Source organism: Leucobacter celer subsp. astrifaciens (assembly GCF_001273835.1).
Taxonomy (GTDB): domain Bacteria; phylum Actinomycetota; class Actinomycetes; order Actinomycetales; family Microbacteriaceae; genus Leucobacter; species Leucobacter celer.
This window is the reverse complement of the sequence record NZ_JHEI01000136.1, coordinates 57672-113399: the sequence shown is the minus strand read 5'-3', so window position 1 is coordinate 113399 and position 55728 is coordinate 57672. Positions and strand designations below refer to the sequence as shown.

The 55728-nt window shown below is 69.8% G+C and carries 55 protein-coding genes and 1 tRNA gene (2 of these 56 running past the window's edge); 13 read left to right on the top strand and 43 right to left on the bottom strand.

Annotated features, from left to right (window positions below; all coding sequences use genetic code 11):
• Window positions 1-1681: the 5' portion of an Rne/Rng family ribonuclease gene (locus tag AMS65_RS08640; protein ID WP_053383770.1), read on the bottom strand. It extends 743 nt beyond the left edge of the window; 1681 of the gene's 2424 nt are visible here — the first part of the coding sequence; its start codon is at window positions 1679-1681; its stop codon lies off the left edge, out of view.
• Between the two features lie 239 nt (window positions 1682-1920).
• Between AMS65_RS08640 and AMS65_RS08635 the strand changes: the two genes are divergently transcribed.
• A complete protein-coding gene (locus AMS65_RS08635; RefSeq protein ID WP_053383769.1) occupies window positions 1921-2532 on the top strand; it encodes a vitamin K epoxide reductase family protein in 612 nt (203 codons plus the stop codon).
• 3 nt (window positions 2533-2535) lie between these two features.
• On the opposite strand, the gene coaE is transcribed toward AMS65_RS08635, so the two are convergent.
• Complete coding sequence (coaE, locus tag AMS65_RS08630; RefSeq protein WP_053383768.1) at window positions 2536-3135, bottom strand: dephospho-CoA kinase; 600 nt, start codon at window positions 3133-3135, stop codon at window positions 2536-2538.
• Between the two features lie 103 nt (window positions 3136-3238).
• Here coaE and AMS65_RS08625 point away from each other — a divergent pair, with 103 nt between their 5' ends.
• Window positions 3239-3853, top strand: a complete 615-nt coding sequence (locus tag AMS65_RS08625; RefSeq protein ID WP_053383767.1) for a DUF4126 domain-containing protein — start codon at window positions 3239-3241, stop codon at window positions 3851-3853.
• A gap of 91 nt (window positions 3854-3944) precedes the next feature.
• Here the strand turns inward: AMS65_RS08625 and rpsA are convergent, their stop codons facing one another.
• Together rpsA and polA are read right to left on the bottom strand one after the other, a co-directional pair.
• Window positions 3945-5390, bottom strand: a complete 1446-nt coding sequence (gene rpsA / locus AMS65_RS08620; RefSeq protein WP_053383766.1) for a 30S ribosomal protein S1 — start codon at window positions 5388-5390, stop codon at window positions 3945-3947.
• 290 nt (window positions 5391-5680) lie between these two features.
• The gene (gene polA / locus AMS65_RS08615) at window positions 5681-8305 is read right to left on the bottom strand and encodes a DNA polymerase I (protein ID WP_083451571.1); all 2625 of its coding nucleotides are present in this window, start codon (window positions 8303-8305) and stop codon (window positions 5681-5683) included.
• A 114-nt stretch (window positions 8306-8419) separates the two neighbouring features.
• Here polA and AMS65_RS08610 point away from each other — a divergent pair, with 114 nt between their 5' ends.
• Complete coding sequence (locus AMS65_RS08610) at window positions 8420-8812, top strand: hotdog fold thioesterase (protein ID WP_394324726.1); 393 nt, start codon at window positions 8420-8422, stop codon at window positions 8810-8812.
• Window positions 8813-8872: 60 nt separating this feature from the next.
• Here AMS65_RS08610 and AMS65_RS08605 read toward each other — a convergent pair whose 3' ends face one another.
• Entirely contained in the window at window positions 8873-9478 is a 606-nt protein-coding gene (locus AMS65_RS08605) for an ANTAR domain-containing response regulator (protein ID WP_053383763.1), read from the bottom strand.
• A gap of 123 nt (window positions 9479-9601) precedes the next feature.
• On the opposite strand from AMS65_RS08605, the gene AMS65_RS08600 reads away from it, so the two are divergent.
• Both AMS65_RS08600 and AMS65_RS19405 read left to right on the top strand, forming a co-directional pair.
• Window positions 9602-9683 (top strand) — tRNA-Leu (locus tag AMS65_RS08600).
• Window positions 9684-9917: 234 nt separating this feature from the next.
• Window positions 9918-10085, top strand: a complete 168-nt coding sequence (locus AMS65_RS19405) for a hypothetical protein (protein ID WP_157502167.1) — start codon at window positions 9918-9920, stop codon at window positions 10083-10085.
• On the opposite strand, the gene AMS65_RS08595 is transcribed toward AMS65_RS19405, so the two are convergent.
• The 15 genes from AMS65_RS08595 to rpe all read right to left on the bottom strand — a co-directional run bounded on the left by AMS65_RS08595 (window position 10055) and on the right by rpe (window position 23553).
• Window positions 10055-11140, bottom strand: coding sequence for an acyltransferase family protein (locus AMS65_RS08595; RefSeq protein ID WP_053383762.1), 1086 nt, complete (start codon window positions 11138-11140; stop codon window positions 10055-10057). The genes AMS65_RS19405 and AMS65_RS08595 overlap by 31 nt on opposite strands.
• Before the next feature lie 63 nt (window positions 11141-11203).
• Window positions 11204-12679, bottom strand: a complete 1476-nt coding sequence (pyk, locus tag AMS65_RS08590; protein WP_053383761.1) for a pyruvate kinase — start codon at window positions 12677-12679, stop codon at window positions 11204-11206.
• A gap of 23 nt (window positions 12680-12702) precedes the next feature.
• Window positions 12703-13686: a prolipoprotein diacylglyceryl transferase gene (gene lgt / locus AMS65_RS08585; protein WP_053383760.1), complete on the bottom strand. Its 984-nt coding sequence runs from the start codon at window positions 13684-13686 to the stop codon at window positions 12703-12705.
• Between the two features lie 81 nt (window positions 13687-13767).
• Window positions 13768-14586, bottom strand: coding sequence for a tryptophan synthase subunit alpha (gene trpA / locus AMS65_RS08580; RefSeq protein ID WP_053383759.1), 819 nt, complete (start codon window positions 14584-14586; stop codon window positions 13768-13770).
• Window positions 14583-15806, bottom strand: coding sequence for a tryptophan synthase subunit beta (trpB, locus tag AMS65_RS08575; protein WP_053383758.1), 1224 nt, complete (start codon window positions 15804-15806; stop codon window positions 14583-14585). The genes trpA and trpB (AMS65_RS08575) overlap by 4 nt, the downstream gene beginning before the upstream one ends.
• Before the next feature lie 91 nt (window positions 15807-15897).
• Window positions 15898-16668: an indole-3-glycerol phosphate synthase TrpC gene (gene trpC, locus AMS65_RS08570; protein ID WP_053383757.1), complete on the bottom strand. Its 771-nt coding sequence runs from the start codon at window positions 16666-16668 to the stop codon at window positions 15898-15900.
• Between the two features lies 1 nt (window position 16669).
• Entirely contained in the window at window positions 16670-16903 is a 234-nt protein-coding gene (locus tag AMS65_RS08565) for a DUF6704 family protein (RefSeq protein ID WP_053383756.1), read from the bottom strand.
• A 34-nt stretch (window positions 16904-16937) separates the two neighbouring features.
• Window positions 16938-17522 (bottom strand): Trp biosynthesis-associated membrane protein, encoded by a 585-nt coding sequence (locus AMS65_RS08560; protein ID WP_241489390.1) that lies wholly within the window; start codon window positions 17520-17522, stop codon window positions 16938-16940.
• The gene (locus AMS65_RS08555; protein WP_053383755.1) at window positions 17509-19134 is read right to left on the bottom strand and encodes an anthranilate synthase component I; all 1626 of its coding nucleotides are present in this window, start codon (window positions 19132-19134) and stop codon (window positions 17509-17511) included. Before AMS65_RS08555 ends, AMS65_RS08560 begins: the two co-directional genes overlap by 14 nt.
• 64 nt (window positions 19135-19198) lie before the next feature.
• Window positions 19199-20227, bottom strand: coding sequence for a hypothetical protein (locus AMS65_RS08550; protein WP_157502165.1), 1029 nt, complete (start codon window positions 20225-20227; stop codon window positions 19199-19201).
• Between the two features lie 202 nt (window positions 20228-20429).
• Complete coding sequence (hisI, locus tag AMS65_RS08545; protein WP_053383753.1) at window positions 20430-20795, bottom strand: phosphoribosyl-AMP cyclohydrolase; 366 nt, start codon at window positions 20793-20795, stop codon at window positions 20430-20432.
• A 59-nt stretch (window positions 20796-20854) separates the two neighbouring features.
• Complete coding sequence (gene hisF / locus AMS65_RS08540) at window positions 20855-21631, bottom strand: imidazole glycerol phosphate synthase subunit HisF (RefSeq protein WP_053383752.1); 777 nt, start codon at window positions 21629-21631, stop codon at window positions 20855-20857.
• Between the two features lie 14 nt (window positions 21632-21645).
• The gene (hisG, locus tag AMS65_RS08535) at window positions 21646-22488 is read right to left on the bottom strand and encodes an ATP phosphoribosyltransferase (RefSeq protein WP_053383751.1); all 843 of its coding nucleotides are present in this window, start codon (window positions 22486-22488) and stop codon (window positions 21646-21648) included.
• A 108-nt stretch (window positions 22489-22596) separates the two neighbouring features.
• On the bottom strand, window positions 22597-22860 hold the full coding sequence (locus AMS65_RS08530) for a phosphoribosyl-ATP diphosphatase (protein WP_053383750.1): 264 nt from the start codon (window positions 22858-22860) through the stop codon (window positions 22597-22599).
• 30 nt (window positions 22861-22890) lie between these two features.
• Window positions 22891-23553, bottom strand: coding sequence for a ribulose-phosphate 3-epimerase (gene rpe, locus AMS65_RS08525; RefSeq protein WP_053383749.1), 663 nt, complete (start codon window positions 23551-23553; stop codon window positions 22891-22893).
• Window positions 23554-23629: 76 nt separating this feature from the next.
• On the opposite strand from rpe, the gene AMS65_RS19400 reads away from it, so the two are divergent.
• A complete protein-coding gene (locus AMS65_RS19400) occupies window positions 23630-25138 on the top strand; it encodes a hypothetical protein (RefSeq protein ID WP_053383748.1) in 1509 nt (502 codons plus the stop codon).
• Between the two features lie 31 nt (window positions 25139-25169).
• On the opposite strand, the gene AMS65_RS08515 is transcribed toward AMS65_RS19400, so the two are convergent.
• The 3 genes from AMS65_RS08515 to AMS65_RS08505 form a co-directional block, all read right to left on the bottom strand.
• A complete protein-coding gene (locus AMS65_RS08515; RefSeq protein ID WP_053384117.1) occupies window positions 25170-26501 on the bottom strand; it encodes an MFS transporter in 1332 nt (443 codons plus the stop codon).
• 129 nt (window positions 26502-26630) lie between these two features.
• Window positions 26631-28124, bottom strand: coding sequence for an RsmB/NOP family class I SAM-dependent RNA methyltransferase (locus AMS65_RS08510; RefSeq protein WP_083451570.1), 1494 nt, complete (start codon window positions 28122-28124; stop codon window positions 26631-26633).
• Entirely contained in the window at window positions 28121-29038 is a 918-nt protein-coding gene (locus tag AMS65_RS08505) for a methionyl-tRNA formyltransferase (protein ID WP_053383747.1), read from the bottom strand. The genes AMS65_RS08510 and AMS65_RS08505 overlap by 4 nt, the downstream gene beginning before the upstream one ends.
• A 220-nt stretch (window positions 29039-29258) precedes the next feature.
• Here AMS65_RS08505 and trpB (AMS65_RS08500) point away from each other — a divergent pair, with 220 nt between their 5' ends.
• Window positions 29259-30476, top strand: coding sequence for a tryptophan synthase subunit beta (gene trpB, locus AMS65_RS08500; protein ID WP_053383746.1), 1218 nt, complete (start codon window positions 29259-29261; stop codon window positions 30474-30476).
• A 13-nt stretch (window positions 30477-30489) separates the two neighbouring features.
• On the opposite strand, the gene AMS65_RS08495 is transcribed toward trpB (AMS65_RS08500), so the two are convergent.
• From AMS65_RS08495 to AMS65_RS08480, 4 genes are all read right to left on the bottom strand, one after another.
• Window positions 30490-32619 (bottom strand): primosomal protein N' family DNA-binding protein, encoded by a 2130-nt coding sequence (locus tag AMS65_RS08495; protein ID WP_053383745.1) that lies wholly within the window; start codon window positions 32617-32619, stop codon window positions 30490-30492.
• Between the two features lie 7 nt (window positions 32620-32626).
• Window positions 32627-33823: a methionine adenosyltransferase gene (metK, locus tag AMS65_RS08490; protein ID WP_053383744.1), complete on the bottom strand. Its 1197-nt coding sequence runs from the start codon at window positions 33821-33823 to the stop codon at window positions 32627-32629.
• A gap of 155 nt (window positions 33824-33978) precedes the next feature.
• A complete protein-coding gene (gene rpoZ / locus AMS65_RS08485) occupies window positions 33979-34272 on the bottom strand; it encodes a DNA-directed RNA polymerase subunit omega (protein WP_053383743.1) in 294 nt (97 codons plus the stop codon).
• Window positions 34273-34339: 67 nt separating this feature from the next.
• Complete coding sequence (locus AMS65_RS08480) at window positions 34340-34987, bottom strand: hypothetical protein (RefSeq protein ID WP_053383742.1); 648 nt, start codon at window positions 34985-34987, stop codon at window positions 34340-34342.
• A gap of 99 nt (window positions 34988-35086) precedes the next feature.
• Here AMS65_RS08480 and AMS65_RS08475 point away from each other — a divergent pair, with 99 nt between their 5' ends.
• The 3 genes from AMS65_RS08475 (at window position 35087) to AMS65_RS08465 (ending at window position 37681) form a co-directional block, all read left to right on the top strand.
• The gene (locus AMS65_RS08475; protein WP_053383741.1) at window positions 35087-35965 is read left to right on the top strand and encodes an acyl-CoA thioesterase; all 879 of its coding nucleotides are present in this window, start codon (window positions 35087-35089) and stop codon (window positions 35963-35965) included.
• 145 nt (window positions 35966-36110) lie between these two features.
• On the top strand, window positions 36111-37139 hold the full coding sequence (locus AMS65_RS08470; protein ID WP_053383740.1) for a hypothetical protein: 1029 nt from the start codon (window positions 36111-36113) through the stop codon (window positions 37137-37139).
• Window positions 37136-37681 carry an RNA polymerase sigma factor gene (locus AMS65_RS08465; protein ID WP_053383739.1) on the top strand — a complete coding sequence of 182 codons (546 nt, stop codon included), beginning with the start codon at window positions 37136-37138 and terminating at the stop codon, window positions 37679-37681. Before AMS65_RS08470 ends, AMS65_RS08465 begins: the two co-directional genes overlap by 4 nt.
• 70 nt (window positions 37682-37751) lie before the next feature.
• On the opposite strand, the gene AMS65_RS08460 is transcribed toward AMS65_RS08465, so the two are convergent.
• The 3 genes from AMS65_RS08460 to AMS65_RS08450 all read right to left on the bottom strand — a co-directional run bounded on the left by AMS65_RS08460 (window position 37752) and on the right by AMS65_RS08450 (window position 40671).
• Window positions 37752-38219, bottom strand: coding sequence for an acyl-CoA thioesterase (locus tag AMS65_RS08460; protein ID WP_053383738.1), 468 nt, complete (start codon window positions 38217-38219; stop codon window positions 37752-37754).
• A gap of 74 nt (window positions 38220-38293) precedes the next feature.
• Window positions 38294-39976: an energy-dependent translational throttle protein EttA gene (gene ettA / locus AMS65_RS08455; RefSeq protein WP_053383737.1), complete on the bottom strand. Its 1683-nt coding sequence runs from the start codon at window positions 39974-39976 to the stop codon at window positions 38294-38296.
• Between the two features lie 194 nt (window positions 39977-40170).
• Window positions 40171-40671 carry a DUF6993 domain-containing protein gene (locus AMS65_RS08450; protein ID WP_241489389.1) on the bottom strand — a complete coding sequence of 167 codons (501 nt, stop codon included), beginning with the start codon at window positions 40669-40671 and terminating at the stop codon, window positions 40171-40173.
• A 265-nt stretch (window positions 40672-40936) separates the two neighbouring features.
• Here AMS65_RS08450 and ssb point away from each other — a divergent pair, with 265 nt between their 5' ends.
• Window positions 40937-41482: a single-stranded DNA-binding protein gene (gene ssb / locus AMS65_RS08445; protein ID WP_053383736.1), complete on the top strand. Its 546-nt coding sequence runs from the start codon at window positions 40937-40939 to the stop codon at window positions 41480-41482.
• 5 nt (window positions 41483-41487) lie between these two features.
• Here the strand turns inward: ssb and msrA are convergent, their stop codons facing one another.
• From msrA to AMS65_RS19395, 4 genes are all read right to left on the bottom strand, one after another.
• Window positions 41488-42027 carry a peptide-methionine (S)-S-oxide reductase MsrA gene (gene msrA, locus AMS65_RS08440; RefSeq protein WP_053384114.1) on the bottom strand — a complete coding sequence of 180 codons (540 nt, stop codon included), beginning with the start codon at window positions 42025-42027 and terminating at the stop codon, window positions 41488-41490.
• A gap of 2 nt (window positions 42028-42029) precedes the next feature.
• Window positions 42030-42860 (bottom strand): ammonia-dependent NAD(+) synthetase, encoded by an 831-nt coding sequence (gene nadE, locus AMS65_RS08435; protein ID WP_053383735.1) that lies wholly within the window; start codon window positions 42858-42860, stop codon window positions 42030-42032.
• Window positions 42861-42917: 57 nt separating this feature from the next.
• Entirely contained in the window at window positions 42918-46427 is a 3510-nt protein-coding gene (dnaE, locus tag AMS65_RS08430; protein ID WP_053384113.1) for a DNA polymerase III subunit alpha, read from the bottom strand.
• A gap of 182 nt (window positions 46428-46609) precedes the next feature.
• A complete protein-coding gene (locus AMS65_RS19395; RefSeq protein WP_157502163.1) occupies window positions 46610-46768 on the bottom strand; it encodes a hypothetical protein in 159 nt (52 codons plus the stop codon).
• A gap of 396 nt (window positions 46769-47164) precedes the next feature.
• Between AMS65_RS19395 and AMS65_RS08425 the strand changes: the two genes are divergently transcribed.
• Complete coding sequence (locus AMS65_RS08425; RefSeq protein WP_053383734.1) at window positions 47165-47992, top strand: DUF2690 domain-containing protein; 828 nt, start codon at window positions 47165-47167, stop codon at window positions 47990-47992.
• Window positions 47989-48816: a hypothetical protein gene (locus AMS65_RS08420; protein WP_053383733.1), complete on the top strand. Its 828-nt coding sequence runs from the start codon at window positions 47989-47991 to the stop codon at window positions 48814-48816. Before AMS65_RS08425 ends, AMS65_RS08420 begins: the two co-directional genes overlap by 4 nt.
• A gap of 49 nt (window positions 48817-48865) precedes the next feature.
• Here AMS65_RS08420 and AMS65_RS08415 read toward each other — a convergent pair whose 3' ends face one another.
• The 9 genes from AMS65_RS08415 to murC form a co-directional block, all read right to left on the bottom strand.
• Window positions 48866-49798 (bottom strand): RluA family pseudouridine synthase, encoded by a 933-nt coding sequence (locus AMS65_RS08415; protein WP_053383732.1) that lies wholly within the window; start codon window positions 49796-49798, stop codon window positions 48866-48868.
• On the bottom strand, window positions 49785-50474 hold the full coding sequence (lspA, locus tag AMS65_RS08410; protein ID WP_241489388.1) for a signal peptidase II: 690 nt from the start codon (window positions 50472-50474) through the stop codon (window positions 49785-49787). Before lspA ends, AMS65_RS08415 begins: the two co-directional genes overlap by 14 nt.
• 8 nt (window positions 50475-50482) lie before the next feature.
• A complete protein-coding gene (locus tag AMS65_RS08405) occupies window positions 50483-51163 on the bottom strand; it encodes a DivIVA domain-containing protein (protein WP_053383731.1) in 681 nt (226 codons plus the stop codon).
• Between the two features lie 91 nt (window positions 51164-51254).
• Window positions 51255-51551: a YggT family protein gene (locus tag AMS65_RS08400; RefSeq protein WP_053383730.1), complete on the bottom strand. Its 297-nt coding sequence runs from the start codon at window positions 51549-51551 to the stop codon at window positions 51255-51257.
• Window positions 51552-51554: 3 nt separating this feature from the next.
• On the bottom strand, window positions 51555-52064 hold the full coding sequence (locus tag AMS65_RS08395; RefSeq protein WP_053383729.1) for a cell division protein SepF: 510 nt from the start codon (window positions 52062-52064) through the stop codon (window positions 51555-51557).
• Between the two features lie 30 nt (window positions 52065-52094).
• On the bottom strand, window positions 52095-52790 hold the full coding sequence (locus AMS65_RS08390) for a YggS family pyridoxal phosphate-dependent enzyme (protein ID WP_053383728.1): 696 nt from the start codon (window positions 52788-52790) through the stop codon (window positions 52095-52097).
• Window positions 52791-52795: 5 nt separating this feature from the next.
• On the bottom strand, window positions 52796-54028 hold the full coding sequence (gene ftsZ, locus AMS65_RS08385) for a cell division protein FtsZ (RefSeq protein WP_053383727.1): 1233 nt from the start codon (window positions 54026-54028) through the stop codon (window positions 52796-52798).
• A gap of 178 nt (window positions 54029-54206) precedes the next feature.
• Window positions 54207-55409 (bottom strand): FtsQ-type POTRA domain-containing protein, encoded by a 1203-nt coding sequence (locus AMS65_RS19045; protein ID WP_053383726.1) that lies wholly within the window; start codon window positions 55407-55409, stop codon window positions 54207-54209.
• A 15-nt stretch (window positions 55410-55424) separates the two neighbouring features.
• Window positions 55425-55728, bottom strand: partial view of a UDP-N-acetylmuramate--L-alanine ligase gene (murC, locus tag AMS65_RS08375; RefSeq protein WP_053383725.1) — the end only. Its footprint extends 1169 nt past the window's final position; only the last 304 of its 1473 coding nucleotides appear in the window; the start codon falls outside the window, past its right edge; the stop codon is at window positions 55425-55427.

Below are 55728 nucleotides of genomic sequence, written 5' to 3'. Positions count from 1 at the left end.
CCACCACGATGATGCCGCCGATGTCCCGCAGACGCAGCTGGCGGACGATCTCCTCGGCCGCCTCCAGGTTGTTCTTGGTGACGGTCTCCTCGAGGTTTCCGCCGGAACCGACGAACTTGCCGGTGTTGACGTCGATCACGGTCATCGCCTCGGTGCGGTCGATGACGAGAGAACCGCCCGAGGGCAGCCACACCTTGCGGTCGAGCGCCTTGGCGATCTGCTCGGTGATGCGGTACTGGTCGAAGATATCCCGCTCACCGTCGTGGCGCTCCACGCGCTGCAGCAGGTCGGGCGCCACCTGCGAGAGGTAGTTCTCGATGGTGTCGTAGGTGTCATCACCCGAGATCAGCAGCCGGTGGAAGTCCTCGTTGAAGACGTCGCGCACGATCTTGATGAGCATGTCGGGCTCGGAGTGCAGCAGCACCGGGCCGCCGCCCTTCTCGACCCGCTTCCGGATCGACTCCCACTGCCGGGTGAGCCGCTGCACATCATGGGTGAGCTGATCCTCGCTGGCACCCTCCGCGGCGGTGCGCACGATGACGCCGGCGCCGGTGGGCAGCACCTCCTTGAGGATCTTCTTCAGGCGGGCGCGCTCCGTGTCCGGCAGCTTGCGGGAGATGCCGTTCATGGCCCCGCCCGGCACGTAGACGAGGAAGCGGCCGGGGAGCGAGATCTGGCTCGTGAGCCGAGCGCCCTTGTGTCCGACGGGATCCTTGGTCACCTGCACGAGCACCTGGTCGCCGGGCTTCAGCGCGTTCTCGATCTTGCGCGCCGTGTTGCCGCCTTCGAACTCGGACCAGTCGACCTCGCCCGAGTACAGCACCGCGTTGCGTCCGCGCCCGATGTCGACGAACGCCGCCTCCATGCTCGGCAGCACGTTCTGCACGCGGCCGAGGTACACGTTGCCGATGAGCGAGGACTCGCTCGACCGCGCCACGTAGTGCTCCACCAGCACCTTGTCCTCGAGCACGCCGATCTGCACGCGATCCGCGGTGGTCCGCACGATCATCTCGCGGTCGACCGCCTCGCGGCGGGCCAGGAACTCCGACTCCGTGATCACCATGCGGCGGCGACCGGAATCGCGGCCATCGCGGCGGCGCTGCTTCTTCGCCTCGAGGCGGGTCGAGCCCTTCACCTTCTGGGGCTCGGTGATCACCGGGGCCTGACGCTGCTGGCGGCGGGGCGCGTCGTCGTCGGAGGATCCCTCGCCCCCGCCGGAGCGGCGGCGCGTGCGCCGCGATCCCGACTCCCGTTCGCCGGCGTCCTCGTCGCGCGAGAACTGCTGGTCGAGCAGCTCATCGAGCTGACGCAGCTCGCCGCCGCGAGGCTCGCCGCGGCGCGGGTCGCCCTGCCGCGGCTCGGCCTGCCGCGGGTCGCGCTGACGCGGATCGTTCTGCTGCGGATCGCCGAATCGCCAGTCGCTGCGGCGCGGCCGCGGCTGCACCGGCGGTACGTCCGGCGCCAGGAAGATCAGGCGCGTGGTCGCGCGGAACCGCTCCTCGGGGCTCATCTCGGCGAACGGGACGGCCGCGGGTGCGGAATCCCCGTCGGCCTGGGCGACCTCGGTCGCCTCAGCGGCGTCGGCCGCAGCCGGCTCCGGGAGGGTTCCCCCGCTCGTCACGGCAGCGTCAGCCGCACCGGTCGCATCTTCGTGATGGTCTTCTGTTGTGCTCTTCACCATTCCTGGTGTCTCCTCTTGCCCGGAGCGAAGCTCGTTCTCCCCGGAAACCTCGTATGTATGCGGAATGACCCGCGAATCCTGTTCTCCGCGGATGCGATCATCCGCGCTCGGTCGCTCTTCGACCGGTGGCGGCCTTCCGACCGCCAAAAGACTGTGCGCGCGAGATGCCCTCTCGGCTCCTCGCGCCGCACTCCATTATGTCACGGGTTGCTCGAAGACACCGTGAGTAGGATCGGGCCATGACTTCTGAACCCCGTTCGCCTTCGCGGCCGACAGTTTTCGCCGTCTTCTCCATCATCGCGGGAGCGATCGGCTGGTTCGCCTCGTTCGAGCTGCTCACGGAGTACATCAAGACGCTGACGAACGCCGACTACGTGCCCAATTGCAACGTCAGCATCCTCGTCACCTGCGGCCCCAACATGGGATCCTGGCAGGGCTCGCTGTTCGGCTTCAGCAACACGATCATCGGCGTCTCCGCCTTCGTGGCACCGATCGCCGTCGGTGTCGCGCTGCTCGCGGGCGCCCGGTTCTCCCGCTGGTTCTGGACGCTGTACCAGCTCGGTCTGCTGGGCGGCTTCGTCTTCATCTGCTGGCTCTTCTCGCAGAGCGTCTTCGTCCTCGGAACGCTCTGCCCCTGGTGCATGGTCGTGTGGAGCGTCATGATCCCGTTGTGGTGGGTCTCGCTCTTCCGCCCCTATGCGGTCGGGGATGTCCCGCTCGGCGCGTCGGCGCGGGCCGTGTTCCAGCGCCTCTACTCGTGGACGTGGGTGATCGTGCTGCTCTGCTACGTCGCCATCGCGTTCATCGCGCAGCTGCAGCTCGACTGGATCTCCGAGTTCAGCCGGATGTGACGCTCAGCCGGACGTGATGCTCCGCCACAGCGCGTCGACCTGCGCCTGCGTCGCAGCCCGAGTGCCCGAGGTGTCGATGATCACGTCGGCGACCGCGCGTCGCTCGGCATCGCTCGCCTGACTCTCGATCCGGCTGCGCGCGTCGGCCTCGTTCATCCCCCGCAGTTCGACCATCCGCTCGATGCGCTGCTCGGCAGGTGTCTCCGCGACGACCACCAGGTCCCAGCCCTGATCCCTCGCAGCCTCGACGAGCAGCGGCACCTCGTAGACCACCACGGCGTCGGGATCCCGATCCCTCGCCGCCTCCGCGCGAGCGGCGAACAGCCGCCGCACCTCGGGATGCACGATGCCGTTCAGAGCCTCGAGCGCCTCGGCGTCGCCGAACACGATCGCCCCCAGCGCCGCACGATCCAGCGTGCCGTCCTCGCGTCGCAGATGCTCGCCGAAGCGATCGAGCACGCTCGCCAGACCCGGCGACCCCGGGGCGACGGCCTCTCGCGCCAGCTCGTCGGCGTCGATGCGCACCGCGCCCAGCTGTTCCAGGCGCCGTCCGATGGTGGACTTCCCCGATGCGATTCCGCCCGTCAGCCCGATCAACTTCACGGCTCTCCCCCGATCCAACCCGCACAAACCCGGGCGAGACGCCCGAATCTTTTCATAGCAAATACCCTACCCAGGCAGCATAGGCTGGGAACAGGAGGTGTCCATGCTCGAAATCATCACCGGTATGACCCTCGCTGCATCGGCGGGCCTCAACGCCTACATCCCGCTGCTCGGACTCGGCCTGCTGTCGAGATTCACCGACCTGGTGCAGCTGCCGACGGCCTGGTCGTGGATCGAGAACGAGTGGGCGCTCGGCGTCCTCGGCGTGCTGCTGGTCGTCGAGGTGCTGGTCGACAAGTTCCCGGCACTCGACAGCGTCAACGACGTGCTGCAGACCGTCGTGCGCCCCGCGTCCGGCGGCATCGTGTTCTCCGCCGGGTCGTCGAGCGACACCTTCGCGGTCGCCGACCCCGCCGAGTTCGTCACCTCGGCGCAATTCTGGCCGTTCGTGCTCGGTGTGCTCATCGCACTCGTGCCGCACGTGCTGAAGGCCGTGGCGAGGCCCGTGATCAACGCGCTCACCGCGGGCGCGGGAGCCGCCGTCTCGAGCACGCTGGAGGATCTGGGCGCCGTGGTGCTGACGGTCCTCGCGGTCATCGTGCCCGTCCTGGCGCTCGTGCTGCTCGTCGCGGTGGTCGTCGTGCTGATCCGCCGTCTCCGCAGGGCGCTCGCCGAGCGCGCCGCGCGCCGCGACAGTGCGACCCCGGCCACCGGGTAGCCCGCCGCCGGTACACCGAAGGCCCGGTCCCCGCTCTGCGCGGGGACCGGGCCTTCGGTCTGACACTCACCCGGAGTTCGGGCGGAGGGCCTTAGTTGCCCTCGAGCTGCGCCTTCAGCGCCGCGAGCGCGGCGTCGTCGGCGAGAGCGCCGGTCGAGGCCGAGTCGCTCGAGAAGCTCGAGGAGGCGTTGTCCGCAGCGGGGGCCGCGACGACCTCGGTGAGCGAAGCGGCGACCTGCTTCTTGTGAGCCTCCCAGCGATCCTGGGCAGCAGCGTACTCCTGCTCCCACTTCTCGCGCTGGGACTCGAAGCCTTCCTTCCACTCCTGGGTCTCGGGATCGAAGCCCTCGGGGTACTTGTACTCGCCGTTCTCGTCGTACTCCGTGGTCATGCCGTAGAGCGCCGGATCGAACTCGGTGCCCTCGGGATCCACGCCCTCGTTCGCCTGCTTGAGGCTGAGCGAGATGCGACGACGATCGAGATCGATGTCGATGATCTTGACGAAGACCTCCTGGCCGGCCTGCACGACCTGCTCGGCGAGCTCGACGTGCTGACCCGACAGCTCCGAGATGTGCACGAGGCCCTCGATGCCGTCCGCCACGCGCACGAATGCGCCGAAGGGCACGAGCTTGGTGACGACGCCCGGGGCGATCTGGCCGATCGCGTGAGTGCGGGCGAAGACCTGCCACGGATCCTCCTGGGTCGCCTTGAGCGACAGCGAGACGCGCTCGCGGTCCAGCTCGACGGAGAGCACCTCGACGGTGACCTCCTGGCCGACCTCGACCACGTCGGAGGCGTGCTCGATGTGCTTCCACGACAGCTCGGAGACGTGCACGAGGCCGTCCACGCCGCCCAGGTCGACGAACGCGCCGAAGTTGACGATCGACGAGATGACGCCCTTGCGCACCTGGCCGGGCTTGAGCTCGGCGAGGAACGAGGAGCGGGTCGCCGACTGCGTCTCCTCGAGGAGCGCACGACGCGAGAGCACCACGTTGTTGCGGTTCTTGTCGAGCTCGAGGATCTTGGCCTCGATCTCCTGGCCCAGGTAGGGGGTCAGGTCGCGCACGCGGCGCAGCTCGATGAGCGAGGCGGGGAGGAAGCCGCGGAGACCGATGTCGACGATCAGGCCGCCCTTGACGACCTCGATCACGGTGCCGGTGACGACGCCCTCGTTCTCCTTGATGCGCTCCACATCGCCCCAAGCACGCTCGTACTGCGCGCGCTTCTTGGACAGGATGAGGCGACCTTCCTTGTCCTCCTTCTGGAGCACGAGCGCCTCTACGGGATCGCCGACCTGAACGACCTCATCGGGGTTCACGTCGTGCTTGATGGACAGCTCGCGCGAGGGGATGACGCCCTCGGTCTTGTAACCCACGTCGAGGAGCACCTCGTCGCGGTCGATCTTCACCACGGTGCCCTCGATGAGGTCACCGTCGTTGAAGAACTTCAGGGTCGATTCGACCGCTGCAAGGAAGTCGTCGGCTGAGCCGATGTCGTTGATCGCGACCTGCTTGCTCTCGGTCGTTGCGTTCGTCATGAAATTGGTCTCCAGAATGGACAGGAATCAGGTGAGCGCGCACCGAACAATCGGCCGAATCCGACGATTCGCGAGGCGCGTCCACATTTGGACATGATTGAGTCGCCACAGATGTGACACTCAAGCTTACCCCGGCGGCGCGGCGGCGACAAGCGCCGACACGCCCGGGACTCTCCGCGCTTCCCGGTCCCGGGATCAGTGCGCGGCAGCGTCCCGGCCAGACGCTTCGAGCGAAGCACAGCTTCGCGCGTCGACGCCGCGTGGCCTGCCCTCAGGCCACGTTCCGACGATCAGTGCGCGGCAGCGTTCCAATTCGCGCCGTGCCCGACCTGCACCTCGAGCGGAACGGAGAGCTCGGCGGCGCCGGCCATCTCCTCGCGCACGATCGCCTCGAGCGCGTCCCACTCCCCCTCGGCGACCTCGAACATGAGCTCGTCGTGGATCTGCAGCAGCATGCGCGAGCGGAGATCGGCCTCGCGCATCCGGCGCTCGACCTCGATCATGGCGCGCTTGATGATGTCGGCCGCCGACCCCTGGATGGGCGAGTTGAGCGCGGCGCGCTCGGCGTTCTCGCGCAGGATCCGGTTGGGGCTGGCCAGGTCGGGGAACGGTCGGCGACGGCCGAAGATGGTCTCGGTGAAGGTGTCGCGCTTCGCCTGATCCACGACGGAGCGCAGGTAGTCGCGCACCCCGCCGAAGCGCTCGAAGTAGTCGACCATGAGCTGCTTCGCCTCGGCTCCGGTGATGCCGAGCTGCTTCGAGAGGCCGAAGGCCGACAGACCGTACGCGAGACCGTACGACATCGCCTTCACCTTGGACCGCATCTCGCTCGTGACCTCCTCAGGCGGAACGCCGAAGATGCGCGCGCCGACGAAGCGGTGCAGATCCTCGCCCTCGTTGAACGCCTGGATGAGCCCCTCGTCGCCGGAGAGGTGCGCCATGATGCGCATCTCGATCTGCGAGTAGTCGGCGGTCATGAGGGTCTCGTAGTCGGGCGCGTGGATGAAGCCCTCGCGGATGCGGCGCCCCTCCTCCGAGCGCACCGGGATGTTCTGCAGGTTCGGATCGGTCGACGCAAGCCGGCCGGTGCTGGCCCCGGTCTGCACGAAGGTCGTGTGGATCCGGCCGTCCTCCTGCACCGCCTTGATGAGCGTCTCGACCATCTGACGCAGCTTGTTCGCGTCGCGGTGCGCGAGCAGTGCGTCGAGGAAGGGGTGGGGCTTCTTCGACTGCAGCTCGGCGAGCGCAGCGGCGTCGGTCGTGTACCCGCTCTTGGTCTTGCGCGTCTTCGGCATATCGAGGTCGTCGAAGAGCACCTCCTGCAGCTGCTTCGGCGACGAGAGGTTGACCTCGCGGCCGATGGCCGCGAAGGCCTGCTGCTCGAGGTCGGCCACCCGGGCCTTGAGCTCCGCGTTGTGGGCCTCGAACAGCGGCAGATCGATCTGCACTCCGCGCTCCTCGAGGGCGGCCAGCACCGGCACGAGCGGCAGCTCGATGTCGCGGTAGATCTCGACGGTGCGCGACTGGAAGCGCTCGACCGCTGCGGCGTGGGCGCGCACGATGTACCAGGCGAGCGCAGCCGTGTCGGCGACGCTGCCCTCGTCGGGCACGAGCTGGTTGGGGTCGCCCTCGGGCACCTGCTCGCCGAGGAACCGGAAGGCCGCCTCCGCGATGCTCTTCTCCGCCGTGGCCGGTCGCAGCAGCCAGGCGGCGAGCAGCAGATCGCCGTCGATGCCGCCGATGCTCGCATCGGCGCGACGCGCAACCGCGATCTGCTGCTTCGAGTCGAAGAACACCTTCGGTGCCGCCGAGGCGAGCCACTGCTCGAAGAGGGTGTAATCCCGGCCTCCGGGCTGCCAATGGAACAGCACCGACGAATCGGGCGTCGCGATGCCGACCTCGAAACCGGCCTCGCTCTCGCGGATCAGCACGGCCGGACGATCCGCCTTGTCGAGCCAGTCGCCGAGCTCCTCGTCGATGAGGTTCTTCGCCTCGGGCCGCTCCGGCACCAGGGACGCGGCGGCGGACGTGGCGCCGCCCGACGGCACCTCGGCGCCGGCGAGCTTGCCGACGCGCTGCAGCAGCGTGCGGAACTCCAGCTTCGCGAAGACCTGCTGCACGGCGGCCATGTCGATCTCGCCCCGCTTCAGCTCGTCGAGCTCGACGTCGAGTTCGACGTCGCGCACGAGCCGGTTCAGCCTGCGGTTGCGCTCGGCGAGGTGCGCGTTCTCGCGCAGGCTCTCGCCGACCTTGCCCCCGATCTCGTCCTGCCGACGCAGGATCTCCTCCAGCGAGCCGAACTGGTTGATCCACTTCACCGCGGTCTTCTCACCCACGCGGGGAACGCCGGGCAGGTTGTCGCTCGTCTCCCCCACCAGGGCCGCGATCTCGGGATACTGCTCAGGCCGGATCCCGTAGCGCTCCATCACCTTCTCCGCGTCGTAGCGGGTGAGCTCGCTCACCCCCTGCTTCGACGGGTAGAGCAGCGTGACTCGATCATCCACGAGCTGGATCGTGTCGCGGTCGCCGGAGACCACGAGCACCCGGTACCCGGCTTCGGCGCCCCGCAGCGACAGCGTCGCGAGAATGTCGTCGGCTTCGTAGTTCTCCTTCTCGAGGGTGCGGATCCCCATCGCGTGCAGCGCCTCCTGCAGCAGTGGGATCTGGCCCTTGAACTCGGGCGGGGTCTCCCCGCGCGTGCCCTTGTACTCGGGGTACTCCTCGGTGCGGAACGAGTGCCGCGAGATGTCGAAGGCGACCGCGAGCGCATCGGGGCTCTCGTTGCCGAGCAGGTTGATGAGCATGGCGATGAAGCCGTGGATCGCGTTGGTGTGCTGCCCGGTCTGGGTCTGGAAGCTGTCGACGGGCAGGGCGTAGAACGCCCGGAACGCCAACGAGTGGCCGTCGATGATCATGAGGGTAGGCTGAGAATTCGACACGCGAACAGCCTACAAGCCGCCACCGACAAGGAACCAGCACGCATCATGACGGAACCCGCGCTCCCGCTCACCGACTCAGCAGATCCCGGCATGGAATACATCCGCGCCCGCGGTCTCGGCGCCCTGGCCGACCGGATGGGGATCGAGATGACCGAGTTCACGCGCGAACGAGCCGTCGCCGTGATGCCCGTCGAGGGCAACACCCAGCCGATCGGTCTGCTGCACGGCGGCGCCTACGTGGTGCTCGGCGAGACGCTCGGGTCGATGCACGCGAACTTCGTGGCCCCGGAGGGGCACGTCGGCGTGGGGGTCGACATCAACGCCACGCACACCGGTTCGGCGACATCGGGCACCGTCACCGGGGTGTGCACCCCCATCAAGCTGGGGCGATCGGTCGCCGTGCACGAGATCGTCATCAGCGACGAGCAGGGCCGTCGCTGCTCGACGGTGCGCATCACCAACTTCTACAAGCGGATCTCCTGAATACGCATGATGCCCCCGGCCATCGGCCGGGGGCATCATGCGTCAGCGCAGCTCGTTCGTCTACTTCTTCGGACCGAGCTGATCGATGATGGTCTTCGCCACGTCCTGCATCGTGAGGCGACGATCCATCGACGCCTTCTGGATCCAGCGGAAGGCCTCGGGCTCACTGAGCCCCATCTTGTCGTTGAGGATGCCCTTCGCGCGATCGACGAGCTTTCGCGTCTCGAAGCGCTCGGCCAGATCGGCGACCTCGCTCTCGAGGGCCACGATCTGCTGGAAGCGCGAGAGCGCGATCTCGATCGCGGGGATGAGGTCGGCGGGGGTGAACGGCTTGACGACGTAGGCGAGCGCACCGGCCTCGCTCGCGCGCTCCACGAGCTCGCGCTGGCTGAACGCGGTGAGCAGCACGACGGGTGCGATGTGATCCTTGTTGATGCGCTCCGCCGCCGAGATGCCGTCGAGCTTGGGCATCTTCACGTCCATCACGACGAGATCGGGGCGCAGCTCCTCCACGAGGCGGACCGCCTCTTCGCCGTCACCGGCCTCTCCCACCACGTCGTACCCGCTATCACGCAGGGTCTCTACGATGTCGAGGCGGATCAGGGACTCGTCCTCCGCGACAACGACGCGTCGCGGGGCGCTCGGTGCAGTGCTCTGGTCATTCACTCCACCAGCTTACGGCATCCGCACTTCCCGACACCTCAGAATCGCCTGCACCGCGGTCTCCGACGCCTCGGGCCTGCGCTAGTCTGGTCTCTGTCCTCCTCACGGAGGCGCCACTCGATACATGCCGGATTGGTGGAATTGGCAGACACGGCGCACTCAAAATGCGCTGCCGAAAGGTGTGCGGGTTCGAGTCCCGCATCCGGCACTTCCGTCGGCTGCTGCGCAGCTGACTCCAGCACCGCCCGCAGGACTCGACCCTCCGGGTTCGGAGCCGCCGTGTGCGGCTCCACGGAAATTGCGCCGAGCTGACGCTCGTCGCTTCACATTTCCGTGCGCATCCGGCACTTCCGTCGGCTGCTGCGCAGCGGCTCGACGCTTCCTCAGCGCCTTATATCACATTCTCGGCTAGAATAGAAGCCACCGATGCAAGGAGGCGATGATGCCCGATACCAAGCACAATTCGCACACCATCCACGACGCGACCGCCACCGAGGCCGCCAACGGGCAGGGCACGGTCAGACGCGTTCCCTGGGGCACCACACTCGATCACCCGATCCTCGACGGCTCCACCGAGGTCTACACCGAGGACCTCGAGGACGACTCGTAGTCCGGTCGTTCGATCGGCTCGTCCCGGCGCTTCGGCGGGAGGAGCCTCCGCTTCAAACCGCGCTGGATAGGCCGATCCACCCAGCGATTGATCGCGATGCTGCTCAGGATCACCGCCCCCAGCGTAATGATCAGCAGCACGATGCGCAGCGGTACCCCGGCCACCGCGATCACACCCGCGAGCAGCACCTGGGAGATCGCCACCGTGACGAACGGATGGAAGAGGTACATCGCGTAGCTGGCGTCGCCGACCTCGAGCAGCGCTCGGGTGAGACGACCGTCGCGGATCAGGGGCTCGAGCTGCAGGGCCGCGGCCACCAGCACCACGGACGGCAGCCCGTAGTACACGGCGCGCAGCTCTCCGAGACGAGGGATCACCCACAGATCCTGCAGCACCAGCACGACGAGAGCCGCCAGGAGCGCGGCGACCCCCACCCCGTAGCCGATCACGCGAACGGCCGCCGCCGGCCGCCGCTCGGCATCCGCGAGCCGCCGATACACGAAGGAGAGCAGAACTCCCGAGAGGAACTCGAGCAGCAGGGTGCTCTGGTAGAAGGCGAACGAGGGATCCGCCGCGGGCCAGATGAAACCGCTGGCCACGAGGGCGCCGAGCAGCACGATCGCGGCCCACAGCGCGCGTGGCGCGTCGCGCAGCATCCACAGCATCACCGCGACCACGAGGTAGAAGAACATCTCGTAGTTGAGCGTCCACCCGAGCTGCAGGATCGGCCCCTCGCGCAACGGCATCTGGTAGGGCACGAAGAACAGCGACTTGAGCAGCCCGGGCAGGTCGACCTCGGTGGAGTTGGCGCGCCACGGCATCAGCAGCACCGCCGCGGCCCAGGCGAAGGTGGCGATCCAGTACAGCGGCACGACGCGGAACACACGACGCCGGAAGAAGTGCGCGCTGTTCTGCACGGTCACCGTGCCGATGATGAAGCCGCTGATGACGAAGAACACGTCGACGCCCCAGGCGCCGGTGCTGGGCAGCGCGAACACGCCCCCCGCGTCGACCGCGTGGTAGTACACCACTCCGAGCGCCGCCAGCGCTCGCAAGAACTGGATACTCCGGACCGTGCGGCGCGGGCCCCGCGTGCTCTCCCGCGTCATCGGCGCCGGCTAGACGAAAACCTTGCCGCGTCCGACGGTGTGCTTGCGCGGCCCGGCCTCGGGCAGTTGCCCGGTGGCCTCGCCGATGCGATGGATGCGCAGGGTGTTCGTCGTGCCCACGACCCCGGGAGGCGACCCCGCGATGATGAGCACCTTGTCGCCGATCTCGACCCGCGAGTGGTCGAGCAGCACCTCGTCGACCTGCATGAACATCTCGTCGGTCGATTCGACGCGCTGCACCTCGTAGCTGCGGGCGCCCCAGGTCAACTCCATGCGCCTGCGGGTATCGGCATCCGGGGTGAAGCCGATGATCGGGATCGGGCGGCGCAGGCGCGACATGCGGCGCACCGTGTCGCCCGACTCCGTGAACACGCAGATGTACTTGGCGCCGATGAAGTCGGCGACCTCCGAGGCCGCGAGCGTGAGCGCCCCGCCCTGCGTGCGCGGGGCGGTCCCCAACGGGTCGATCCGATCGAGCGCGTGCTCCTCGGTGGCCTCGATGATGCGCGCCATCGTGGTGACGGCCTGCACGGGGTACGCCCCCACGCTGGTCTCGCCCGAGAGCATCACCGCGTCGGCCCCGTCGAGGACCGCGTTGGCGCAGTCGGAGGCCTCGGCGCGGGTGGGCCGCGGGTTCTCGATCATCGACTCGAACACCTGCGTGGCCACGATGACGGGCTTCGCGTTCTGGCGCGCGATCGCGATGGCCTCGGTCTGCACGAGCGGCACCCGTTCGAGAGGCAGTTCGACGCCGAGATCGCCTCGGGCGACCATGATTCCGTCGAAGGCGGCGACGATCTCTTCGAGGTGCTCGACCGCCTGTGGCTTCTCGATCTTGGCGATCACGGGGAGCCGGAACCCCTCCTCGTCCATGATCTCGTGCACCCGCGTGATGTCGGCGGCGTCGCGCACGAAGGACAGCGCGATGTAGTCGACGCCGAGCTGCAGCGCCCAGCGCAGATCCTGCTCGTCCTTCTCGGACAGCGCGGGGACGTTCACCGCGACACCCGGCAGATTGATGCCCTTGTTGTTGGAAACGGCGCCGGGCACCTCGACCACGGTGTGCACGGTGTCCTCGGTGACGCGCACGGCGCGCAGCGCGACCTTGCCGTCGTCGATGAGCAGCGGATCGCCGGGCTTCACGTCTCCCGGCAGCCCCTTGTGCGTGGTGCCCGCGAGATGCCGGTCGCCCTCCACGTCGCGCGTGGTGATGGCGAACTCGTCGCCGACCTCGAGATCGTACGGGCCGCCCTCGAACTTGCCGAGGCGGATCTTCGGCCCCTGCAGATCCGCGAGCACCGCGATGGGCCGGCCCACCTCTGCCTCGGCGCGGCGGATGTTGCGGTAGATGCCCTCGTGCACGTTGTAGGTGCCGTGGGACATGTTGAGCCGGGCCACGTTCACTCCGGCGCGGATCAGGTCGAGGGTGTGGTCGTAGCTGGAGACCGCGGGCCCCCACGTTGCGACGATCTTGGCGTGGCGCATATCGGTGTCGACTCCTTCGTCCGCTAGCTGGCCGGGGTGGGCTCGGATCGTTCGGCGTCCGGCCGCTCCGCCGGCTCATCACCGGCTGCACCCGCCTCGCCGCGATCGAGCACATGATAGAACCGCTCGGGATCGGCGGTTTCGATGAGCACCGCGTCGGCCGGATTGTGCCGGCCGGGCAGGTAGACGGAGGCCTCGAGCCCGACGTGCCGGCGACGCTGCACGAAGTAGATCACGACGCCCAGCACCACAGCGAGGAACGCGGCGAGCACGTTGGTGCGAACACCGAGGAAGAGCAGGCTGGGATCCACGCGCAGCGACTCCGTGAAGGTGCGGCCGATCCCGTACCAGACGAGGTACATGGCGAAGAAGGTGCCCCAGCGCGGACGCCACTTGCGCTCGATCGCCAGCAGTACGATCACGCCGAGCACGTTCCAGAGCGCCTCGTAGAGGAAGGTGGGGTGGAACAGCGTTCCCTCGGGGAGGCCGATCGGGAATGCCGGATTGCTCGACTCGATCTCGAGCCCCCAGGGAAGCGTCGTGGGGCCGCCGAAGAGCTCGTGGTTGAACCAGTTGCCGAGACGGCCGACTGCCTGCGCGATGAGCAGGCCGGGGACGAGCGCGTCGGCGAAGGACCAGAAGCGGATGCCCGTGATGCGGGAGGCGATCAGCACGCCGATGGCGCCGCCCAGCAGCGCACCGAAGATGGCGATCCCGCCCTTCCAGAACGCGAAGACGTCGAGCGGGTTGGTGCCCGGACCGAAGTAGTCGCCCCAGTGCGTCACCACATGGTAGAGGCGCGCGCCCACGATGCCGAGCACGAGCGCCCACACGACGAAGTCGAACACGGCGCCGCGCTCACCGCCGCGCTGACCGAGTCGCCGCCCCGTCCAGATGGCGGCGATGATGATGCCGGTGATGATGCAGAGCGCGTAGAAGTAGATGCGCAGCGGCCCGATCTGGATGAACTGCAGCTCAGGGCTCGGGATGCTCAACGGGAGAATCATTCACTCCTCTTTCGCCTGCGACGCTCTGCCGCGGGGTCCTAATCGTCGGTGGCGCGGGACTGACCCGCGATCGGGTCAATCCTACAGCGCGGTATCGGCATCGTCTGCACGCCGCGTGCCCGCCGCGATCGAACGCACGACCTCGGCCAGGCGCGGGACGCCGCCGTCGCGCAGCGCGCGCACGAAGGCCGTGCCGACGATCGCCCCGTCGGCGTACTCGAGAGCCGCGGCCACCTGCTCGGCGGTCGAGATCCCGATGCCCACGCACGCGAGGTCGGCGCCCTGTGCACGCAGCCGCTCGGTGAGGCCACGGGCCGCGGCGTCGAGCTGCGCGCGCTCCCCCGTGATCCCCATGGTCGAAACGGTGTAGACGAAGCCGGTGGTCGCCTCGGCCACGAGGCGCAGCCGTTCGTCGCTCGAGCTGGGAGCCGCGAGGAACACCCGGTCGAGACCGGCGCGCTCGCCGGCCTCGATCCAGTCGGCCGCGGCGTCGGGGGTGATGTCCGGGGTGATGAGGCCCGCGCCGCCGGCCTCCACGAGTTCGCGGGCGAAGCGCTCCACCCCGTACTGCAGCACGGGATTCCAGTAGGTCATCACGAGCACGGGCACGTCGACGGCCTCGCGCACGCGGCGCACCGCCTCGAAGACGTGACCCACGCGGAAGCCGTCCGCGAGAGCCGCCTGCGTGGCCTCCTGGATCACGGCGCCGTCCATCACCGGGTCGGAGTAGGGCAGTCCGAGCTCCAGCACATCGGCACCGCTGCGCGCCATCGCGATGGCCGCCTCGATACTCGTGTCGAGGTCCGGGAAGCCGACCGGCAGGTAGCCCACCAGCGCCCCGCGACGTTCCCGCTTCGCCTCGCGGATCGCGATCGCGACCTGAGATTCGTGCGCGTTCATTCCCCGAGCCCCGCTTCCTCGCCGTCGATCAGTCCGAAGTACCGACCCGCGGTCGCCATATCCTTGTCGCCGCGGCCGGAGAGGCTGACGGCGATGATGCCGTCGGGGCCGAGCTCGCTCCCGATCCGGATCGCACCGGCCAGCGCGTGCGCAGACTCGATCGCGGGGATGATGCCCTCGGTGCGGCTGAGCAGACGCAGCGCCTGCATCGCCTCGTCGTCCGTCGCCGGAATGTACTCGGCACGCCCGATGTCGGCGAGCCAGGCGTGCTCGGGGCCGACGCCCGGATAGTCCAGCCCCGCGGAGATGGAGTGGGATTCGATGGTCTGACCGTCCTCGTCCTGCAGCACATAGGTCTTGGAACCGTGCAGGATGCCGGGACGGCCGCGCTCGATCGACGCGGCCTGACGCTCGGTGTCGACGCCGTCTCCGGCGGCCTCCACCCCGTAGAGGCGCACATCGGCGTCGTCGAGGAAGGCGTCGAACATGCCGATCGCGTTGGAGCCGCCGCCCACGCAGGCTACGACGGCATCGGGCAGGCGCCCCGTCTTCTCGAGCAGCTGGGCCCGCGCCTCCTCGGAGATGATCTTCTGGAAATCGCGCACCATGGCGGGGAACGGGTGCGGCCCGGCGGCCGTGCCGAAGATGTAGTTGGTGTGCTCGACGCTGGCCACCCAGTCGCGATAGGCCTCGTTGATCGCGTCCTTCAGCGTGCGGGATCCGGCCGTCACCGGCACCACCTCCGCCCCCAGCAGGCGCATGCGGGCCACGTTGAGCGCCTGACGCTCGGTGTCGACCTCGCCCATGTAGATGGTGCACTCGAGCCCGAAGAGCGCAGCGGCCGTGGCGGTGGCCACGCCGTGCTGGCCGGCACCGGTCTCTGCGATCACGCGGCGCTTGCCGAGGCGCCGGGTGAGCAGGGCCTGTCCGAGCACATTGTTGATCTTGTGCGAGCCGGTGTGGTTGAGATCCTCGCGCTTCAGGAAGATCCTCGCCCCGCCCGCGTGCTCGGCGAAGCGCGGCACCTCGGTGATCGGCGACGGCCGCCCCGCGTAGGAGCTCAGCAGCTCGGCGAGTTCGGCGCGGAACGCGGGATCGGCCTGAGCCTCCTCGTACGCGACGGTCAGCTCGTCGATCGCCGCGATGAGCGACTCGGGCATGTACCTGCCGCCGTAGTCGCCGAAGAAGGGGCCGTGCTGGTCGCGGAGCGAGTCTGTCATCTCTGCCTATCGTGGTTCAGGTGCTCGACCGGGTCGAGCGGCTCACGGGGTCGGGCGCTCGGTCCCGGATCCTGGTGAGCATCGGATCGTCTCAGACGCTCAGGTAGGAGGCGAGCGTCGCGATGGGGTCGTTGGTCACGAGCGCCTCGCCCACGAGAACGACGTCGGCCCCGGCCTCGCGGTAGTGCTGCACGTCGGAGACGTCGAGCACGGCGGATTCGGCGACCCGGATCACACCGGCCGGAATCTGGTCGGCGACGCGGCCGAACAGGTCACGGTCGAGTTCGAAGGTGCGCAGATCGCGCGCGTTGACGCCGATCAGCTGGGCGCCGAGGTCGACGGCGCGCGCCACCTCGTCAGCCGAGTGGGCCTCGACGAGCGGCGTCATGCCCAGTTCGCGGATCATCCCGTGCAGGAGCTCGAGCCGGTCCTGCGGCAGCGCCGCGACGATCAGCAGCACCAGATCGGCGCCCGCGGCCCGCGCCTCGAGCACCTGGTACTCGTCGCCGATGAAGTCCTTGCGCAGCACCGGGATGCTCACGGCCTTGCGCACCGCTTCGAGGTCGGCGAGGGATCCCTTGAACTTGCGCGCCTCGGTGAGGACGCTCACCGCGCTCGCACCGCCGGCTTCGTACTGGGCCGCCAGCGCGTGCGGCTCGGGGATGTCGGCGAGGTCGCCGCGCGACGGGCTCGCGCGCTTCACCTCGGCGATCACCTTCATGTGATCGGCGGGCGCCAGCGCCTCGAGCGCGTCGAGAGCGGCGGGCCGCTGCAGCGCCTCGGCCTCGAGCTGCGCGTACGGACGAAGCTCTCGACGAGCCCTCGCGTCTTCGAGGGAACCCGCCAGCAGTTGTTCGAGCACGTCAGTCGTGCGACTTGGGGCTGAACTTCGGGCCGTTCACGCCGAAGCCGGCCTTCGCGAGGATCCACCCCAGCAGGGCACCGACCGCGACCACGCCGGCGCACACCCACACCATCGTCGCATTGTGCAGGAAGAAGAAGACGGTGCCGGCTGCGATGCCGAGCAGCATCACCACGACCGCCGTCCATGCGGCGGGCGAATCACCGTGACCGGGGTCTCCGTGCTGGGTACTCATGAATCTCCTCTGAACAGATTTGAACGCCTCAAGCCTACCGGAAATCGTCGCTGGGGTCGGTCCCATCGCTCAGAGAGTCCCAATCCGAGATGCGATCCGGCGCGCCGCCCGCCGCCCCTGCCGCCGTCGGCGCGGAGTCGTATTTGCGACCGGCCGAGCCCCAGCGGCCGCTGAAGAGCAGCACGATCGCACCCAGCACGACCGCGAGCACGCCTGCGAGCACGCTCACCCATCCCCAGACGGAGGTATCGCTCCACAGCACCGCCGAACCGGCGGCGCCGCCAGCGATGCCGGTGAGCTCCGTGATCCGGCCCCCCGCCGCCCCGAGCGGATCAGCGAGCACGCCGCCCGCCAGCGCGACCAGCCCCGCGCCGAGCAGCGCGACGAGCGCTCCCAGCACGCGCCGGAACACCCGGCCCGCGATCGTGAGCGCCAGCGCGGCGGCGATGAGCGCCACGGACACCGGCGCGAGCGCGGCGTTCGCCGCGTTCCCGGTGACGGTCTCGACGGTGTGAGTCCCGTCGAGCATGAAGGAGACCCAGGTCTGCGACCCGGCGATCAGCGCCGCGGCTCCCGAGAGCGCGACGCCGCTGAGAACCGCGAGCTTAGCGCGCATCATCGGCACCGTTCGAGACGGGGGCGCCGACCGATGAGCCGGCCGAACCGAGCCCGTGCAGCGTGTTCGCGATCGCGATCGCGCGCAGCGGCGCCGCGGCTTTGCTGCGGCACTCGGCGTCCTCCATCTCCGGCACCGAATCGGCCACGATCCCCGCGCCCGCCTGCACCATCGCGATCCCGTCCTTGATGGTGGCCGTGCGGATCGCGATCGCGAGATCCGCCGCCCCGCCGAGGCCGAAGTACCCCACCACACCGCCGTAGACTCCGCGCTGCACCGGCTCGAGCTCGTCGATGATCTCGAGCGCGCGCGGTTTCGGCGCACCCGAGAGGGTGCCCGCGGGGAAGGTGGCCCGGAACACGTCGATGGGATTCTGACCGGCGCGCGTGCGCCCCTCCACCGTGGAGACGATGTGCATGATGTGGCTGAAGCGCTCGATGCGCATGAACTCCGTCACCTCGACCGACGCCGGCTCGCACACGCGCAGCAGGTCGTTGCGCGCGAGGTCGACGAGCATGAGGTGCTCGGCCCGTTCCTTCTCGTCGGCGAGCAGGTCGCGCTCGTGCTGCTGGTCCTCCTCCGTGGTCGCGCCCCGGGGGCGGGATCCCGCGATCGGGTGCGTCATCACGTGTCCGCTCTCCTGCACGGTGACGAGCGCCTCGGGACTCGACCCCACCACGGCGAAGGGCGCGCCGTCGTGGTCCTCGAGCTGCAGCAGGTAGAGGTACGGGCTGGGATTGAGGTGGCGCAGCACGCGGTAGACGTCGAGGGGGTCGGCCGCGCACTCCTGGTCGAAGCGCTGCGACGGCACGACCTGGAAGATGTCGCCGTCGACGATGTAGCGCTTGGCGCGATCGACGGCGGCCATGAACTCCGGGGTGCTCGTGAGGCGCTCGGGATCCGGCAGCGCGTCGCGATCCAGCGCGCCGAGCGGCGAAGTCGCCGGGGCCGCCAGAGCGGCCTGCAGCGCGTCGAGGCGCGTCTGCGCATCGGCCCACTGCGCGTCGGCGTCGGCGCCACCGTCGCCGGATGAGCTTGCCCCGTCGAACACACCGTCGTTCAGCACGTTGGCGAGCAGCACCACGCTGCCCTCCCGGTGGTCGATCACCACGAGCTCGGAGACGAAGCTGAGCCCCTGCGTGGGCAGGCCGGGCCCCTCGGACGGGCCGTTCTCGAGCCGCTCGAACTGCCGCACCGTCTCCCAGCCGAGATAGCCGACGAATCCGCTCGCGAGCGGGGGCAGCCCCTCGACCTGGGGGGCTCGCCAGCGCTCGTAGACCGACCGCAGCGCCTCGACGGGCTGCAGCGCGGAGACCCCGCCCGGCAGCAGGCGCTCCTCGTCGACCGCGGTACCCGAAGTGCCCGGCTTCCAGTGCGCGCGACCGCCGCGCTCCCCCAGCACACCGAAGCTGCCGGCGCCGACGAAGCTGAAGCGGGTCCAGACGCCGCCCTGCTCCGCCGACTCGAGCAGGAAGGTGCCCGGGCGCGAGGCCGCGACCTTGCGGTAGATGCCGACGGGAGTGTCGGCGTCGGCGAAGATCTCGCGGCAGACGGGGATCACGGCGTGGGAGGCGCGCGCGGCGTCGAAGGCGGCGCGCGAGGTCGTCAGTGTCACCAGATCAGCCTACCGCGCCCACTCCCTGAGTTGAGTTGGCGCTCTGCGTCCGGAACGGGCGACCTTACTGTCGCGGAGCGCCAACTTGCACAAGCACCTCGCACGAGCGTCGAGGATCCCAGCCCGCTCGCAACAACCCCTCCCGAGCTAACCGCTGGAACTCGCCCGTCCTGCGGTACAGCAGATCCGCCGTGCTGCGAATCACCGACCATCCCGCCTCCGCGTAATCGTGATACTTCTCGATATCCCGATTCCACTGGGCGCGGTCCACTCGGTGATGCTCGCTCTCATACTCGAACGCAAGGCGATACTCCGGGTAGGCGGCTTCACTGCAGCCCAGCAGCCGACCTTCTCGATCCCGAACATCACAATCGAGTTCGGGTTCCGGTAGCCCCGCATCGATCAGCCTGAGCCGCATATGCGTTTCCGGTGGCGAGGCGCTCGCTTCCCTGATCTGGGGGAACGCCTCCCGCAGACGCAGTATCCCTCTGCGCCGTCCGTTCTCCATCGTCTCTCTCAACTCGTCGAGGGTGCCGAGAGGCGCACGTTTCAGGCGTTGCGTGCCCGGATAGCGCGGCTTGAAGACGATTGTGTCGCCGACGACGATGAGTTCTTCGACGGAGAGTTGCGCAGCCAGCATCGCCCAGGTCGTCGCGGGGGAAGTGAGGATCAGCCCCCGGTGACGGCGCACTTCGACCAGCCCCGGTCTCACCTGGATGCCTCTCACCGCCCCTCGCCTCGTCGCCCTCAGCGGCGCCAGCCGGCCGACCTCAAGCGCATCGCCGGAGCGCCGCGGAACCGGCAACCCCCAGAGGAGCGCAGCCGTACGCCCGCAGAAGAAGGAGTCGGGATCCATGACCTTCGTAAATGCCTGCGCCAACTGGAGGTGGCGAGACTTCCACTCGAGCAGCGCGTGCGCCGACTGCTGCATCTGCGGGCCCGGCGCAGTCGGTACCCTGCGATAGACGAGGCGGAACGGGGACTCCAGATCAGACCCGCGCAGTCGATGATCGGCCACCCCCGCGCGACGGGCCTCGGCCAGCGTGAACACCTCGCCGAGTTCTTCGGGAAGCGGAGCGGGCGAGCGGGTCATGCACCCAGAATGTGCTACCCCGCCGCCCCGCGGCCCTCGCGCATCCCAGATTGTGGATGACTGAGCGTGTCCGAGGCAGACTCACGCCCTGTGGACGAAACCGCGTCCAGAGTGTTCCAGCCTCAAGTTGGCGCTCCGCGCTGGTACACAAGCGGCCATACCGTCGCGGAGCGCCAACCCGGTTCGGCCGGTCAGGCGCGCGTCAGTCCGAGGCCTCCGGATCCCCCACGAGCGCCGCGATCTCGCGATCGGTGAAGCAGGTGCGGGTGCCCGTGTGGCACGCGGCGCCGAGCTGGATCACCCGCACGAGCAGGGTGTCACCGTCGCAGTCCAGCGCGACCGAGCGCACGTACTGCCGGTGCCCGGAGGTGTCGCCCTTGCGCCAGTACTCCCGCCGCGAGCGCGACCAGAAGGTCACACGGCCCGAGGTGAGCGTGCGCCGGATCGCCTCGTGATCCATCCAGGCGAGCATCAGCACATCGCCCGACTCGTCGTCCTGGATGATGGCGGGCAGCAGCCCCTCGGCGTTGAAGACCAGGCCGTCGGGCACCGGATCGATGTTCGTCATGGCGTCTCGGTCGCTTTCGTGATGGTTTCGGCTCACTCGGTTTCGACTCGCAGGTTCGCTCAACCGGCGGGTGTCAGGCGCACGGTGTGGCCGGCCTCGACGAGCGCGCGCTTCACCTGGCCGACGGTGAACGTGCCGTCGTGGAAGACCGACGCCGCGAGCACCGCGTCGGCGCCCGCCTCGACGGCCGGCGCGAAGTGCTCGAGCCTGCCCGCGCCGCCCGAGGCGATGACCGGCACGTCGGCGAGCTCGCGCACGGCACGGGTGAGTTCGAGATCGAAGCCCGCGAGCGTGCCGTCGGCGTCCATCGAGTTGACCAGCAGCTCGCCGGCCCCCCGCTCGACGGCCTCGCGGCACCACTCGAGCGCGTCGAGGTCCGTCTCCCGCTTGCCGCCGTGCGTGGTCACCACGAAGCCCGAGGGCGTGCGCGGCGAGCGCTTCACGTCGAGCGAGAGCACCAGCACCTGCGAGCCGAAGCGGTCGGCGATCTCGCCGATCACCTCGGGGCGCGCGATCGCGCCGCTGTTGATGCCCACCTTGTCGGCGCCCACGCCCAGCAGCCGGGCCACATCCTCGGCACCGCGCACGCCGCCGCCCACGGTGAGCGGGATGAACACCTGCTCGGCGGTGCGCTGCACCACCTCGTACGTCGTCGACCGGTCGTCGACCGTCGCGGTCACGTCGAGGAAGGTCAGCTCGTCGGCGCCCTGCTCGGCGTAGCGCGCTGCGAGCTCCACGGGGTCCCCCGCGTCGCGCAGGTTGAGGAAGTTGACACCCTTCACCACGCGCCCCGCGGCGACGTCGAGGCACGGGATCACACGTGTAGCGATTGCCATCGTCGATACTCCTGTCAGAAACGGGCCGCGTGCACCTGCGTCACGAAGATGCCCTTCGCGCCGACCTCGTACAGCCGGTCCATCACATCGTTCGCGTCGTCGCGCAGCACCATGACGCGCACCGCGACCCAGCCCTCCTCCTTCAGCGGGGAGACCGTCGGCGACTCGATGCCGCTCGCGATGGCGGTCGCAGCCTCGATCCGAGCGACCGGCAGGTCGTACTCCAGGATCGCGTACTTGCGCGCCACGAGCACGCCCCTGAGCCGGCGGAGCAGCCGCTCGCTGTCGGGGTGCGCGGTCGGCCCGCCGATGAGCAGGGCCGTGGACTCGAGGATCACGGGGCCGAAGATGTCGAGGCCCGCAGCGCGCAGGGTCGCACCGGTCGACACGACGTCGGCCACCGCATCGGCCACGCCGAGCTGCACCGCCGACTCCACGGCGCCGTCGAGCTTGACGAGCATCGCCTCCACGCCGCGCGCCCGCAGGAAGTCGTCGACGAGCTTCGGATAGCTGGTCGCGACGCGCTTGCCGGCGAGGTGGGCGATGTCGGAGATGTCCCCGCCGGCGGGGGCCGCGAAGCGGAAGGTCGAGTCGGCGAAGTCGAGCGCGGCGATCTCCACGGCGCCGGATCCCGAGTCCAGCAGCAGATCCCGGCCGGTGATGCCGACGTCGAGCGCGCCCGATCCGACGTAGGTCGCGATGTCGCGCGGGCGCAGGTAGAAGAACTCGACGCCGTTGCGGGTGTCGGTGTGCACGAGCTTGCGGCTGTCCCGGCGTCCCGAGTAGCCCGCCTCCGCGAGCATCTCGGCGGCGATCTCGGAGAGCGATCCCTTATTGGGAACGGCGATGCGCAGCATGATGGTGGTGGAATCCTTCCGTGTCGGCCGACGGTGCGCCGGCCAGGGTGATGAGGTCAGCGAAGAAGCGTCGGCGAGTGGGGATCCGGAACGACCCACCGACCGACGCTAGAGATGCGCGTAGACGTCCTGGAGCGTCAGCCCCTTCGCGAGCATGAGCACCTGCAGGTGGTAGAGCAGCTGGCTGATCTCCTCCGCGCATGCCTCGTCGCTCTCGTGCTCGGCGGCCATCCACACCTCGGCGGCCTCCTCGACGATCTTCTTGCCGATCGTGTGCACGCCGGCGTCGAGGCGCGCGACGGTGTCGCTGCCCTCGGGGCGCGAGGCGGCCTTCTCACTGAGCTCGGCGAACAGCTCATCGAACGATTTCACGTGACTACACTACCGCGTTCTCGGGCAGCTTCAGTGCCGGTGCGCGGCGGCGGCGATCCGGAGCTCCGCGATGCGGTCCTCGGGCACGCCCCCGTAGACCGCGGATCCCGCGACGAAGGTGTCGGCCCCGGCTTCGGCGGCGATCCCGATCGTGTCCTTCGAGATCCCCCCGTCGACCTGCAGCCAGAGATCGAGCCCCAGCCGAGCCTTCGCCTCCGCGAAACGGCGCAGCTTGGGCATCATGTCGGCCATGAAGGACTGGCCGCCGAACCCCGGCTCCACCGTCATCACGAGCACCTGATCGAACTCCGGGAGCAGCTCGAGATACGGTTCGGGGTCGGTGCCGGGCTTGAGCGCGATGCCCGCGCGGGCCCCGATCTCCCGCAGACGGCGCGCGAGCGCCACCGGATCAGCCGCGGCCTCGGCGTGGAAGGTCACCGAGTAGGCGCCCAGCTCGGCGTAGCCGGGGGCCCAGCGGTCGGCATCGGAGATCATGAGGTGCACATCGAGCGGCACCGGCGAGACCGCCTGGATACGTTCGACGATCGGCGGCCCCATGGTGAGGTTCGGCACGAAGTGGTTGTCCATGACGTCCACGTGCACGAGATCGGCCGTGGCGATGGCTTCGAGTTCGGCCTGCAGGTTCACGAAGTCGGCGGACAGGATGCTCGGGTTGATGCGCTGCGCGGTCACCTCTCAAGCCTACGGCGTTCCCGCCCCGTGCGCCGCCGACCCGACACCGCGGACCCGAGCGCATAGGCTGGAGGGTATGAGCGATTCGCCTGAGAACCCGCAGCAGCCCGATCCCGAATCGACGACGCCGGAACCGTCGAAGAGCACGACGCCGACGAACGAAGCGCCCGAGCCGGTCGAACCCGAACTGACCGAGCCCGAGCCCACCTCGGAGGCTCCGGCCGGCCTCGCCCCCTCCCCCGGCCTGGCTCCGCCCACTGGAATCCAGCAGCCCGCCGACTTCCAGCCGCCGCAGGGGTATGCACCCCCGCAGGAGTTCCAGCCGCCGCAGGGATACGCGCCCCCGCAAGGCTTCCAGCCCCCGCAGGGTTTCCAGCCGCCGCAGGGCTATGCGCCCCCGCAGGCTCAAGCCGCTCCGCAGGGCCAGGTGCCGCAGCAGGGTTATGTCCCGCAGCAGGGCTATGCCCCCCAACAGAGTTATGCCCAGCAGGATCCGGCCGCACCGCAGGGCTTCCCCGAGCAGCAGGGCCAGGCGGCACCGCAGCCTCCGCAGCCGAAGCGCGGTCTGCCGACCGGGGCCATCATCGGCATCATCGCCGGCGCGGTCGTGCTCCTGCTGCTGATCGTGGGCGGCATCTTCGCGATCGGCTCGCTCTTCAACCGCGGCACGAGCGGAAGCGTTTCGACACCGGAGGTCGGCAGCAGGTCGGCGGCCACCCCGACGGAGGCGGTCGAAGAGTATCTGCAGGCGCTGGCCGACGGCGACGCCGCCACGGCGCGCACGATCGCGGGCGGCAGCTCGTCCGACCGGCTGCTCTCCGACGAGGTGCTCGCCCGGTCGAACGAGCTCGCACCGATCACCAACATCGTGGTCGAGGAGGAGTCCGCGTCGCAGAGCGACTACGACGCCGTCGTCACCGCGACCTTCGACGTGGGAGACGAGACCGTGACGCGCGACTTCCGCGTCTGGGACTCGTACCAGAACGGCTGGGAGCTCTCCGACGGTCTGATGCGCATGTCGCTGACGAGCTTCGACGGCCTGGGGCTGACCCTGAACGGCGTCGACCCCGGAGACGACTACGTCAGCTTCTTCCCCGGCGCGTACCAGTTCGAGCTGGAGATGGACGCGTTCCGGCTGAGCAGCGACGATGACGTGTTCGTGCTCGCCACCGACGACAACCTCACGCCGATGTACGAGCTGCGCCCCGTGCTCACCGACGATGCGACGGAGATCTTCCGCGATCTCGTGCGGGAGTCGCTCGAGGAGTGCATCGCGATGACCGCCCTCACCACGCCGTGCGGCCTCGACGTCTCGGAGGAGCTGAACGACGGATCGATCCCCGTGCCCGACACCGCGCAGCGCACCCTCACACCCGAGGGCGACGCCGCGCTCAAGAAGCTCGAACCGACCTCCGGCTACGAGGCACCCTCGCTGGTCAGCGCCAACGACTACATCCGCATCACGACGACCATCGAGGCTGACCGGGACGGCGAGCGCGTCAGCGGCGAACTGCTCTTCGGCGGCGACCTGCGCCGGCCCTACGTCGACTTCGCAGAGGACCAGCTCGAGGTGGTCTGGCAGTAGCGCGCGGCCCCGGCCGGGGCGACCGCGGCGATCAGGATTCCTCCGCCGCGCGAGTCCCGGTCGGCGACGAGCCTGAGCTCTCGGCGAAACTGCGAGAGAGCACCCGATAGTAGCGCGTGAACATCGCCCCGACGGCGAGTGCGATCATCGCGATCCCGGACCAGAAGAAGATGAGCGCGATCCCGCGGCTCTCGCCTGCTCCGAGCAGCCATCCCCAGGCCTCCTGGCCCTCGGGGCGATCCATGTACGGCACCACCCAGAACTCGGCGATGGGCGCGATCAGGAACGATGTGATCGGCGCCGCCGCGGCTTCGAAGGTCATGGCGAGCCCGAACACGCGCCCCTGCTTCTCGTAGGGCACCACCCGTTGGATCACCGTCTGCTCCGCGGCCTCGATCGCCGGCATCATCGCCATGAACAGCCAGATGCCGGCGATGAAGAGCCACGGCCACTCGCGCACGGTGAAGAGCGCCCCGAGTACGCCGAGCAGCGCGACCAGCACCAGCATGGTGCGGATGGGGTTCTCGCCGAGCCCCCACTTCGCGACGATCGCGCCGCCCACGATGAACCCCGTCGAGGCGAGCCCGAACACGAGACCCCAGATCTCCACGCGGAACATGTTCAATCCGTACGGGTCGAGCAGCGCCATGAAGACGCCGCCCGACAGGTTGTTCAGCATCGTGAAGATGACGAGCGCGAACAGGCCGGGAACCGCCAGCATCGCCGCCATGCCGCCCTTGAAGTCGACGGCGCTGCGTTCCGGATCGTGGACGATCTCGGGTTCGGGGATGCGCAGCAGATGCAGGTGGACGATCGGGACGGCGACGAACACGGTCGCGATCAGCATGGTCGGCCCCATGCCCAGGAAACCGACCGAGAGGCCGCTGAAGACGCTCGTGGCGATGAAGGCGATCCCCTGCACCGTGCCGACGAGCCCGTTCGCGTTCGCGTGCCGTTCGACGGGCACGAGCAGCGTCACCGTGGTCGCGAGCGCGAGGTTGCGCATCAGCTCCACCACGCAGCCGGCGAGCAGGATCAGCGTGAAGGCCCAGAACCAGGGCCCTCCGATGTTCAGCAGCGTGTCGGCCGGGATCATGAAGAAGATGAGGCAGCCGATGATGAACGCGACGAGCGACGACCACGCCGAGATCAGCATGACGCGCTGCTTGCGCAGCCGGTCCACGAGGGAGCCGAACCACATCGAGCTCAGTGCGAGCAGCATCATGTAGGCGCCGCCGAGTACGCCGGTCGCGAGGATGCTCCGCGTCTCCAGGTACACCCAGAACACGACCGCGAACCACAGGAAGTTGGTCGTCAGGTTCGCGACGGCCGTGTTGACGAGCACGTGCAGGAACGTGCGCATCCCGCCCTCGGGAGGCGCGGGACCCGGTCGGGAGGGAGCCGCCTCGGGATCGGGGCCGCTCTGCGATGCGTCGGTGCTCATGCAAGAAGCGTAGGGCGCACCACCGACATCGCGCCAGGGGCGGCTCGCTCAGCTCCCTCGTTCGATGAGCGCGATGAACATGGCGTCGGTGCCGTGACGGTGGGGCCATAGCTGCGCGCTGAGGGCGTCCCCCGCGAGATCGAGTTCCTCTCGCGCGACGCCGCGCAGCACCGCCTTCGCGTCGAGCTCCCGGAGCTCCGGGTGCCGCTTCAGCAGGCGGTCGACGGCGACGCGGGTCTCGGCGAGATGGGGCGAGCAGGTGACGTAGCCGAGCACGCCCCCCGGCGCGAGCCTCGCGACCGCCGCATCGAGCAGCTCGCCCTGCAGGGCGGTCAGCTCGGGCAGGTCCGACGGCTGCTTGCGCCAGCGCGCCTCGGGCCTCCGTCGCAGCGCGCCGAGCCCCGAGCAGGGGGCGTCGACCAGGATCCGGTCGTACGCCGCGTCCCGGCCCCCGTAGGCCTCCGCGTCGCGCCCGTCGTGCGACACGACCTCGACCGCCTCCGTCACCGCGGCCACCGCGCGCCGCACGAGCTCCGCCCGGTGCGAGGACACCTCGTTGGCGCGCAGAGCGGCGCCGCCCAGCAGGGCCTCCGCGCCGAGCACGGCGGTCTTGCCGCCGGGCCCGGCGCACAGGTCGAGCCAGCGCTCGCCCGGCGCCACGACGCCGACCCTCGTCAGCGCGAGCGCCGCGAGCTGCGATCCCTGGTCCTGCACGCGCACCCGACCCTCAGGCGCGTCGAGCGCAGCGACGACCCGCGCCGGATCGCCCCCGGCCAGCTCCAGCCCGATCGGGGAAGGTCCGCTCGCCGCGAGACCGGGGCCGTGAGCCGCGGCGGCAGCGGCGTCGAGCCCCGATCCGGGCAGGACCGCAAGGCTCACACGCGGAGATGCGTTGTCGGCGGCGAGCAATTCCTCGAGCTCCGCCTCGCGCCCCTCCGAGCGCAGGGCATCCCGCAGCGCGCGCAGCACCCATGCCGGATGAGAGGTGCGGATCGCGAGCTCCTCGTCGGGGGTGCGCGACTCCTCCGCGATCCGCGCGTCCCACTCCTCGTTCGAGGACCGGCCGATCGCGCGCAGCACGCCGTTGACGAAGCCGGCCGCGTTCGGGTTCGCCACGCGGCGCTGCAGCTCGACGCTCTCGTTCACGGCCGCGTGCGCGGCGGTGCGCATGCTCAGCAGCTGGTGGACGCCGAGGCGCAGCACGTTCAGCGTGCGTGAATCGATCTCGGCCGCGCTGCGCCCGGCCGCGAGCTCGATGATGCGGTCGTAGCGCCCTCGTCCGCGGAGCGCGCCGGCGGCGAGCTCCGTCGCGAGCCCCGCGTCGCGCCCGTCGAGACGGGCCTCGCGGATTCGAGCGGGAAGCGCGAGGTTCGCGTACGCATCACGATCCTCGACATCGCGCAGCACGTCGTAGGCGACCAGGCGCGCCGGCGAGATCTCGGCGCGCGGTGCGCGCGGGCCGCGGCCGGCCGGCCGCTGATGACGCCCCTGGGGACGCCCCTGGGAGCGGCCCCGGTTCCCGCTCCGTTCCCCGGCACTCATCGCACCACCGCTTCCCCGCCGCGACCGCGCAGCCACGCCGCGCCGTCCATCGCGGGCTTCCCCGCGGGCTGCACGCGCACGAGTTCGAGCGCTCCGTCCGCCAGGTGCAGAACCGCGGATCCGCCGCTCATCACCACGACACCGGGTGCGCGGGCTCCCGCATCCACGGCTGCGGGGCGCACCTCGTGCAGCTTCAGGGGCTGCTCGTCGTACAGCACGAAGCCGCCGGGTTCGGGAGTGACGCCCGCCCAGTGGGCGAGCACCGCGGAGGCGGGTCGCACGAGGTCGAGGCGCCCGTCCTCGCGGGAGAGCTTGTGCGCGTAGGTGGCCTCGCCCTGCTGCGGCAGCCCCGCTCCCGGATCGGCCGCGAGCGCGTCGACCGCGGCGAGCAGCGCGCCGGTGCCTGAGCCGGCGAGCTCCGTCAGCGCGGCGCCGGCCGTGGTTCCCGGGGCGAAGTCCTGCGCGTCACGGCTCAGCACGTCGCCGGCGTCGAGCGCCTCGACGAGCCGGAACACCGTGACCCCGAGCCGCTGCTCCCCCGCCTGCAGCGCCCGCTGCACCGGAGCGGCACCGCGCCACCGCGGCAGCTCGGAGAAGTGCAGGTTGATCCACCCGTGCTCGGGCAGACCCAGCAGCGGTTGCCGCACGAGTCCGCCATAGGCGACGATCACCCCGAGTTCAGGGGCGAGCGCTCGCACCCACTCGGTCGCCGCCTCGTCGAGCCGGTTGGCCCGGTGCACCGGGATCCCGAGCTCCTCGGCGGCGAGCGCGACCGGCGACGGCGTGAGCACGCGCTTGCGCCCGAGCGGCGCGTCCTCGCGGGTGATGACCCCCGCGACCTCGTGGCCCGCGCGCACGAGCGCGTGCAGGCTGGGAACGGCGAACTCCGGGGTTCCGGCGAAGACGATGCGCATCGTCCTATTCTCGCATCTCGGGCGGGCTCGCGGATCTGCACGGCGGATCGAGCCCTGCCGCGCCGCGCCGCGATCCTGCTATGATCGCCGCATGCATTCCGTGAATCTGTGGTGGACCGCCTGAGGGCGGCCCGTCAGCGTATGCATGCACCGACACCGCCTCTCGCAGGCGGTGTTTTTCGTTTTCGAGTGGCGCAATGAAGCAAAGGAACCACGCACCATGAACGATACCCAGCTCTCCCCGGCCTCCCGCTACCGAGCGGACGAGAACGGCTACTTCGGCGAATTCGGCGGCGCCGTGCTTCCGCCGTTCCTCGTGGAGCCGATGGCCGAGGTCGCGACGGCCTACGAGGCCGCGAGGCGGGATCCCGCGTTCGCGGATGAGCTGCAGGCCCTGCTCACGAAGTACGTGGGTCGCCCTTCCCTGCTCTACTTCGCCGAGAACCTCACTCGCGAGCTCGGCGGCGCGCGGGTCTACCTGAAGCGCGAGGATCTCAACCACACCGGCGCCCACAAGATCAACCACACGCTCGGCGAGGCCCTGCTCGCGAAGCGCATGGGCAAGAGGAAGGTGATCGCCGAGACCGGGGCCGGCCAGCACGGCGTTGCGCTCGCGACGGCCGCGGCGCTCGTGGGACTCGAGTGCGAGATCCACATGGGCGCGATCGACGTCGAGAAGCAGCACCCCAACGTGGTGCGCATGGAGCTGCTGGGGGCGCAGGTGGTGCCCGTCGAGCGCGGCGGCCGGTCGCTCAAGGAGGCCGTCGACTCGGCGTTCGAGGTCTACGCGGCCGCCCCCGACGAGTACCTCTTCGCCATCGGCTCGGTCGTCGGCCCGCACCCGTTCCCCACCATGGTGCGCGACTTCCAGTCGGTTGTCGGCCGCGAGGCCCGCGCGCAGATCCTCGAGGCCGAGGGGCGCCTGCCCGACGCGCTCGTGGCCTGCGTCGGCGGCGGCTCGAACGCGATGGGGTTGTTCGACGCGTTCCTCGAGGACGAATCGGTGCGCATCATCGGCGTCGAGCCCGCCGGCGAGGGCCTCGACACCGACCGCCACGCGGCGACCATGACCCTCGGGGTGGTCGGCGACATCCACGGCATGCACACCAAGGTGCTGCTCGGAGCCGACGGCGAGCCCGCCCCCGTGCACTCGATCGGCTCGGGTATCGACTATCCGGGCGTCGGCCCGCAGCATGCGCACCTGGAGCAGATCGGCCGCGCCGAATACGTGTCGGTCACCGACGACGAGGCGCTCGCCGCGTTCCAGCTGCTCACGCGCACCGAGGGCATCATCCCCGCGCTCGAGTCGTCGCACGCGCTCGCCCACGTCGTGAAGCTCGCCCCGACCCTGGCCCCGGACGCGATCGTCATCGCGAACCTCTCGGGCCGCGGTGACAAGGACGTCGACTTCGTGGCGGAGCGTCTGCGCGGCGAGTAGCGGGCCCGCGCACCTACCCGTCGAAGACGCCGCGATCGTCGAATCGCAGCCGGAGCGCCTCGGGCCGCGCCCGCCCCGGGGCGCGGCCGCGGGTGCGGGACGAGGATCCCGCGGCGTCGGCGACGAGCGCCCCGCGCAGGCGGCTCGCGACCTCGTCGCCCTGCCCGTAGTCGAAGCGCACGATCGCGCGCACGAGTCCCGCGGGGGTCTTCGCCGGCCCGCCGGGCGGGATCGGGGTCGGCCCCAGGTGATCGACCCCGGCGAGACCCGCCAGCTGCTGCAGCGCGCGCTCCACCTCGTCGGGACCGCCGCTGACGCTCGCCACGCGCACGGCGGGCGGGTAGCGCAGCGCGTGGCGATCCCGCAGCTCCCCGCGCAGCCACTCCTCCTCGCGGCCGGTCACGAAGGCGCGCACCACGGGCCCGCCTCCCGACGCCATCAGGCAGAGACCTTCGGGGGCGGTGAGCGCCGCCGCGTTCTCCCACCACCGCAGACAGTCCTCGCCGGCCCGCAGGGTCTCGAGGCCGAGCAGGCGTTCGATGTCGAGCAGCACCACGGCGCGGTATCCCCCCGCTGCGAGCGGCTCGGCGCCGCGGGTGGCCACGACGAGCGCCGGGCGCGCGTCGACCCGCTCGCGCGGGTGCTCACCATCGCTCAGGAGCACGCGCGCTCCCTCGAACTGCCGCTCGAACTGTTCGACCGTGCGCGCCGATCCCATCCCGCGCTCCTCGAGCCGGGTGCCGTCGCAGGTGCTGCATCGCCACTTCGTCGCGTACTCCCCGCACCAGCGGCACGAGGCGCGCCCCACCGTGCGGAAGCCGATCGGCCCGCTGCAGGCCCGGCACCTGGCCAGATCGCCGCACTCGCCGCAGACGGCGACCGGCGCGTACCCCGGCGTGGCGACCTGCACGAGCACCGGCCCGTGCCGCAGCCCCTCCCTGATGGTGCGCGCCGCGAACTCGGGCACCCGGCCCGCGAAGGCGTCCGGCGTCATGGAGGCGTCGGCGTGCACGATGCGCGCGCGCCTGGGCGGATTCTGCTGGGCGCGCACGTAGCCGATGTCGACGAGACGCTGCACCTCCGCGCTGCGCGCGTGCCCGGCGAAGAAGAGGCCCGTGGGTTCCTCCGGCGACGTCTCCGAACTCAGCGCGGCGCGCACGAGCGCGGCATCGCGGGCGTGTACGTAGGGCGTGAGGGGCTCGGCCAGCACCGGATCGCCGTCGTCCCACACGATGACGGCGCCGAGCCGGTGTGCCGGCGCGTAGACGGCGGACCGGTTGCCCAGCACGATGCGCGGCTCGGCGTCGAGCGCCCGCAGGAAGCCCGCATAGCGCTCGGCGTTGGACTGCCGGGAGTCGACGCGCACGATATCGGGGTGCCCGAATGCCGCCAGCGCGTCGCGCAGCTGATCGAGATCGCGGTAGTCGGGGGCGATGAGGATCGCGCTGCGTCCGAGCGCGTGCACGGCGATCGCGAGCCGCGCCAGGCGTGCCGCCCAGCCGCCGACCCACTCCCCCGTGTGCAGCCGCTCGGGACCGTGCGAAGCGGTGAATGCCAGACGCGCGCCCGAGACGAGCTCGAGCGCAACGGCGCTCTCCTCCGAGACGCCCTCGGCGACCGGCTCGGGCTGCTCGTCCGGGGCCGGCTGCGCTGCCGGCGTTGCCGGGGCGGCCTGGGCCGGCTGCCCATCCGGGGCCGCCGGGGCTGCCTGCTCGTCCCGCTCCGCCTGCGCGGCGAGGTGCTGCTTCTCGACCCGCACCAGCCGCGTGGGGATCGCGAGGCGCAGGATGTCTCCGGCCGAGCCGCCGGCCCGATCTGCGACGGCGCGCGCCAGCCGCCACACCTCGGGAGCGAGCAGGGGCACCCGCGTGACGATGTCGGCGATGGCCGAGAGTTCGCCCCCGAAGTCGCTGCGTTCGGCGAACTCGACGATGTAGCCGAAGCTCTTGCGCTCCTGCGAACGGAACGGCACGCGGACGCGCTGGCCGATCCGCACCTCCTCGGCGAGCTCGGGCGGAATCGCGTAGTCGAAGAGGTGGTCGAGCTGGGGCAGCGCGGAGTCGAGCAGCACGCGCGCGACGGGGCGGCCGTTCGCCGCCTCCGCCCGCTCGAACGCGCTGCCGCTCGCACCGTCCGTGGCCACGGCGCCCCTACAGGCCGGCTGCGGCCCGCAGCTCGGCGGTGCGCGGAGTGGCCTCCCAGGTGAACTCGGGAAGCTCGCGACCGAAGTGGCCGTACGCGCTCGTCTTCGCGTAGACCGGGCGCAGCAGCTCGAGGTCTCGGATGATGGCGAGCGGGCGCAGGTCGAAGACCTCGCGCACCGCGCGCTCGATGCGATCGAGCGGCACGGTCTCGGTGCCGAACGTCTCGACGTAGAGGCCGACCGGGTGGGCGCGTCCGATCGCATAGGCGACCTGGAGCTCGGCCCGGCGGGCCAGGCCTGCCCGCACGACGTGCTTGGCGACCCAGCGCATCGCGTAGGCGGCCGAGCGATCGACTTTCGACGGGTCCTTGCCGCTGAACGCGCCGCCGCCGTGCCGGCTGGCCCCGCCGTAGGTGTCGATGATGATCTTGCGGCCGGTGAGGCCGGCGTCGCCCATGGGGCCGCCGATCACGAACGGACCGGCCGGGTTGATGAAGAGCTGGGCGTCCGAGCTGTTCAGCTCCACCCGCTCGAGCACCGGCCGGATCACCTCGCGCTCCACGGCGTCGCGCAGCGCCTGCTGGGAGATGTCGCCGTGGTGCTGCGTGGAGACGACGACCGCCTCGACACTCACCGCGCGGTTCCCGTCGTAGCCGATGGTCACCTGGGTCTTGCCGTCGGGGCGCAGTTCGGGCAGCACGCCGCTCTTGCGCACCTCGGTGAGGCGCTCGGCGAGGCGATGCGCGATCCAGCTGGGGAGCGGGTGCAGCTCGGGCGTCTCATCGGTCGCGTAGCCGAACATGATGCCCTGGTCGCCGGCGCCCTGGCGGCTGAGCCCGTCGTCCTCACCGGCCTCGCCGCTGCGGACCTCGAGCGAGGAGTCGACTCCGCCCGCGATGTCGGGCGACTGCTGCCCGATCGACACCGAGACGCCGCACGAGGCGGCGTCGAACCCCATCTCGGAGCTGGTGTAGCCGATATCGCGCACGGCCTCGCGCACGATCTGGGGGATCTCGACGTAGCCTGTCGTGGAGACCTCGCCGGCGACGTGCACGAGCCCCGTGGTGACGAGGGTCTCGACGGCGACGCGAGCGCCGGGATCCTGCTCGAGCATCGCATCGAGGATCGAGTCCGAGATGCGGTCGCAGATCTTGTCCGGGTGGCCCTCGGTGACGGATTCCGAGGTGAACTGGCGCAGCGGCACGTGAGCTCCTTGCGGTGGGAAGCGGGCGGACGAGAGGGGTGCGGCGCAGGTGACGAACACCGAGGCGACGAACACCGATGCTGAAAACGCCGATGGCGCCGGACCCCATTCAGGGTATCCGACGCCACCGACAGAGCTGCGAGTGCAGCGGAAGATTACGCGCTGGTCGCGGCCGCATCCTCGGAGTCGCTCGACACGGCGGCGCGCCGACTCATGGTCAGCTTGCCCTCGACGATCTCGTGCAGCGCGATCGACAGCGGCTTGTCGTCGACCGACGAGTCGACCAGCGGGCCGACGTTGTCGAACAGATTGCCGTCGTGCAGATCCGTGTAGTAATCGTTGATCTGGCGGGCGCGCTGCGAAGCGAAGACCACCAGGGCGTACTTCGAATCGACCTTCTCGAGCAGATCGTCGATGGGCGGGTCGATGATGCCGTTGGGGTTGGCCATGTACACACTCCTCTAGTTGACCTCACTATCTTACCCGAGGATCGCCGATCCTGCTGGGAGGCCCTCGCTATCCCAGCAGCGAGCGCACGAGCACGTGCCCGCGCGCGGTGGTGAGCCGCGTCCAGGTCAGAGAGCGCGAGACGCGCACGGGATCCTCATCGCTCAGCAGCCCCATCGCCTCGGCGGCGAACGCGGCGGCGGCGGGCAGTCCCGGCGCGATCTCCGCGCCCCACACCGAGGCCCGCACGCGCTGCACCACGGCATCGCCGGGATCCTCCGGCAGCAGCGAGGCGACCCGCTCGATCCCCTCGGACGCGACGGTCGCGAGCGATGCCGCATCGACGACTCCGGCGGCGCTCCACCCGGTGACCGGCGGCAGCACTCCCGCCCAGGCCGCCAGGCTCGTGACCTCGGGCGCCTCGAGCGCCAGCCCCACGATCCCGAGACGCGCGATGCGGTCGAGCAGCGCCCGCCCCGGCACCGTCTCATCCACGGCCTCGGCCGGCGCAGCCGCGAGCTCGAACGCCCGCATCACCAGCACCACGGGCACCGCGTCGGTGATCCCGCGCGGAGCCTGCGTGCAGCCGTACACGGCCAGCACCGCCCCCCGCGTGGTGAGGCGCACGTCCTCCTGGCCCGCGCGCTGCAGGCGCTCGAGGAAGATGCGCAGATCGTCCCGGGTCGCGTGATCCGCGAGCGACAAGGTGGCAGTCATCGCACCCAGCCTAGCGAACGGGTCGCGCGCCGATCCGGCACCCGCCCGGTCATAGACTGGGGGCATCGTCCATGCAATGGAGCCGACCCAGGAGGACCCATGACCGTTTCCCCCGATCTCCTCGCCATGCTCTCGGTGCTCGACTCCGGCGCGCGCACCCGCGAAGACATCCTCACCGGGCCGGCGTTCCCCACCCCGCACGGGCGCTCCTTCGGCGGCCAGGTGCTCGGGCAGGCGATCGCCGCGGCCGGTACCACGGTGCCCGAGGATCGCATCATCCACTCGATGCACGGCTACTTCCTGCGGCCGGGCGACAGCGAGGATCGCATGACGTTCGAGGTGGATCGCCTGCACGACGGACGCTCCTTCTCCACGCGACGGGTGCAGGCCTACCAGAGCGGCCAGGTGCTGATGTCGATGATCTCGTCGTACCAGGAGCCGGACGCGGGCCTCGAGCACCAGGAGCCTGCGGATCTCGGTTCGGTGCCCGATCCCGAGTCCCTGCCCAGCGTGTGGGAGACCTACGGCCATCTGGCCAGCTCGGGCGGGGGCGGCCGGGCCTCGTGGGTGCTGAACCGGCCGTTCGACTTCCGCTACGTCGAGTCCGACATCATCCTGAACGTCCCCGAGCGCAGCAACCGCCAGCGGGTGTGGCTGCGCAGCCGCGACACCTTCGACGCGACACCGCTGCTGCACGCCGCGGCCCTCGCCTTCGCGAGCGACTATCTGCTGCTCGAACCGGTGATGCGCCGGCACGGCGTGCCCTGGGCGACACCCGGGATGCGCGGCGCGAGCCTCGACCACGCCATGTGGTTCCACCGCCCCTTCCGGGTGGACGAGTGGCTGCTCTACGAGCTCGAGTCCCCCACCGCGCAGGGCGGTCGCGGACTCACGCACGGGCGCTTCTACGACCGCACGGGCGCACTCGTCGCGAGCGTGTCGCAGGAGACGACGATCCGGCTGCCCGAGAGCGAATAGCGGGCGCTTCCGCGCGATCCGGCCCGGGCGGTTCCGCGAACAGCCGATCCGGAGCCGCGCCCGCGTGAGATCCCGTGCCGCCGATCCGTCACGTTTCCGTCGAAACCCGCAGGTACCTGAGTGACACGCGAGAATCGAGGAACTCATGACCCTGCGATCGGATACCGAGAACGGCGACGGCGCGCTCGACGCACGGCTCGCCCGGCTTGCCGCCCCGAACCCGACCATCTCTCCCGGCACCGCGCGCGCGCTCGTCGACGAGGCGGCGCGACCCGCCCGGGCGAAGCGGCGCGTGCGCAAGACCTGGAGTATCGCCGTCGGCGCGCTCCTCGTCGGCGCGCTCTCATTCCCCGCCGCCGCCGTCGCCGAGCGCATGTTCGCTGCGCAGACGGGCATCATCGATGACGGCTCCGGCACCGAGACGGTCGCCGATGAGGAGTGGATCGCCACCGACGCGCCGGACTTCGCGGAGTACATCGCCGAAGTCGCACCCCGCGGGCTCCCCGCTCCGCCCGGCTTCGACTGGGACGCCGAGGCGGCGGTCATCGCCGGATGTTACTCCGACGAAGCCGGGATGATCCAGACGGGCACACTGGTAGCCGATCTCGAACGCACCCTGTGGCTGGCCTGGCTGGCGGAGTGGATCGCGGCCGACCGCGCGGACGACGAGCCCGCCCGGGAGGCGGCGATGGCTGTGATGCGCGAGGCGCCGACATGGCCGGAGATCGTGCACTCCGACGGCGGCGGGGTGCGGTATCTGATGTGGGCGTTCCTCGCACGGATGAACGCGGACGATCCGGCCGAGCGCACGAACGCCGCCCAGGCGCTGCTGCAGCAGGACGCCGTCAACGTCGTGGTCGCGCAGCAGCAGCTCAGCTCTCAGCACGGCGAACGACCCGCGGAGGAGGAGATGCTCGTGCACAACGGTCCCTCGTTCCGCGCCGCCTACGAGCTGTGGGACGGTGTCGATCGGCAGGCATTCATCGACGGGATCTTCGACGACTTCGCCAGGCTCTCCGACCCCTACGAGACCATCGACGTGGGATCGCCGTACTGGGACGACTATGATCGTGCGCTCAGGGAGGTCGCCGCCGCGGCCGGTGTCGAGGATCCCGCGGCCGCCGTCGGGCGCGGCGGCTGGGGGCACCAGGACGAGGAGGGCGGTGCCGAATGAGCGCGAACGTTTCCGACCGCCTCGCGGCGGACACCGTGCCGATCCCGCTCTCGGAGATCCTGCGCGAAGCGGTGGATCCGCGCGAGGTCCTCGCCGAGCTGCTCCCCGAGCTCACCGGCTACTTCCTCCGCCGCCTCGGAGACGCCCACGACGCGGCCGACGCGGCCGCGGACACTCTCCTCGTCCTGCTCGGCAAGGGCGACCGCCTGCCCCGGGATCGCGAGGCGCTGCGGCAGTACGCCTACGGCGTGGCGCGCAGAGTGCTGGCCCGCGCGCGCCGCGGGCGCGTGCGGCACACGGAGCTCGCGGATCGGCTGCGCGCCGAGATCCGCAGCGAACCGACGACGACATCGCCGGACCCGGATCCCGATCTCCGCATCGCACTCGCGAAGCTCCCCGAGCGCGATCGCGAGCTGCTGCTGCTCGTGGCGTGGGAGGGTTTCGGGGTCGCCGAAGCCGGAGCGGTCCTCGGTCTCTCCCCCGGGGCGGCTCGCAAGCGGTACTCCCGGATCCGGTCCGGACTGCGCGCCGAGCTCGGGTAGCAGACGGCCGGGTCTCCGCTCACAGCGACGAACGCTGTGAGCGGAGATCCAGCGCGCTCCAGTCCCGGCCCTAGCTGCGGCGCAGCTGCAGGGGCGCGTCGGTCCAGGGCTCGACGGAGGCGCGTCCCTCGTCGGAGAGACGCACGGGCCGCAGCGTCATTCCGTCGACGATCACGATGTGCGAGATCGCTCTGGCGACGACCGTGCGCTCAGCGGCCGAGCCGTCGACGATCTCGTAGTGCACCTCGAGGCTCGATCCGCCGAGGCGGCCGATCCAGAGCTCCACGGAGACGGGGTGCTCGCTGTACTCCAGCACGCGCAGGAACTCGATCTGCTGGCTCGCGACCAGCATCTTCGGGCCGGCGGGATCGTCACCTCGGAAATGGCGCTCCATGCCGGTCGCCTCGCGACCGGATCCGAGCCAGAAGGTGCGCACGCGCGACTCCTCCAGGAATCGCGCGTAGGCCACGTTGTTGACGTGCCCGTAGGCGTCCTGATCGCCCCAGCGGAGCTCGATATCGATGTGGGTGCGCGCCACGCGACGGACCTCTCTCTGCAGTCGATTGGGAACTGACGGGCCCGGACCCCCGAGGGACCGGGCCCGAGACGTCATCAGCTCCTGGTCAGCTTGCGATAGGTGACGCGCGACGGCTTCGCCGCGTCGGGGCCGAGGCGCTCGATCTTGTTCGCCTCGTACGCCTCGAAGTTGCCCTCGAACCAGTACCAGTTCGCCGGGTTCTCCTCCGTGCCCTCGTAGGCGAGGATGTGCGTGGCGATGCGGTCGAGGAACCACCGGTCGTGCGTGATGACCACGGCGCAGCCCGGGAACTCGAGCAGCGCGTTCTCGAGGCTCGTGAGGGTCTCGACATCGAGGTCGTTGGTCGGCTCGTCGAGCAGCAGCAGGTTGCCGCCCTGCTTCAGCGTGAGCGCGAGGTTCAGACGGTTGCGCTCACCGCCCGAGAGCACACCGGCGGGCTTCTGCTGATCCGGCCCCTTGAAGCCGAAGGTCGAGACGTAGGCGCGCGACGGGATCTCGGTCTTGCCGACCTGGATGTAGTCGAGGCCGTCCGAGACGACCTCCCACACCGTCTTCTTGGGGTCGATGCCGCCGCGGGTCTGGTCGACGTAGCTGAGCTCGACGGTCTCGCCGATCTTCAGCTCGCCGCCGTCGAGCGGCTCGACGCCCACGATCGTCTTGAAGAGCGTGGTCTTGCCGACGCCGTTCGGGCCGATGATGCCGACGATGCCGTTGCGGGGCAGGGAGAAGCTGAGCCCGTCGATCAGCGTGCGGCCGTCGAAGCCCTTGTTGAGACCCTTCGCCTCGAGCACCAGGTTGCCGAGGCGCGGGCCTGCCGGGATCTGGATCTCCTCGAAGTCGAGCTTGCGCGTGCGCTCGGCCTCCGCCGCCATCTCCTCGTAGCGGGCCAGACGCGCCTTCGACTTGGCCTGGCGGCCCTTCGCGTTGGAGCGCACCCACTCCAGCTCCTCCTTGAGGCGCTTCTGCAGCTTCTGGTCCTTCTTGCCCTGCACCTCGAGGCGAGCGGCCTTCTGCTCGAGATAGGTCGAGTAGTTGCCCTCGTACGGGTAGAGGCGGCCGCGGTCGACCTCGCAGATCCAGGTGGCGACGTGGTCGAGGAAGTACCGGTCGTGGGTCACGGCCATAACGGCGCCCGGGTACTTCGCGAGGTGCTGCTCGAGCCACAGCACGCTCTCGGCGTCGAGGTGGTTGGTGGGCTCGTCGAGCAGGAGCAGGTCGGGCTTCTCGAGCAGCAGCTTGCAGAGCGCGACGCGGCGCTTCTCACCGCCGGAGAGGTTCTTCACGATCGCGTCGGAGGGCGGGCAGCGCAGCGCATCCATCGCCTGCTCGAGCTGGTTGTCGAGGTCCCAGCCGTCGACGTGATCGATCGCCTCCTGCAGCTCCCCCATCTCGGGCAGCAGCTTGTCGTAGTCGGCGTCGGGATCCGCCATCTCCGCCGAGATCTCGTTGAAGCGGTCGAGCTTGCCCTTGATCTCGGCGACGCCCTGCTCCACGTTCTCGAGGACGGTCTTCTCCTCGTCGAGCTCGGGCTCCTGCATGAGGATGCCGACCGAGTACCCCGGGGTGAGGATCGCCTCACCGTTCGAGGGGGTGTCGATGCCCGCCATGATCTTGAGGATCGTCGACTTGCCGGCGCCGTTCGGACCGACGACGCCGATCTTCGCCCCGGGCAGGAATGCCATGGTCACGTCGTCGAGGATCACCTTGTCGCCGTGCGCCTTGCGCGCGCGGACCATCTGGTAAATGTACTCAGCCATATGCACTCTCGGGCGCTGGGGCGCCCCGAACTCCTTGCTTCGAAAGGATTGAAACGGATCCCCACTACTCTACCGCCCGCATCCGGCGGTAGCGGCCCCGGTTCCGCCGAAGCCGAGACCGCGGATCCCGAGACCGTCGGCGCGTCGGCGTCAGCGCCGGGGCGCCGGAGGGCCGGGGAGATCGCTCCTCGCGGCTACCAGTCGATCGGGCGCGTGCTCCCGATCAGGCAGATGTCGCCGTCGGGGCCGACCGCCGGCTCGTTCTGCGCCGCGAAGCTCCGGTCCCCCGTCACGAGCTGACCGATGAGGCAGTCCTCCCCGATCTGCACCGAGACGAAGATGTTGTCGGCCTCGAGGCCGGTCTGGCTGCGGTCGAAGCTGACCTGCATCGCGGACTTGTCGAAGCCCGCCGCTGCGATCGCGTCGACGACGGGCACCCCCTTCACCGGCTGGGTTCCGTCGGAGTACTCCCGCAGCACCTCCGTGAAGTAGGGCAGGTTCTGCGCTGCCGTGCCGTCGGGGACGAACTCCGGGGCGACCTCGGGCACCGCCGGGGCCTCGCGCTCCGGCGTCACGGGTGTCGGCCCCTGCAGCACGCCCTCGATGAGCGCGCACCCCGTGAGCAACGGCAGCGCGGCGCCGATCGCAAGCAGCGCGGCGGCGGATCGGCGATGGATCGATGAAACTGGGCGCACCAGGCCAGTGTACGCAATGCAGGCTGAGGAACGGCGCTGCGACGGAGCGAATCGGAACCCATCCCGCCCGAGGTTTCGCTCACAGTCGGCGGACATCGTGAACCCCGCCTGATTTCTCCACAGATCGCCGGATCCGCTCGCGGCGCCGGTTCGGATCGCGCAGGCTGAAAGAGAGCGGACGGGTCGTCTCTCGCACGGCGCGATCCGTCCGCTCGATCAGCACACGGGTTCCCGGCTCGCCCGGGGCGCATCGAAGGAGAGCACCATGTCCACCCCCATCTGCATCATCGGCACCGTCGCCACCGACCCGAGATTCTCCAGGACGAACTCGGGGGCCGCCTTCTGCTCGTTCAGAGTCGCGAGCAATGAACGGCGCTACGACCGCGAACAGGCGCAATGGGTCGACGGCGAGACGAACTGGTTCACCGTCAACGCCTTCCGCGGTCTGGCGGAGCACGCGAGCGAGTCGTTCTCGAAGGGCGATCGAGTCGTGGTGAGCGGCAGGCTCAGGATGCGGCGGTGGGAATCCGGCGAGAAGTCGGGCACCGCGGTTGAGGTGGAGTCCGATGCCCTCGGACACGACCTGCGATGGGGCGTCTCGAGGTTCACCAAGCGCTCCGGGGCCGATGCCTCCGCGACCGCCGAGAGCGCGTCTCCCGCCGAGATCCAGGGCGCCGCGTCGCCCGCGGACCCGACCGGGGGAATCACCTCGGGCGAGCAGTCCGCCTGGGTCACGGCGCCGAGCGAGGGGCAGAGCCCGTCGAGCGACACCGATGACGAGGGCGACGGTTTCGTTCCGGTCGCGGCGTAGACCGGTCAGCGCAGGTACTCGGCGAAGGAGGCGCGCACCTTGTTCACCTTGGGAACGGCGACCGCGAGGCAGTAGCCCTGCGTCGGGTTCTTCGCGAAGAAGTCCTGGTGGTACTCCTCCGCGGGATGCACCTCGCCCAGCGGCTCGATCACCGTCACGATCTCACCCGCCGCCTCCCAGTAGGCTGCGGCGCGATCCCGGGCCTCCTCGAACAGCATCCGCTGCTCGTCGCTCGAGAAGAACATGGCGGAGCGGTATTGGGTACCGACGTCGTTCCCCTGCCGGTTCAGCTGCGTCGGATCGTGCATCGTGAAGAAGGCGTCGAGGATCACCCGGGCGGGGATCACGCTCTCGTCGAAGGTGACCGCGACAGCCTCGGCGTGCCCCGTCGCCCCCGTGCACACCTGTTCGTAGTTCGGGTGCGGCGTCTCGCCGCCGGTGTAGCAGGAGAGCACCTCCGTGACCCCCCGCAGCTGCCGGTAGGCGGCGTCGAGGCACCAGAAGCAGCCTCCCGCGAGCACGAACGTCGTCGTCGATCCCGCCACGATCAGGCCTCTCTCCACCAGGTATCGAACGGCGTCACCGGGAGTCGTCGCTTGTGCTCGGTGGTCCGATAGCGACGTTCGAGGTGCTCCGCGTCCTCGGCGCCCACGTCCTCGCCCCGGAGGTAGGCGTCGATCTTCGGGTAGCCGATGCCGAGGTTCGCCTCGTCGGACTGTCCCGGATCGGCGTCCAGGAGGTCCGCCGTCGGCGCCTTCTCCCAGAGTCGGCTCGGCGCGCCGAGATGCTGCAGCATCTCGGCGCCCTGCCCCTTGGTGAGGCCGGAGAGCGGCAGGACGTCGGCGCCGCCGTCGCCGAACTTCGTGAAGAACCCCGTGATCGCCTCGGCGCCGTGGTCGGTTCCCACGACGAGCAGATCCCGGTCGCCGCCGATGGTGTACTGCGCGACCATGCGCATCCGCGCTTTGGCATTGCCCTTGGTGAGGTCGGACACCGGCTCTCCCGTGGCGTCGGCGACGGCCGAGACGATCCCGTCGACGCCCGCGCCGATGTTCACCGCGACCGAGCGGTCCGGCCGGATGAACGAGAGCGCGAGCTGCGCGTCGTCCTCGTCGTGCTGCACGCCGTAGGGCAGCCGCACCGCGATGAACTCGGCCTGGCGGCCCCGCGCACGCATGCGCTCGGCGGCGAGCTGGCTCAGCCGGCCGGCGAGCGACGAGTCCTGCCCGCCCGAGATGCCGAGCACGAAGCCTTTGCACGCCGGGATCGACATCGCGTACTCGACCAGGAAGTCGACGCGCCGCTCCACCTCCGCCGCGGGATCGATCCCGGGCAGGGAGCCGAGCGCCCCGATGATCTGCTGCTGCAACTCGCTCATGCCTTCCACACTACTCCGCACCCGTTTCACCGGGGTTACGCCGGCCGCCCGGCTCGCTCACACCAGCACGTCCTCCACGGGCAGCAGGCACTTCGGACCGAGCATCCCCTTCAGCTCGCCGAACAGATCCGAGGTGATGCGCACCTGCTCGCGCAGCTCGAAGATCCGCACCGCGGTCGGTGTGATGAGGCTGAGCCGCACCTCGCTCTCGCCCGGGTGCCGCCGCAGCGTGGACTTCAGCTCCTCCATCAGCGGCTCGGTCGCCCGCGACTCGGTGAGCGTCAGCTCGAGGGTCGACGCGTCCTCCTGCACCGCGGCGTCGATGGGTTTGACCCCGTACGCGTGCATCGACATGCCGTCGTCGCGCGAGTTCAGCTTGCCGCGCAGGGCGACGATGCTGTCGGGCTGCAGCAGGCTGCCGAACTCCTGGTACGACTTGCCCATGAAGAGCGCCTGGATCTCACCGGTGAAGTCCTCGAGGGTCACCATGCCGTAGAGGTTGCCCGATTTCGCCGTGCGGTGCTGCACGCTCGTCAGCAGTCCGGCGACCGTCACGATCTCACCGTCGAACCCGGCGCCCGTGTCGGGGTTCGTGGCCTGCGCGACGGTGATGTTCGCCTCCTTGGCGAGGGCCGCGTCGAGCCCGCGCAGCGGGTGGTCGGACACGTAGAGCCCCAGCATCTCGCGTTCGAAGGCGAGCTTGTCCTTCTTGGTCCACTCGGGCCGGTCCGGGATCTGCGAGACCGCGTCCGCGGAGTCGCCGGAGGCCTCCGCGGCCTCGGCGAAGAGGCTGTCGAAATCGAATCCGATGTTGCCGTTCTCGGCGTCGCGCTTCTCCTTGACCGCGCTCTCGATCGACTGCTCATGGATCTCCACGAGCGCCCGCCGGGTGCCTCCCAGGCCGTCGAACGCGCCGGCCTTGATGAGCGACTCGACGGTGCGCTTGTTGAGCGCGACGAGGGGCACCTTCTTCAGGAAGTCGTGGAAGCTCTCGAAGGAGCCCTTCTGCTCGCGGGCCTCGCGCACCGCCTCGACCACGTTGGTGCCGACGTTGCGGATGGCGCCGAGCCCGAAGCGGATGTCGTCCCCGACCGCCGAGAAGTTGGCGAACGAGTCGTTCACCGCCGGCGGCAGCACCTTGATGCCCATACGGCGGCACTCGTTGAGATAGATCGCCAGCTTGTCCTTCGAGTCGCCGACGCTCGTGAGCAGGGCGGCCATGTACTCGGCCGGGTAGTGCTCCTTGAGGTAGGCGGTCCAGTAGCTGACCACGCCGTAGGCGGCCGAGTGGGCCTTGTTGAAGGCGTAGTCGGAGAAGGGCAGCAGGATGTCCCACAGCGATTTGATCGCCGCGTCCGAGAAGCCGCGATCCTTCATGCCGCCGGAGAAACCCGCGTACTGCTTGTCCAGCTCGGACTTCTTCTTCTTGCCCATGGCCCGGCGCAGAATATCCGCCTGGCCGAGCGTGAAGCCGGCCACGCGCTGCGCGATCGACATCACCTGCTCCTGGTAGATGATGAGGCCGTAGGTGGTGTCGAGGATGTCCTTCAGCGGCTCTTCGAGCTCGGGGTGGATCGGCGTGATCTCCTGCAGCCCGTTCTTGCGCAGCGCGTAGTTGGTGTGCGAGTCGGCACCCATGGGACCGGGCCGGTAGAGCGCCAGCACCGCCGAGATGTCCTCGAAGTTATCGGGCTTCATGAGGCGCAGCAGGCCGCGCATGGGGCCGCCGTCGAGCTGGAACACGCCCAGCGTGTCGCCGCGCGCCAGCAGTTCGTAGGAGGGCGCGTCGTCGAGCTCGAGCCGCTCGAGGTCGAGCTCCTCGCCCCGGTTGAGGCGGATGTTCTCGAGCGCGTCGGAGATGATCGTGAGGTTGCGCAGCCCCAGGAAGTCCATCTTGATGAGACCGAGGCCCTCGCAGGTCGGGTAGTCGAACTGCGTGACGATCTGGCCGTCCTGCTCGCGCTTCTGCAGCGGGATGATGTCGATGAGCGGGTCGCTCGACATGATCACGCCCGCGGCGTGCACGCCCCACTGCCGCTTCAGTCCCTCGAGTCCGAGCGCGGTGTCGTACACCGTCTTGGCGTCGGGATCCTCCTGCAGCACGGCGCGGAACTCGGCCGCCTCCTTGTACCGCGGATGATCGGGGTCGGTGATGCCCGAGAGCGGGATGTCCTTCGCCATCACGGCGGGGGGCATCGCCTTCGTCAGCTTCTCCCCCATGCCGAAGGGGAAGCCGAGCACCCGCGAGGCGTCCTTGAGCGCCTGCTTCGACTTGATGGTGCCGTAGGTGACGATCTGCGCCACGCGCTCGTCGCCGTACTTCTCGGTCACGTACTTGATGACTTCGCCGCGACGACGATCATCGAAGTCGACGTCGAAGTCGGGCATCGAGACGCGGTCGGGGTTGAGGAAGCGCTCGAAGATCAGCCCGTGCTGCAGCGGGTCGAGGTCGGTGATCCTCATCGCGTAGGCCACCATCGATCCCGCGCCCGAGCCGCGCCCGGGACCCACCCGGATGCCGTTGTCCTTCGACCAGTTGATGAAGTCGGCGACGACGAGGAAGTAGCCCGGGAATCCCATCTGGGTGATGACGCCGATCTCGTACTCGGCCTGCTTGCGCACGTCGTCGGGGATGCCGCTCGGGTAGCGGTAGTGGAGGCCCTTCTCGACCTCCTTGATGAACCAGCTGTCCTCGGTCTCCCCGTCCGGCACCGGGTAGCGCGGCATGTAGTTGGCCGAGGTGTTGAACTCGACGTTGCAGCGCTCGGCGATGAGGAGCGTGTTGTCGCACGCCTCGGGGTAGTCGCGGAAGATGTGCCGCATCTCGGCCGCGGTCTTCAGGTAGTAGCCGGATCCGTCGAACTTGAAGCGGTTCGGGTCGTCGAGCCGGGATCCCGACTGCACGCACAGCAGCGCGGAGTGCGCTTCGGCATCGGCTTCGTGCACGTAGTGCAGGTCGTTCGTCGCGACGAGCGGGATGGAGAGGTCGCGGGCGATCTTGATGAGATCGGTCTGCACTCGGCGCTCGATCTCCAGGCCGTGATCCATCAGCTCGCAGAAGAAGTTCTCCTTGCCGAAGATGTCCTGGAACTCGGCGGCCGCCTGCCTAGCCTCCGCGTACTGGCCGAGACGCAGGCGGGTCTGGATCTCACCCGAGGGGCAGCCCGTGGTGGTGATGAGCCCCTTGCCGTAGGTCTGCAGCAGCTCGCGGTCCATGCGCGGTTTGAAGTAGTAGCCCTGCATCGAGGCGTAGCTCGACAACCGGAAGAGGTTGTGCATGCCCTCCGTCGTCTCGGAGAGCATCGTCATGTGGGTGTAGGCGCCGGCGCCTGAGACGTCGTCGCCCCCGCCGCTGCCCCAGCGCACACGGGTCTTGTCACTGCGGTGCGTGCCCGGGGTGAGGTAGGCCTCGATGCCGATGATCGGGTTGAGGCCGCGATCCTTCGCCTGCTTCCAGAAATCGAACGCGCCGAAGGTGTTGCCGTGGTCGGTGACCGCGATCGCCGGCATTCCCTGCGCCACGGCCGCGTCCATGAGCGGACCGACCCTCGCCGCACCGTCGAGCATCGAATACTCGCTGTGCACGTGCAGGTGGACGAACCCGTCTTTCTCCGACACCGATGGACCCCTCTCGCCGACCCGTCAAGGATACCCCGGGCCGCCGACGGCGCGAGCGAGTCCTCCGCCCGGCCGCTCCACGGATGCATGCCCCGATGCGCATATGGCCCGTTCGGGCGGAGGATCTCGGGTCATCTCACCTCGGAACCGCAATAGGGGCACTCGTACTGCGCCTCCGGGCGCGCCATGCGCTTGAACACCGTGTGCCACTGGGCGCATCGCGCACGCAGGATCCAGTCGCCCCGCGTCGTCTTCGACGCCGTCACACGCCGCACCGTAGTCCGAACCATCCCGACACCCTTTCATCGGCCTGCGCCACGCGGTCCCGTCCGCGCGCCTGGCCGCCAGTCAAGCAGTTCTCCGTCCGATTCGAGCCGGTTCCGGATCCATTCGAAATTTCCGGACGGGATCCCGCGTCACCGGATCGGCCGCGGTGCGCAGCCGCACCGCTCCTGCGTCCTTCCCGCCGGGCGCCCGGAGGACCGTGATCCGGCGGTTCGGATCCGAACGGAAAAAACGAACCCCCGGCATGCCGCGGGAATCCGCCCTCCTGCTGATGTTCGGGCTGGGTCCTGGCGAGGTGCCGGCTACGGCGCGTCTATTGTTGACCCCAGGCGAACTTCGCCGTTTCCGAGGACCCGAACATCCGGGTTCGCGTTCCGGAACAGCCGACCAGCGGAGGAGACATGTCAGACACCGTCGTCGTGGACGAGGGTCGGGCTCAGGAGCCCGAGCCGGACTCCGTCGAAGCATTCGCCGAAGCGCTCAGGGATCTGAAGAGATCGGCCGGCAATCCGACGCTCGCGGCGCTCAGTGCGCGCACGGGGATCTCGAAGAGCGTCATCTCGGTGGCCTTCTCGGGCCGGGCCCTCCCGACCGAGAACACGGTGATGAAGCTCGTCACCGAGCTCGGCGGAGCGCAGGCCGAGTGGCGCGCGCGCCGGAACGCGCTCGATCCGCGCAGCAGCCCGGCGGGCGCCGATGCGGCGGATGCCCCGGCGCAGCGCCGTCGGTTCTCGCTGCTGCAGACCGCCGCGATCGCGATCTCCGCGGCCCTCGTCTCGGCGCTCGCCACCAGCCTCGTCTGGGGCAGCCTCAGCAGCGCCGGGGCGCTCCCGGGAGCGCCGGAGAATGCCGAGGGCCCCTACCTCGCCGCCGCGAACGGGGTGGATCCCATGCGCACCGCGTGCAAGGAGGACGCGGTGATCGCGGCGTCGGAAGCCCGTCTCGAGAACCAGGTGCACGTGCAGCTGCTGTATTCCAACGACTGCATGGCCGTCTGGGGACGCGTCACGCGGTACGACAACAAGACCGAGGGCAACACGATGACGATGCGGATCTGGCCCATGGACGACCCGACGAGCGAGCGGGCCCAGTCGCGCACCGACATCAACCTGCAGTCGCTCTACACCCCGATGATCATCGAGCCCGACGTCGCAGCCAGGATCTGCGGTCAGGCGACCATCACGGTCGACGGGCGCACCGAGGATCTCGGACCGAAGCTGTGCGTATGAGCCGCCGCGACGGGCTCGCCGGACGCCGGCCCCGGCTCCTCCGCCCGAGCACTGCGGCCGTGCTCGGCGCCCTCGCTCTCGTCCTCGCCCTCGAGGGCTGCACCCTCGGAGAGGACGCGACGGGCGACTCCGCGGCCTCCGAGGGGTGGGCGGCGTTCGGGCCGTTCGAGAAGCCCGCCGGACACGCCTCCGCTGACGACCTTCCCGGGCCGAGCGAGATCCGGCTCCCCGACGGCTCCACTGCGCGCCTCGATGCCGGCGAGCTGCTCGGTACCGGCCTGAAGCTCCCCGCACGGGACGACTACGAGATCATCGCGGAGTCCTATCTCTACACCCTCGACGGCGACGACCCGGTCGTCGTCGGGCTCGTGCAGACGACCCGCCGGATGCACTACCGGGGCTACACGGAGGACGAGTTCGTCACCTTCGTGCTCGGCATCAGCACGGAGCAGGAGCCGCGCGAGCTGACGCGCACCCGGATCATGCGAGGCCCGGAGCACACCGCGAGTTTCGCCGGACGCTCGGACCAGGGGGTGGTCGCGGTGCTGCTCGAGGGCACCCTGAACAGCGACGCACCCGACGACAGCCGCGTCATCGGCGTCGATGCGGTGCGCGGCACGGAGGTCTGGGTGAAGGAGCACGGGTTCCCGGGCTTCGGCGAGCACACCGCGCTGTTCTTCGTGGCGCCGACCCGCGACTCCTGCGCCTCGGCGGTGCTGAGCTACACCGTCGCGAACGGCATCGTCATCTCCGAGGAGGACTTCGACGACACGGACCCGAACGGCGACGGCGCCTGCAGGACCGCAGCGGAGGCCGCCGGCTGATCCGGCCGCGCGCTCGCACGACGCGCGAGCCCGGGCGCGCGATGCCCCGTCAAACGCCGGATTCGATCCCGCCCAGCAGGTCGAGCGCGTGCTGCAGATCCTCGGGATAGACGCTCTCGAACTCCACGGGCTCGCCACTGCCCGGGTGCCGGAAGCCGAGCCGCATCGCATGCAGCCACTGCCGGGTGAGTCCCAGGCGAGCCGAGAGCGTCGGATCCGCGCCGTACATGCCGTCGCCGACGCACGGATGCCGCTGCGCCGACATGTGCACGCGGATCTGGTGGGTGCGGCCCGTCTCGAGCTCGATCTCGAGCAGGGTCGCGTACGGGAACGCCTCAAGCGTCTCGTAGTGCGTGACCGAGGGTTTGCCGTCGCGGGTCACCGCGAACTTCCACTCGTGGCCGGGGTGCCGGCCGATCGGCCCCTCGATCGTGCCCGAGAAGGGATCGGGGTGCCCCTGCACCACCGCGTGGTAGATCTTGTCGACCTCGCGCTCCTTGAAGGCGCGTTTCAGTTCGCTGTAGGCATGCTCGCTCTTGGCGACCACCATCAGGCCGCTCGTACCGGCGTCGAGCCGATGCACGATGCCTTGCCGTTCGGAGGGTCCCGACGTCGCGATGCGGTACCCGGCTCCGGCGAGCGCGCCGAGCACGGTCGGCCCCTCCCAGCCGAGCGAGGGGTGCGCCGCGACACCGGCGGGCTTGTCGACCACCACGATGTCGTCGTCGTCGTGCACGATCCCCAGCTCGGGCAGGTGCACGGGAACCACTTCGGGGCCGCGCTTCTCCTGCCACTCGACCTCGAGCCAGCCGCCGGCCGCGAGCCGATCCGACTTGCCGAGCGTCCGTCCGTCGAGGCTCACGCCGCCCGACTGCGCGATCTCCGCCGCGAAGCTGCGCGAGAATCCCAGCAGTTTGGCGAGGGCGGCGTCGACCCGCTCCCCGGCCAGCCCATCGGGGACGGGAAGGCTACGCCGCTCCATCGCCGCGCTCCTCGCCGTCGGCGGGTGAGGATCCGTCAGCGGGCTCGGCGGCGTCGGCAGGATCAGCACCGTCGGCGGACTCGGTACTCGCGGCCGTTCCCTCGTCGCCGGCCTCTCCGCGACGCGCGCGCGGGGAGCCGTCGATGGGCAGACCGAGCAGACTGATCACCACGAACAGCCCCATGCCGATCACAATTCCCATGTCGGCGATGTTGTAGATGGCCGGGTTGAACCCGAGCCACATCCACGGGGTGAGGATGAAGTCGATCACGTGCCCCTCGGGGAACCCCGGATCGCGGGTGAGACGATCCGTGAGGTTGCCGAGCACACCCCCGAGCAGGAGTCCGAGGAAGATCGACCACGAGATCGAGCGCAGGCGCCGGATCTGCCACAGGATCACCACGACCACGACGGTGGCGAGGATCGTGAAGATCCAGGTCGCCCCGCTGGCCATGGAGAACGCGGCACCCGGGTTGCGCACGAAGTGCCACTGCAGGAACTCGCCGAGCACCGGCACCGTCCGCCCCTCGGGGAGCGTGGCCACCACCCAGTTCTTCACCAGCTGGTCGGCCGCGAACACCGCAATCGCGACACCGATCAGGAGCAGTGGCACCAGTCGGCGTCGCGATGAGGAAGCGGTGGCGGCATCCGCCGCCACGTCGGAAGCGTCGTTCACGCTCCCGGCTACTGCAGACCGTCGGGCGCGCCGGCGGGCTCGGGCGAGCCGTCCAGACCGCGCAGCTGCGACTGGATGTACGAGCGGAGGGTCGAGCGGTACTCGCTCTCGAACTGGCGCAGATCCTTGATCTTGAACTGGAGGTCGCTGCGCTCCTCGCCGAGCACGCGGAGCTCTTCGGCGCGCTGCTTCTGCGCCTCTTCCACGAGCTGCTTGGCGGTGCGCTCGGCGTCATCGATCATCTGATCGCGCTTCGCCTCGGCCTCGGCGATGAGCTTGTCGCGGGTCGTCTCGCCCTCGTGCACGTGCTTGTCGTGCAGCTCCAGCGCGAGCTGCAGCATGGCGCTCGACTTGACGGCGTCGGCCTGCGGGGCGCTCGTCTCGACGGGAGCCGCTGCCGGAGTCGGCACCGGTGCGGGGACGGGGACGGGGGCGTCGACGACGATGGTCTGCTCGGAGGCGGCCTGCTCCTGCTGGCCGCTCTGCTCGCCCTTCGAGGCCTCGCAGGCCTCCAGCTTGGCGGTGAGCTCCGCGATCTGCGCGCGCAGCTCTTCCTTCTCCTGCTCTTGCTGGCGCAGCTCCTCGACGATCGTGTCGAGGAAATCGTCGACCTGGTCGAGATCGTAGCCGTCGCGGAACTTGGTGATCGTGAACTTCTGATTCACGACATCTTCGGGAGTCAGGGCCATCGTTACGTCTCTTTCGCTTCGGGACCACTGACGTGGTCGTGGGTCAACGCTAGCAAATAAAGTCGGATTCGCGCAGGTGGAGGGCCGCCTGTCACCACCATCCGGGGATGATGGCGAGCAGGATCCAGCATGAGATCAGTGTGAGCATCCACCCGAGGTCGAGCATGATCTGGCCGAGCCGGATCGGCGGGAGCACCTTGCGGAACATCTTGATGGGAGGATCGGTCACGGAGTACACGAACTCGACCAGCACCGCCACCAGGCCGCGCGGCCGGAAGCGCCGGTTCAGCACCATGATCCAGTCGACCACGAGACGCACCCACAGCAGCAGGATGTAGATCCGCAGCACCACCCGCACCAGGCTGGTGAAAACGAGGAGTATCTCCACTGTTTATGCCGAGGGCGCCACGAAGAACGATCCGCTGTCGTTCTCACGCGAGTCTTCGCTGCCGACCTCGATGTGCTCGGGAGAGAGCAGGAACACCTTGCTGGTCACGCGCTCGATCCGGCCGTGCAGGCCCATCGTCAGGCCGCTCGCGAAATCGATGAGGCGCTTCGCGTCGCCCTCGCCCATGCGGGAGAGGTTGATGATCACCGGGACACCCTCGCGGAAGCTCTCGGCGATGACCTTCGCGTCCTTGTACTCGGTCGGGTGCACCGTGAGGATCTCGTTCATCGGCTGCTGCGCCGGCTGCTTCGTCGGGGTGACGCGGCGCAGGGGGGTGACCGAAGCGCGCTGCGGGGCGGCGGGGCGAGCCGACTCGGCCTTCGCCGACGAGGCTGCGGCGGGCGTCGCGCGCGCGGCGGCCGGGGCCTTCTGCTGCGCTGCCGCATTCTGCTCCTCGAGTTCCTCTTCTGCGAGCCCCAGGAACACCATGGTCTTCTTCAGCGGATTGCTCATCTTCTCTCCCAACGGTGCGGTGCTTCGAGACTATCTGGGCTCCGGGCGTTTCCCCGTGATTGCGCTGCCGATTCGCAGGTGTGTCGCGCCGTGCGCGATCGCCTCGCGGTAGTCGTGGGTCATCCCGGCCGAGATCGCCGACGCCTCCGGATCGAGCGCGCGCACGCGATCCGCGTAGCCGGCGAGCCGCTCGAACGCCCGCGCCGGCTCCTCCTCCAGGGGTGCGACCGACATCACGCCCCGCAGACGCAGCGCGGGCGCGGCGAGCACGCGCTCCGCGAGCGCTTCGATGCCGTCGGGGGCGACTCCCCCGCGGGCCGGATCGTCGGTGAGATTGATCTGCACGAAGGCGTCGATCTCGCCATCGACGTCGGCGAGCGCGTCCACGAGGCGCTCACGGTCGATCGAGTGGATGGCGCGCGCGTAACGCGCCGCCTGCCTGGCCTTCTTGGTCTGCAGCTGACCGATGAAGTGCCAGTCGAGACCGAGCGCCGCGAGTTCCTCGGCCTTCGCCTGCGCCTCCTGGTGGCGGTTCTCGCCGACGTCGCGCACGCCGAGCTCGGCGAGGGCCGCCACGAGCGCCGCGGGATGGAACTTGGTGACGACGATCAGCGTGACGTCTTCGGGATCCCGCGAGGCGGATCGGCAGGCGTCGGCGATCCCCGATCGCACCTCCGCCAGCCGATCGCCGAGCCCCGGGAACTCCGTGGAATCGAGGGATCCCACGACGCCTACTTCAGGAACTCGGGGATATCGAGGTCGTCGTCGTCATCGCCGTCGAAGGCCGGATCCGAGAGCTGCGCCTCGACCGGGGGGTTCAGCACCTCGCCGAACTGGCCCGTGGCCGGATTCTTGGAGTCGGTCTCCTTCTCGAGAGAGGCGTTGAACCCCGGGAATCCGAGGCCCGTCGCATCGCTCGTCGCGGCGGCGCGACCGGCGGGCACGGCCGCCACCTCATCCAGGCTCTCGACGTGGCTGCCGCGGCGCCCGCGCTCGGGAGCGGTGACCTGCGGCGAGGGATCGGCATCGAAGCCCGCCGCGATCACGGTCACGCGCACCTCGTCGCCGAGCGTGTCGTCGATGACCGTACCGAAGATGATGTTCGCCTCGGGGTGCACCACGTCCTGCACGAGCGTCGATGCCTCGTAGATCTCGCTGAGGGCGAGGTTCGACGATCCCTGGATGGAGAGCAGCACCCCGTGCGCCCCCTCGACCGAGGCCTCGAGCAGCGGCGATGCGACGGCCAGCTCGGCCGCCTTGATCGCACGATCGGCTCCCCTGGCCGAGCCGATGCCCATGAGCGCCGCCCCGGCGCCCTGCATCACCGATTTCACGTCGGCGAAGTCGAGGTTGATGAGGCCGGGAGTGGTGATGAGATCGGTGATGCCGGAAACGCCCGCGAGCAGCACCTGATCGGCGGCGGCGAAGGCCTCGATCATGCTGATGCCGGGTTCGCTGATGTCGAGCAGGCGATCATTGGGCACGACGATCAGGGTGTCGACGGCTTCGCGCAGCGTGTGCACGCCGACATCGGCCTGCGCCGCACGGCGCTTGCCCTCGAAGCTGAACGGGCGGGTGACCACTCCGATGGTCAGCGCGCCGATGGACTTGGCGATCCGGGCGACGACCGGTGCCGCACCGGTGCCGGTGCCGCCCCCCTCGCCGGCCGTGACGAAGACCATGTCGGCCCCGGCCAGCGCCTCCTCGATCTCCTCGGCGTGATCCTCGGCCGCGCGACGCCCGACCTCGGGGTCGGCGCCGGCGCCGAGACCTCTCGTGAGCTCGCGCCCGACGTCGAGCTTCACGTCGGCGTCGCTCAGCAGCAGCGCCTGGGCGTCGGTGTTGATCGCGATGAACTCGACGCCGCGCAGGCCGAGCTCGATCATGCGGTTGACGGCGTTCACGCCGCCGCCGCCCACACCGACGACCTTGATCACCGCGAGGTAGTTCTGGTTCCCTGACACCTGGATCCTCCGCCCCCAACCTTCAACCTCTAGCTGAAGTTAAAAGTTAGTATTGCCGTATACATTTCCTGCGCATAACGCTAAGGGGCCGCACCCGCCGCGCCCCGCAGACACGCCGCGATCCGTCGGCAGAACCGACTGCGGCGACGTCCGGGGAGCGCGGGATCCCCGCGGGGCGTCAGTGGAAGACCGGCGCGTCGGGCGACGAGACGTCGATCAGCTCCACGGGACGGTCGCCCAGCGAGGAGATCATGGTCTGCAGCACCGCGGCCTTGGACTGGATGCGGTCGGCGTCGCCCCAGAGCACCTGCACCCCGTTCGCCAGCGTGAAGGTGACGTCCTGCGCGCTCGACGCCGCCACCTCGACGATCTGCTCCCGCAGCCCGCTCGGCATGTCGCGCAGCGTGCGGGCCGCCGACTGGAAGGCCGCCGACGACAGGTCCACCACCGAGCCGCTCGCCGCCGGAACCCCGGCGGGCGGGGCCTCGCCGCGCCCCAGCAGCACCCCGGCCGCATCGTAGAAGGCGTAGCCGTCGTCGCCCTGCACCGAGACGACGGGGACGCGCTCCTCGATGCGAACGACGAGCGTGTGCGGCGGCACGCGCTCCACCGCGTAGCGCTGGATCAGCGGGAACGGCTCGAGCGCCCGGTGCACGTCGGCGTCGTCGACGAGCGCCAGAGGCCGGCCGTCGAAGCGGGCGAGGGCCCGCTCCACATCGCCCTGGCTCACCGTGCCCGCGCCGATCACCTGCACCTCGCGCACGGCCATGAGGGGCGTGAACGCCCCCACCACCACGAAGAGCGCGAGCGCGACGACGGCGCCGGCCGCGATGAGCGCGTTGCGCCGCCGCCGCCGGGCATCGGCGGCGAAGCGGCGGCGCTCGCTGCGGATCCGCGCGCGGCGCAGCTTGCCCGCCTCGCGCAGCCGCCGCTCGGCCGCCCGCACCGGGTCGGCCTCCCGGCTCGCGCGCAGCCTCGCGAGCGGAGAGCGCACTGCGCCCCGCTCGGCTTCGGCGATCTCCGAGGAGCGGGACTCCCGCACATCGCTCAGGTCGATGGTCGGCGCCGCCTCGATCGGGATCGGCGCGGGGTCGGGCACGGAGTCAGGCGCGGGGCCGGGCGCAGCGCCAGGCGCGAGCTCAGGCGCCTGCGCCGGCTCTGCGTCCCGGAGCTGCGCCGACTCCTGGTCCGACACCGCGGCGGGACGGAGGGCGCGTGCGCGCAGGACCGCTGCGATCGCGGCCGTGCTCGCCCTCGGCTGCGCCTGGACGGGTGCATCGGCCTCGGCCGTCGCATCGGGCATCGCATCGGGTGCGGCGGGCGCCTCGAACGACGGACGCTCCGGCTCGGGCGTCCGGTCGAACCCGCTCGGTCGTTTCATGACTGCGATCGCGGGTCAGCGGGTCTCTGCGTCGGCGCCGGGCTCCGCTTCGGCGCGGGAATCCGGCTCGAAGCGTTCCCGCAGCGCCGCGACCACCTGCGGGATGATCCGGTAGACCGTGCCGCAGCTCATCGTCACCATCACGTCTCCCGGCCGTGCGATCTCGGCCAGGTAGTCGGCCGCGTCCTGCCACTCGGGCACGTAGGCGACCCTGGTCCCGTCCGCGAAGTCGTCCGCGACGAGCGCGCCGGTGACGCCCTCGACCGGATCCTCGCGCGCGCCGTCAACCGCCAGCACCACCGTGTGGTCCGCGCCCGCT

Bases quoted from the DNA above. Each gene is read 5' to 3' on its own strand.
- AMS65_RS08635 (WP_053383769.1), top strand. From the start codon at position 1,921: ATGACTTCTGAACCCCGTTCGCCTTCGCGGCCGACAGTTTTCGCCGTC.
- AMS65_RS08625 (WP_053383767.1), top strand. From the start codon at position 3,239: ATGCTCGAAATCATCACCGGTATGACCCTCGCTGCATCGGCGGGCCTC.
- rpsA (WP_053383766.1), bottom strand. From the start codon at position 5,390: ATGACGAACGCAACGACCGAGAGCAAGCAGGTCGCGATCAACGACATC.
- polA (WP_083451571.1), bottom strand. From the start codon at position 8,305: ATGATCATCGACGGCCACTCGTTGGCGTTCCGGGCGTTCTACGCCCTG.
- AMS65_RS08610 (WP_394324726.1), top strand. From the start codon at position 8,420: ATGGAATACATCCGCGCCCGCGGTCTCGGCGCCCTGGCCGACCGGATG.
- AMS65_RS19405 (WP_157502167.1), top strand. From the start codon at position 9,918: ATGCCCGATACCAAGCACAATTCGCACACCATCCACGACGCGACCGCC.
- pyk (WP_053383761.1), bottom strand. From the start codon at position 12,679: ATGCGCCACGCCAAGATCGTCGCAACGTGGGGGCCCGCGGTCTCCAGC.
- lgt (WP_053383760.1), bottom strand. From the start codon at position 13,686: ATGATTCTCCCGTTGAGCATCCCGAGCCCTGAGCTGCAGTTCATCCAG.
- trpA (WP_053383759.1), bottom strand. From the start codon at position 14,586: ATGAACGCGCACGAATCTCAGGTCGCGATCGCGATCCGCGAGGCGAAG.
- trpB (WP_053383758.1), bottom strand. From the start codon at position 15,806: ATGACAGACTCGCTCCGCGACCAGCACGGCCCCTTCTTCGGCGACTAC.
- AMS65_RS08565 (WP_053383756.1), bottom strand. From the start codon at position 16,903: ATGAGTACCCAGCACGGAGACCCCGGTCACGGTGATTCGCCCGCCGCA.
- AMS65_RS08560 (WP_241489390.1), bottom strand. From the start codon at position 17,522: ATGATGCGCGCTAAGCTCGCGGTTCTCAGCGGCGTCGCGCTCTCGGGA.
- AMS65_RS08550 (WP_157502165.1), bottom strand. From the start codon at position 20,227: ATGACCCGCTCGCCCGCTCCGCTTCCCGAAGAACTCGGCGAGGTGTTC.
- hisI (WP_053383753.1), bottom strand. From the start codon at position 20,795: ATGACGAACATCGATCCGGTGCCCGACGGCCTGGTCTTCAACGCCGAG.
- hisF (WP_053383752.1), bottom strand. From the start codon at position 21,631: ATGGCAATCGCTACACGTGTGATCCCGTGCCTCGACGTCGCCGCGGGG.
- hisG (WP_053383751.1), bottom strand. From the start codon at position 22,488: ATGCTGCGCATCGCCGTTCCCAATAAGGGATCGCTCTCCGAGATCGCC.
- AMS65_RS19400 (WP_053383748.1), top strand. From the start codon at position 23,630: ATGAGCGATTCGCCTGAGAACCCGCAGCAGCCCGATCCCGAATCGACG.
- AMS65_RS08515 (WP_053384117.1), bottom strand. From the start codon at position 26,501: ATGCGCACGTTCCTGCACGTGCTCGTCAACACGGCCGTCGCGAACCTG.
- AMS65_RS08510 (WP_083451570.1), bottom strand. From the start codon at position 28,124: ATGAGTGCCGGGGAACGGAGCGGGAACCGGGGCCGCTCCCAGGGGCGT.
- AMS65_RS08505 (WP_053383747.1), bottom strand. From the start codon at position 29,038: ATGCGCATCGTCTTCGCCGGAACCCCGGAGTTCGCCGTTCCCAGCCTG.
- trpB (WP_053383746.1), top strand. From the start codon at position 29,259: ATGAACGATACCCAGCTCTCCCCGGCCTCCCGCTACCGAGCGGACGAG.
- rpoZ (WP_053383743.1), bottom strand. From the start codon at position 34,272: ATGGCCAACCCCAACGGCATCATCGACCCGCCCATCGACGATCTGCTC.
- AMS65_RS08480 (WP_053383742.1), bottom strand. From the start codon at position 34,987: ATGACTGCCACCTTGTCGCTCGCGGATCACGCGACCCGGGACGATCTG.
- AMS65_RS08475 (WP_053383741.1), top strand. From the start codon at position 35,087: ATGACCGTTTCCCCCGATCTCCTCGCCATGCTCTCGGTGCTCGACTCC.
- AMS65_RS08470 (WP_053383740.1), top strand. From the start codon at position 36,111: ATGACCCTGCGATCGGATACCGAGAACGGCGACGGCGCGCTCGACGCA.
- AMS65_RS08465 (WP_053383739.1), top strand. From the start codon at position 37,136: ATGAGCGCGAACGTTTCCGACCGCCTCGCGGCGGACACCGTGCCGATC.
- ettA (WP_053383737.1), bottom strand. From the start codon at position 39,976: ATGGCTGAGTACATTTACCAGATGGTCCGCGCGCGCAAGGCGCACGGC.
- ssb (WP_053383736.1), top strand. From the start codon at position 40,937: ATGTCCACCCCCATCTGCATCATCGGCACCGTCGCCACCGACCCGAGA.
- nadE (WP_053383735.1), bottom strand. From the start codon at position 42,860: ATGAGCGAGTTGCAGCAGCAGATCATCGGGGCGCTCGGCTCCCTGCCC.
- dnaE (WP_053384113.1), bottom strand. From the start codon at position 46,427: ATGCTCGACGGTGCGGCGAGGGTCGGTCCGCTCATGGACGCGGCCGTG.
- AMS65_RS19395 (WP_157502163.1), bottom strand. From the start codon at position 46,768: ATGGTTCGGACTACGGTGCGGCGTGTGACGGCGTCGAAGACGACGCGG.
- AMS65_RS08425 (WP_053383734.1), top strand. From the start codon at position 47,165: ATGTCAGACACCGTCGTCGTGGACGAGGGTCGGGCTCAGGAGCCCGAG.
- AMS65_RS08420 (WP_053383733.1), top strand. From the start codon at position 47,989: ATGAGCCGCCGCGACGGGCTCGCCGGACGCCGGCCCCGGCTCCTCCGC.
- AMS65_RS08415 (WP_053383732.1), bottom strand. From the start codon at position 49,798: ATGGAGCGGCGTAGCCTTCCCGTCCCCGATGGGCTGGCCGGGGAGCGG.
- AMS65_RS08405 (WP_053383731.1), bottom strand. From the start codon at position 51,163: ATGGCCCTGACTCCCGAAGATGTCGTGAATCAGAAGTTCACGATCACC.
- AMS65_RS08395 (WP_053383729.1), bottom strand. From the start codon at position 52,064: ATGAGCAATCCGCTGAAGAAGACCATGGTGTTCCTGGGGCTCGCAGAA.
- AMS65_RS19045 (WP_053383726.1), bottom strand. From the start codon at position 55,409: ATGAAACGACCGAGCGGGTTCGACCGGACGCCCGAGCCGGAGCGTCCG.